The sequence below is a fragment of the Luteimonas huabeiensis HB2 genome (genome assembly GCF_000559025.1).
Taxonomy (GTDB): Bacteria; Pseudomonadota; Gammaproteobacteria; order Xanthomonadales; family Xanthomonadaceae; genus Luteimonas; species Luteimonas huabeiensis.
Window position 1 is genome coordinate 1 of record NZ_JAAN01000019.1, and the last position, 54,911, is coordinate 54,911.

Genomic DNA, 54,911 nt, shown 5'->3' on the forward strand with positions numbered 1-54,911 from the left:
CGCTTGCGGGGGAAGGGAAACCCGCATGCCCCCCGCAGGCGGGGGAAGGAATCGCCTGGGCGCTCCGAGTGTCGATACGCCCTATAGGGCCGGCCGCCGCGCCGTAGGCGCGCGCCGGCTCACCAGCCGCTGCGGCCGTCCACGGCGTTCACCGGCAGCGCCTCGGTCAGGGCGACGTCGTCGAGCAGGCGCGCGTTGACGGCGATGCACGGCGCCGAGAAGTCGGGGCCGTGCTCGGTCCAGGTGCAGGCCAGCGCGCTGTGCGTGCCGCAGCCGCAGACCCCGCAGTGGTAGTGGACGCGCAGCGCCGGATCGCGGCTGTAGCCCACGGTATGCGCGTCCTCGAGCACGAGGACGTCGCCGGCCGGATAGTAGGCCCAGAGCGTGCCGCGCTTGAAGCAGAAGCTGCAGTTGCACGCGGTGAGCGTCTCCGGCGCGTGCGCGAGCCGGAGCCGGGTGGCGCCGCAGTGGCAGCGCGCGGTGAGTGCGGTCATGGTCTTTCCCTCGGGTCGTCGGCGGGCCATCGCCCAGGCGGAGCGTGCGCGGAAGCCTGCGCCCGCATCGCGGACAGTTCCGGTCCTCGATGTCCGCTAGGCTGGCGCCATGCTCGACACCTCCGCCCGCCTGCTGCGCCTGCTCGCTCTGTTGCAGGCGCGCCGTTGCTGGTCCGGCGCGGAACTGGCCGAGCGCCTGGCGGTGACGCCGCGCACCGTGCGCCGCGATGTCGAGCGCCTGCGCAGCCTGGGCTACCCGGTCCGGGCCAGCGCCGGCGCGGCGGGCGGCTACACGCTGGGCGCGGGCGCCGCGCTGCCGCCGCTGCTGCTGGACGACGACGAGGCGCTGGCCGTGGTGCTGGGCCTGCGCCTGTCCGCCGTCGGCGCGGTGAGCGGCATGGAGGAGGCGGCCCTGCGCGCGCTGGCGAAGCTGGATCCGTTGCTGCCGCTGCGGTTGCGCGCGCGGATGCGCGGGCTGCACGCGGCGATGGTGCCGCTGGGCACCGCGGCGCCTGCGGTGGACGCCGAGCGTTTGACCGCGCTGGCCGGTGCCTGCCGCGATGCCCGGTGCATCGCTTTCGGCTACCTCGACCGCGAGGGCCGCCGCAGCGAGCGCGAGGCCGAGCCGCATGCGCTGGTCTGCGCCGACGCGCGCTGGTACCTGCTGGCCTGGGACCGCGGTCGGGGGGACTGGCGCACCTTCCGCGCGGACCGCATCGCCGGCCGCGTCGCGGAAGGCGCGCGCTTCCTGCCGCGGCCGGTACCCGGCGGCGACCCGGGCGCCTACGTCTGGCGCGCGGTGTCGTCGGACCCCTACCGGCTGCGCGCGCGCATCGTGCTGCACGCGCCGCTGGCGCGGATGGCCGAGCGCATCCCGCCGCTGGCGGGGCGGTTGCAGGCCCTCGACGACGCGCGCTGCCTGCTGGAGACCGGTGCGCAGTCGGCGCACCTGCTGGCCACGTACGTGGCGGCGCTGGACGTGGCGTTCGAGGTGCTCGAGCCGCCGGAGCTGGCGCTGCGGCTGCGGGCGCTGGGCGAGCGCCTGCTGGGTGCCGCCGCGCGCGCCTAGCCGCCGCGGCCCGAGGCCGCCACCGCGACGGCGTGGCTGTCCTCGAGCATGCGATAGCGGACGATCCGGCCGTCCCGGACCGTCAGCACGATGGCGAAAGGCGTTTCCATGCGCCGGCCGGTGGCCTTGACCCGGGAGGCCAGCTCGCCGATCGCCACCGCCTCTTCGTGGTCGGCCAGGAGCCTTCGCACCTCGAAGCGCTCGGGCGCCAGGTGCGCCGCCAGTTCCCGATAGAAGGCGCCCACGGCCTCGCGATCGCGGCGCGGGCCGATCCACGGCACGGCGTTCGGATCGCCGGGGATGTCCCAGTCCACGTCCCGCGCGAACAGGTCGAGGATGTCGGCCAGCGCCTGCGGATCGTCGGGCGAGGCCCAGAAGGCCGCGACCCGCTCGAAGTAGCGCGCGGCGATGTCTCGCGCCGTGGCCGGGGGCGCTTCGCCCCGGTAGAGCGCGATCCGGGCCCGGTCCTCGCCGGTGAAGTCGGGGTCGACGTAGATGGCGATGCGCTTGATCAGCGCGTCCTCGAATTCGAACACGTTGGCGAAGCGCCCCTGCGAGACCTCGCCGTCGGGCCAGGCCCGCCCGTCCGCGGTCACGCCCCATTCGCGGCCCTCCACCGCGATCCGGTCGCCGTCCACGGTGAACACCAGGCCGTCGATGTCGTGGGTCAGCTGCGCCGCATCCCGGGCGATGCGTCCGGCGAACCGTTCCAGCGCCGCCTTGCCGCGCGCCGTGCCGAACTTGGGGAAGAACAGCTCGACGTCGTCGGTGAACAGCTCCGGCAGCGCGGGATCCTTCGCATCGACCCGGCGGAAGTACTCGCGGATGGTCTCGATGCGGGAGGCGGATCGATCGGTCATGGGGCTTGCCCTATTTGTGTAAAAGTAATTACATTATTTGTCCGGCGCGGGCGCGGTCGTCAACCATCCAGCGTCGCCGACACCAGAGAGGAGGCCGCATGGCCCGTGGACGCCCCCGCAGCTTCGACCGCGATGCCGCGCTCCGGCGCGCCATGGAGGTGTTCTGGGCGAAGGGCTACGAGGCCACCCAGCTTGCCGATCTGCTGGCCGCGACCGGCATCAACCCGCCCAGCTTCTACGCCGCCTTCGGCTCCAAGGACGCCCTGTACCGGGAGGCGGTGGATCTCTATCTGGCCACCGTCGGCGCCGGCAGCATGAAGGCGCTCGCCGAGACCGGGGACGTCCGCGGCGCCATCGAGGGCATGCTCATCGCGGGCCTGGACACCGCCCTGGCCAGCCCGTCTTCCGGCGGTTGCATGGTCAGCCTGGGCCTGTACAACTGCCAGGACCGCAACGCGCCCCTGCGCGAGCACATGCGCGAGCTGCGGCACGGCACCCTGCGGCTGATCCGCCAGCGGCTGGAGCGCGGGGTCGCCGACGGCGAGCTTCCGGCGGGGGCCGATCTCGACCGGCTGGCCGCCTATTTCGTCACCATTCTCCAGGGCCTGTCCTTCCAGGCCCAGGACGGCGCCCGGCGCGAAACGCTGCTCGGCATCGTGGAGACCGCGATGGCGGCGCTGCCGGCGCCGGAACGCGCCGGTCTCAGCGGCTGAGACGGCCGCGGGGCAGGCTGGCGCGATGTCCCGACGCACCGGCAGCGCCGATCTTCCCCTGCACGGCGGGCGCGTCCCGGCGTGGCTCGGGCAGCGCATGACCCGGCTGGGCGCGGTGATGTGCCAGGCGATCGCGATCGAGTACGGCCGCGAGGAACTGCTGCGGCGGCTGGCGCACCCGTTCTGGTTCCAGTGCTTCGGCGCGGTGATGGGCATGGACTGGCATTCCTCCGGCATCACCACCAGCGTGATCGGCGCGCTCAAGCGCGGGCTGGCGCCGCTGTCGGGCGAGCTGGGCCTGCACGTCTGCGGCGGGCGCGGCCGGCATTCGCGCGCGACGCCTGCCGAATTGCTGGCGGTGGGCGAGCGCACCGGCGTGGACGGCGCGGCGCTGGCGCGCACGAGCCGGCTGGTGGCCAAGGTGGACAGCGCGGCGGTGCAGGACGGCTTCGATCTCTACCTGCACGCCTTCATCGTCGCCGACGACGGCCGGTGGGTGGTGGTGCAGCAGGGCATGCACGGCGCGCGCAAGCAGGCGCGGCGCTACCACTGGCTGTCGGAGGGGCTGGAGAGCTTCGTCGATGCCCCGCACGCGGCGATCGACGGGCCGGGGCAGGGCCGCATCGTCAATCTGGCCGACCGCCGCGCGGCCGCCTCGCGCGAGGCGCAGGTGGGCCTGCTGCGCGAGCTGGGCCCGGCACGGCTGGTGCGCGAGTTCGGCCGCATCGCGCCGCCCGCATCCCGGGCGGCGCCCGCCGGCGCGACCGGCGACCTGTTCGCCGCCGCCGCGCCGGAGGAGGCGGATGCCATGCAGCCGCATCTCGCATTGCCGGACCACCATGACGTGCGCGCGGACGACGTGGTGCTGCGGCGGTTGCACGGCAACCTGGCCGCGGCGGCCGCCTGCGGTCCCGGCGACTTCGCCGAGCTGCTGCAGGTGCCGGGCGTCGGCGCGCGCACGGTGCGGGCGCTGGCGCTGGTGGCCGAGGTGCTGCACGGCGCGCCGTGCCGGTTCACCGATCCGGCGCGCTTCTCGCTCGCCCACGGCGGCAAGGACCGGCACCCGTTCCCGGTGCCGACGCGGGTGTTCGACCGCACGCTCGACGTGCTGAAGACCGCGGTGGGGCAGGCGCGGCTCGGCCAGGCGGAGACGCTGGCCGCGATCCGCCGGCTCGATGCGCAGGCGCGGCGGCTGGAGGCCACGGCGCGGGGGCCGTCGCTGGACGCGTTGCTGGCCGAGGAGCGGAGGCAATCGCATCGCTACGGCGGGTGCAGCGTGTTCGGATGGGAGCCGGCGCCGGTTACGGCGGACGGCCAGGCCCGGCGCGGCGCGCGCTGATGCGCGGTCCCGACGAGGCGGTGGCGATCGACGGGCGCTGCTTCGCGTACGTGTTTCCCTGTCGCTGGGAAGACCACTGCAAGATCGGCTTCTCGCGCGATCCGCTGGGCCGCATCGCTGCGCTGCATCCGCGCTGGTACGAATTCTTCGACCTGGAGCGCGGGGTCCTGGTGGAGGCGGAGACCCCGCGCGATGCGCGCGACCTGGAGCTGGAACTGCGCGGGCCGCTGAAGCTGCACAACGCACCGGCGCCGCTGGCGATCCGCACGCAAGCGGGCGGCGGCACTGAGTGGTTCCGCGGCGTCGAGCGGGCGGTAGGGATCGCGGTGCGGGGGCTCGCCGAGCGCGGCCATCGCGTGCATCCGCTGCACGCTTGGCTGCAAGCCGCGCTGGCGGTGCGGCGCGACGGCCTGCACGAATGGACGCTCGCGCAATGGTGCGTCGAGGAACTGCACGGTGCGCAGGCGGCCGCGTCCGTGCGCCGGCGGCTGCGCGACCAGCTCGACGCGTTCGCGGCGCTGGGGATCGGGATCGGGGCGGCGTTGCCGGCGCCGGTGCTGGCCTGGTATCGCGGCTAGCGCGCCTTGCGCCGGCTTCACGCAGGCGTTGCTACACCGGACGCCCCTTCCGCCGGAGCACCGTCATGCCGGAGAAGAAGACCCGCCAGGCCGCCGCGAAGGACAAGCGCGAAGGCAAGTCCGCCAGCACCCAGGCCGGCGAATACGTCAGGGAAGAGATCGAACACGTCCGCGAGGGCAAGCACGGCGCCAAGAGCGCCCAGCAGGCGATCGCGATCGGCCTGTCCAAGGCGCGCCGCGACGGCGTGAAGGCCAAGCCGTCCAAGACCGCGTCCAAGGCGACCAGGAAGAAGGCCGCGCAGGACGAGCAGGCCTCGAAGAGCCGCAAGCAGCCCGCCGCCAAGCGTTCGGCCGGCGCGAAGCAGGCGCTGAAGACCGCCAGCCGCAAGACCACGGCGAAGAAGGCCGTGGGCAGGAAGGCGCTGTCGAAGCAGGCGAAGCAGGCCGCCTCCAAGCGCACCGCCTCGAGCCGCTCGGCCGCCGCCAGGAAGGCGGCCGCCACCAAGGGCGCCGCGGGGCGCAAGGCCGCCGCGAAAAAGGCCGCGCGGACCCGCAAGCGCGCCGCGTCCTGAGGCGCGCGCGCTCCGCTGCAGGAGCGCGCGCCGCGACGCATGCCGGGATCGCCCGCTCGCGCTCTTATGACGCGGCGTATTCCGCCCGCGGCTCGTTGAGCCGTGCGCCGCCGTGAACGACCAGGTGCCGGCGCAGCCAGTCGGCGAACTCGGCCTCGCCGAGGGTGCCTTCGGCGAGGCCGATGTAAAGCGGATAGAGCATGAGGTCGTCGGCCTCGAGCGTCAGCCCGTTGAGCATGAGGAAGGTTTCGCAAGCCACGGCGGCGGTCCGCTTGTTGCCGTCGACGAACGCATGATTGCGCGCGAGTCCATAGGCGAGGCTCGCGGCAGGGGCGGCATGATCGGGCGGCGGGTCGCCGTAGGCGAACATTTGCCGGGGACGGGCCAGCGCGGAGTCGAGGAGGGCGTCGTCGCGTATGCCGCCAGCACCGCCATGCTCGGCCAGGTGCCGGTCGTGGATGGCCAGGATCAACGGCTTTCCGATCCAGACGATCATCGCGGGCGCCTCACTGCGCGAGCTTGTGGAGCAGGGTCCGGCGCTTGCGCATCACTTCCTCGGCTACCTCCATCTGGCGCGCCAGCTCCGGGTCGAACGCGGTCAGGCGGATGCCGTCGGGGGTTTCCAGCGCGTACAGGGTGTCGCCCTTGCTCAGGCGCAGGCGAGCGAGCAGTTCCTTGGGCAGGATGACGCCGGCGGAGTTGCCGACGGTGGTGATCTTGAGCTTCATCGAGAATCCCATGGTTATAACTTGAGTTATATTGAACGCAACGAAACGGGTTTGGCAAGGGCCTGTGGGCGGCTCGCCCTGGATGCGCGATGGGTGTACAAATGCACACCCCGGTGGTGGTCGCCGGGTTCCGCCACGGCGGAATCGTCCGCTCAGAAGGTCTCCCGATGGATGCGCTCACCCCCCGGCGCGCTGCCGTGCTCGCCTTCCTGCGCGAGCGCGCAGCGCAGGGCCAGTCGCCGAGCCTGGCCGAGATCGCCGAACGCTTCGGCTTCGCTTCGCGCAACGCCGCGCAGAAGCACGTGCGGGCCCTGATCGAGGCCGGCCTGGTGGAGCGCCCGGGCCGCCGGCGCGGCGTGCGCCTGGCCGCCGGCGAGCGGCCGGCGCTGCTGCCGCTGCCGGTGCTGGGGCGGGTGGCGGCGGGCGCGCCGATCGGCCCCGACATCGGCCTCGACCAGCAGCTGTGGCTGGACCGCGGCGTGTTCTCGCTGCGCCCGGACTACCTGCTGCGGGTGCAGGGCGACTCGATGATCGACGACGGCATCCTCGACGGCGACCTGGTCGGCGTGCACCGTGCCGTGGACGCGCGCGACGGCCAGACCGTGGTCGCACGGCTGGACGGCGAGCTCACCATCAAGCGGCTGCAGCGCAGCCGCGAGCGCCTGCGCCTGCTGCCGCGCAACCCGGCGCACGCGCCGATCGAGATCCCCGCCGGCGCCGACTTCGCCATCGAGGGGCTGTACTGCGGACTGGTGCGCCAGGGCTGATGGGCGAGGCGCTGCCCCTGGACGCGCTGCTCGCCGCGCGCACGGTCTGGCCGGCCGGGCGGCAGGCGGCCGCTCGCGCCGATGGCGAGCCCACCGGCCACGCCGCGCTCGATGCGGTGCTGCCGCAGGGCGGCTGGCCGCGGCGCGCCTTGAGCGAGCTGCTGCTGCCCGCCGCCGGCGTGGGCGAGCTGTCGCTGCTGTTGCCGGCGCTGGCGCGGCTGACCGCGGCCGGCCAGCCGGTGGTGCTGGTGGCGCCGCCGTGCATCCCCTACGCCCCGGCCTGGCAGGCCGCCGGCGTGGATCTGGCCTGTCTGCAGGTGGTGGAGGCTGCCGCGCCGCGCGACGCCCTGTGGGCCTTCGAGCAATGCCTGCGCAGCGGCGCCTGCGCGGCGGTGGTGGGCTGGCCGCAGTCGGCCGACGAGCGCGCGCTGCGGCGCCTGCAGGTGGCCGCCGACAGCGGCGACTGCTGCGCCTTCGCCCTGCGCGACCGCCGCCATGCCGCCAATCCGTCGCCGGCGGCGCTGCGGCTGGAATGGGCCGATGGCGCCTGGCGCGTGCGCAAGTGCCGCGGCGGGCGGGTGCCGTCGCAGCCGCTGCGACTGGCCGCGCATTGAATCGCCGCCATGCTCTGGGCCTGCATCCTGCTCCCGCAACTGGCGCTCGACGCCGTGCTGCGGCGCGTTCCCGATCCGCACGCGCCGCTGGCGCTGGTCGCGGGGCCGGCGCAATTGCGCAGCCTGCACGCGGTCAACGCCGCGGCGGCCGCGGCCGGGTTGCGACCGGGCATGCGGCTGCTGGCCGCGCACGCGCTGCTGCCCGCGTTCGCCACGGTCGAGCACGACCCCGCGCGCGAGGCCGCCGCGCAGCGCTTCCTGGCCGGCTGGGCCTACCGCCACAGCTCGCTGGTCAGCGCCGGCTGGCCGGGGGCGATCGTGCTCGAGGCGCAGGCGAGCTTCCGCCTGTTCGGCCCCTGGCCGCGCTTCGAGGCGCGCCTGCGCGCCGAGCTCGACGCGCTGGGCTTCCGCCACCGCATCGCGCTGGCGCCGACCCCGCGCGCGGCGCGCGTGCTGGCCGGCGTGGGCGACGGGCTGGCGCTGACCCGGCCGGCGGCGATGGCCGAGGCGCTGGACCGGGTGCCGGTACGTCGCGCCGCGTTGCCGGGAGAGGCCGGCGAGCGCCTGCACCGCATGGGCGTGCGCACCCTGGGCGCGCTGCGCGCGCTGCCCGGCGAGGCGGTGCGGCGCCGCTTCGGCGCGGACCTGCCCGCGCACCTGGCGCGCCTGTACGGCGAGGCCGACGACCCGCTGCCGTGGTACGCGCCGCCGGACCGCTTCGACGCGCGGGTCGAACTGGGCTACGAGGTCGAGAACCATCTCGCGCTGCTGTTCCCGTTGCGGCGGCTGACCGGCGACCTGGCCACCGCGCTGTCGATCCGCGACGGCGGCGTGCAGCGCTTCGAGCTGCGCCTGGAGCACGAGCAGGGCCACACCGCGGTGGAGATCGGCCTGCTCGCGCCCGAGCGCGACCCGGGCCTGCTGTTCGAGATCGCGCGCAGCCGGCTGGAACGGGCACGGGTCGAGCGCCCGGTGCTTGCGCTGCGCCTGCATGCCGCCGGACTGCCGCCGTTCGTGCCCGCCAGCCGCGACCTGTTCGATCGCCGCGCGCAGCAGGGCATGCCCTGGCCGCAGCTGCGCGAGCGCCTGCGCGGGCGGCTCGGCGACGGCGCGGTGTACCGGCTCGCGCCGGCCGACGACCCCCGCCCCGAGCGCGCCTGGCGGCGGATGCAGGGCGAGGACGCGGCGATCCCCGCCGCGCCGCCGCGGCCGCCGCGCCCGGCCTGGCTGCTGCCGGCGCCGGTGCCGCTGCGCGATGCGCGGCTGGAGATCCTGTCCGGCCCCGAGCGCCTGGAGAGCGGCTGGTGGGACGGCGAGGACGTGCGCCGCGATTACTACGTCGTGCGCACCGGCCAGGGACAGCGCGCCTGGGCCTACATGCCCGCCGGCGCCCGCGAGGGCTGGATGCTGCACGGCTGGTTCGGGTAGCGGCAATGCGCGACGCTGCCCTGGCCATCCGCGGGCGCGCGCCGGCGCGCGATGCGCGTTGCGCCCGGCGCCGCGCGTGCTGCACCCGAGAGCGCCCCGGCGAGGATGCCGGCGACGTCCGCGGCGCTCGGCCATGACCGATGCCTCCTGGGACGGCGTCGATCGCGACACCCCCGGCGGACGGCCGCCGCGGGCGTGGTCGGTGGGCACGCGCCTGCGCGAGGCTGCCAACGACGCCAGCGGCGACGACGACGGCCTGCCGGCCTACGCCGAACTGCACTGCCTGTCCGACTTTTCCTTCCTGCGCGGGGCCTCCAGCGCCGAGGCGCTGTTCGCGCGCGCCGCGCAGTGCGGCTACGAAGCGCTGGCGATCACCGACGAATGCTCGCTGGCCGGCATCGTGCGCGCGCTGGAAGCGGCCGAGGCCACCGGCGTGCGGCTGATCGTGGGCAGCGAGTTCGCGCTGGAGGACGGCCCGCGCTGCGTGCTGCTGGTCGAGGACGCCGCCGGCTACCGGGCGCTGTGCGGCCTGATCACCACCGCCCGCCGCGCCGCGCCCAAGGGCCGCTACCGCCTGGCCCGCGCCGACGTGGAAGCCGCGCTGGCGGCCGGCGCCGCCGGCCTGTTCGCGCTGTGGCTGCCCGGCGCCGAGCCCGACCGCGGCGAGGGCGCCTGGCTGCGGGCGCTGTTCGGCGAACGCGCGCGGCTGGCGGTGGAGCTGCATCGCGAGCGCGACGACGCGGCGCGCCTGCAGGCGCTGCTGGCGCTGGCGCGCTCGCTGGACATGCCGGCGCTGGCCTGCGGCGACGCGCACATGGCCACGCGCCGCGAGCGCATGCTGCAGGACACCCTGACCGCGATCCGTCACGGCCTGCCGCTGGCCGAATGCGGCGCGCACCTGTTCCGCAACGGCGAGCGCCACCTGCGCAGCCGGCGCGCGCTGGGCAACATCCATCCGCCCGAGCTGCTGGAGGCCGCGGTGGCGCTGGCGCGGCGCTGCCGCTTCGACCTGCGCCAGGTGCGCTACCGCTATCCGCGCGAGCTGGTGCCCGAAGGCCATGCGCCCGACACCTGGCTGCGCGAACTGACCGAGCGGGGACTGGCCGAGCGCTGGCCGCAGGGCGCGCCGCGCAAGGTGCGCGAGCAGGTCGACCAGGAGCTGGCGCTGATCGCGCGCAAGGGCTACGAGGCCTTCTTCCTGACCGTGCAGGACGTGGTCGGCTACGCGCGCTCGCGCGGCATCCTCTGCCAGGGCCGCGGCTCCTCGGCCAACTCGGCGGTCTGCTACGCGCTGGGGATCACCGCGGTCAATCCGGACGAGACCCGGCTGCTGATGGCGCGCTTCCTGTCCGAGGAGCGCGACGAGCCGCCCGACATCGACGTCGATTTCGAGCACGAGCGCCGCGAGGAGGTCATCCAGTACGTCTACGCCAAGTACGGCCGCGCGCGCGCGGCGCTGGCGGCCACGGTGATCGCCTACCGCGGCAAGAGCGCGGTGCGCGACGTGGCCAAGGCGTTCGGACTGCCGCCGGACCAGATCGCGCTGCTGGCCAACTGCTACGGCTGGGGCAACGGCGAGACGCCGATGGAACAGCGCATCCGCGAGGCCGGCTTCGACCCGGACAACCCGCTGATCTCGAAGGTGCTGGCGATCACCGAGATGCTGCGCGACCGTCCACGGCACCTGTCCCAGCACGTCGGCGGCTTCGTGATCTCCGACGGGCCGCTGTCGGACGTGGTGCCGGTGGAGAACGCCGCCATGCCCGAGCGCACGATCATCCAGTGGGACAAGGACGACCTGGAGACGATGAAGCTGCTCAAGGTCGACTGCCTGGCGCTGGGCATGCTGACCTGCATCCGCAAGACCCTCGACCTGGTCCGCGCGCACCGCGGCCGCGCCTTCGAGCTGGCCACCCTCCCGCGCGAGGACGCCAGGACCTACGCGATGATCCAGCGCGCCGACACCGTGGGCGTGTTCCAGATCGAATCGCGCGCGCAGATGGCCATGCTGCCGCGGCTCAGGCCCGCCTGTTTCTACGACCTCGTGATCGAGGTGGCGATCGTGCGCCCCGGTCCGATCCAGGGCGACATGGTGCATCCCTACCTGCGCCGCCGGCAGGGCCGCGAGGCGGTGAGCTATCCCTCGCAGGAGGTGCGCGACATCCTGGCGCCGACCCTGGGCGTGCCGCTGTTCCAGGAGCAGGTGATGGAACTGCTGATGCACGCGGCCGACTACACCGACAGCGAGGCCGACCACCTGCGTCGTTCGATGGCGGCCTGGCGCCGCGGCGGCGACATGGAGCCTCACCGCCAGCGCGTGCGCGAGCGGATGATGGCCAAGGACTACGCGCCCGAGTTCATCGACCAGATCTTCGAGCAGATCAAGGGCTTCGGCTCCTACGGCTTCCCGCAGAGCCACGCCGCCTCGTTCGCCAAGCTGGTCTACGCCAGCTGCTGGCTCAAGCGCCACGAGCCGGCCGCCTTCGCCTGCGGCCTGCTCAATGCGCAGCCGATGGGCTTCTACTCGCCCAGCCAGATCGTGCAGGACGCGCTGCGCGGCAGCCCGGAGCGCGAAGCGGTGCGAGTGCTGCCGGTGGACGTGCGCCGCAGCGGCTGGGACAACGCGCTGGTCGGGGGCCGCCCCTGGCGCGACGAGAACGACCCCGGCGAGCAGCCGGCGATCCGCCTCGGCCTGCGCCAGGTGCGCGGCCTGTCGGAGGCGGCCGCCGCGCGGATCGTGGCCGCCCGCCAGGCCCGCCCCTTCGCCGACGTGGCCGACCTGTGCCTGCGCGCCGGGCTCGACGAGAAGGCGCGCAGCGCGCTGGCCGAGGCCGATGCCCTGCGCGGCCTGGCCGGGCACCGCAACGCCGCGCGCTGGGCGGTGGCCGGCATCGAGCGCCGGCTGCCGCTGCTGCCGGGCAGCCCCGGCGAGGCGCCGGTGGCGCTGCCCGCGCCGCGCCCGGGCGAGGAGATCCTGGCCGACTACGGCAGCGTGGGCCTGACCCTGCGCGCCCATCCCATGGCGCTGCTGCGGCCGAAGCTGGCCGAGCGCCGCATCCTCGGCCTGCGCGAGCTGCAGCAGCGCCGCCACGGCAGCGGCGTGCACGTCGCCGGCCTGGTCACCCAGCGCCAGCGCCCGGCCACGGCCAAGGGCACGATCTTCGTCACCCTGGAAGACGAGCACGGCATGATCAACGTCATCGTCTGGCCGCACCTGGCGATGCGTCGCCGGCGCGCGCTGCTGGAATCGAAGGTGATGGCCGTGCGCGGGCGCTGGGAGCGGGTGGACGGCGTCTCGCACCTGATCGCCGGCGACCTCGACGATCTCAGCCACCTGCTGGGCGACCTGCGCGCGCCCTCGCGGGACTTCCATTAGGCCGGATCGACCAGCAGCGCCGAAGTCGTGCCTTCTCGCGCAAGCGGGCTCATGCTGTCCCTTCTCCCGCAAGCTGCGGCGTGCCCCCATCCGCCTTCGGCACCTTCCCCCGCTCGCGGGGGAAGGAAAAACGAGGTGCTCCCCGCTTGCGGGGGAAAGGAAATCAGGATGGTCCCCGCTAGCGGGGAAGGGGCCTTCGCACGTCGAATGTCGATACGCCTGGCGTCCGTCCCGCGCCCATCCGCTCGGGGCCGGGTGCCGGGCCGGGCGGGGCGATACAATCGCGGTTTTCCGGAAACCTGCGACCGCCATGGCCCTCGATCCCCGCGACCTCTACGACGTCCGTTCCCTGCTGAGCGAGGAGGAGCGCGCGGTCCAGGATGCGGTGGCCCGCTTCACCGACGAGCGCGTGCTGCCGATCATCGGCGACTGCTTCGACCAGGGCCGCTTCCCGGCCGAGCTGATCCCGGAGATCGCCGCACTCGGCGTGCTTGGCGCCACCCTGCCGGAGGAATACGGCTGCGCCGGCCTGAACTCGGTCAGCTACGGCCTGATCTGCCAGGAGCTGGAGCGCGGCGATTCCGGCCTGCGCAGCTTCGCCAGCGTGCAGTCCTCGCTGTGCATGTACCCGATCTACGCCTACGGCAGCGAGGAGCAGAAGCGCCGCTGGCTGCCCGACATGGCCGCCGGCCGGGTCATCGGCTGCTTCGGCCTGACCGAGCCGCACGGCGGCTCCGACCCGGCAAACATGAAGACCCATGCCAGGCGCGACGGCGGCGACTGGGTGCTCAACGGCTCGAAGATGTGGATCACCAACGGCAACATCGCCGACATCGTCATCGCCTGGGCGCAGACCGAGGAGGGCATCCAGGGCTTCGTCGTCGAGAAGGACTTCGCCGGCTTCAGCGCCCAGGAGATCAAGCACAAGATGAGCCTGCGCGCCTCGGTCACCAGCGCGCTGTACTTCGATGGCGTGCGCGTGCCGGAGGCCAACCGGCTGCCGAGCGTGAAGGGCCTCAAGGGCCCGCTGGGCTGCCTGACCCAGGCCCGCTACGGCATCACCTGGGGCCCGATCGGCTCGGCCATCGCCTGCCTCGACGAGGCGCTGGGCTATTCCAAGGAACGGATGCTGTTCGGGCGCCCCGTGGCCGCCACCCAGAGCGCGCAGATCAAGCTGGCCGACTGGGCGCGCCGGATCACCGCCGCGCAACTGCTGTCGCTGCAGTTGGGCCGGCTCAAGGACGCCGGCCGCATGCAGCCGACCCAGGTCTCGCTGGCGAAGTGGAACAACTGCCGCATGGCCATCGACATCGCCCGCGAGGCGCGCGACCTGCTGGGCGGGGCCGGCATCACCACCGAGCATTCGCCGATCCGGCACGCGCTGAACCTGGAATCGGTCATCACCTACGAAGGCACCGAGACCGTGCACCAGCTGGTGGTCGGGCGCGAGCTGACCGGCATCAACGCGTTCTGATCGGCCCCGAACGCGGCGGCGGATGCCTCCGCCGGTCGGTCGCCGCCGCGCGACACGTCACGCTCCGGCAGGACTTTCGCCCATGATGCACGCCGACATCCGCCTCGAGACTCCGCGCCTGATCCTGCGCGTGCCTCGGATCGAGGATTTCGAACGCTACGCGCAATTGATGGCCGACGAGGTCGCCGCGCGCCACATCGGCGGCCGGCAGCCGCGCGCGGCGGCGTGGCGGAAATTCCTGCAGATGCCGGGGGCGTGGGCGCTGCAGGGGTTCGCCATGTTCTCGGTCGTGGACAAGGCCGACGGCCGCTGGCTCGGCCAGCTCGGGCCGTGGCGGCCGGAAGGCTGGCCGGGCAACGAGATCGGCTACTCGTTCCATCCCGACGCCTGGGGCCGGGGCTACGCCACCGAGGCCGCCGTCGCCGCGATCGACTGGGCCTTCGACACGCTGGGCTGGCCGGACATCATCCACTGCATCGCCCCGGACAACACCGCCTCGCAGAACGTCGCCCGGCGGCTGGGCTCGGTCCGCCGCGGGCCGGGGCGGCTGCCGGCCCCGTTCGAGGATCATCCGATCGAGATCTGGGGGCAGACGCGCGAACAGTGGCGAGAGAACCGGAAGCGGTTCGCATGACCACGATCCACGGCTATTCGCCGTCCGGCAACTGCCACAAGCTGCGGCTGCTGCTCGAGCGGCTCGGCCGGCCGTACCGCTGGATCGGGACCGACCGCAGCCGCGGCGCGACCCGTACGCCGGGATACCTGGCCAAGAATCCCAACGGCAAGGTGCCGATGCTCGAACCCGACGACGGCCGCGTGCTGGTGGCCGGTCCGCGCTACGGCATCGCGGACATCGCGCTGTTTCCCTATACCGACGCGGCCGGCGACGGCGGATTCGACCTGTCGCCGTACCCGGCGCTGCGCGACCGGCTGGCGCGCGTGCGCGCGACGCCGCGGTTCGTCGCGATGCCGGCGCCCGCGCCGGAAAACGCCGCCCTGATCGCCGCCTCCCGCTAGCAGGTCCCGACGCATGTTCGCCACCGTCCCCGATCCGATCCCGGCCCGCATGAAGGGCCTCAACCGCGCCGAGATCTGCGACCTCAACTTCCAGGAATTCGTGCGCGGCTGGCACGGCCAGGCGCGCGCCCGACCCGCCGCCGACGCGCCCGTGCTGCCCGGCAGCGCGCTGGATGCGCGCGGCTTCCTGGAACTGTTCGAGTCGCAGCTGATCAGCCGCCACCTGGACCTGATGGCGCGCGTGCTGCGCGTGCAGAACAAGGTCTTCTACACCATCGGCTCCAGCGGCCACGAAGGCAACGCGATGGTCGCGCGGCTGACCCGGCACACCGATCCCGCGTTCCTGCACTACCGCAGCGGTGCCTTCATGGCCGAGCGCTCCCGCAAGCTGCCGGGCATCGATCCGATCATGGATTCGGCGCTGTCGTTCGCCGCGTCCAAGGACGATCCCGCCAGCGGCGGCCGCCACAAGGTCTGGGGCAGCAAGCCGCTGTGGGTGCTGCCGCAGACCTCCACCATCGCCTCGCACCTGCCCAAGGCGCTGGGCACCGCGATCGCCATCGAGCACGCTCGCCGCATCGGCCACGCGCTGCCGGTGCCGGCCGACAGCATCGCGATCTGTTCCTTCGGCGACGCCTCCAGCAACCACGCCACCGCGCAGGCCGCGTTCAACGCCGCCGCCTGGACCGCCTACCAGAAGCTGCCGGCGCCGGTGCTGTTCGTGTGCGAGGACAACGGCATCGGTATCTCGGTCAGGACGCCCGACGGCTGGGTCGCGCGCAATTTCTCCGCACGCCCGGACCTCGACTACTTCGCCGCCGACGGACTCGACCTGGCCGCCGGTTACCTTGATGTGCAGCGCGCGGTCGAGCACTGCCGCCGCACCCGCCGGCCGACCTTCCTGCACCTGCGCACCACCCGCATCATGGGCCACGCCGGCACCGACTTCGAGATCGAGTGGCGCAGCCTCGAGGAACTGTGCGCGGTGGAGGCGAGCGACCCCCTGCTGCGCAGCGCGGCGATCGCGCTGGAGTCGGGGCTGATGTCCAGGGACGAGGTGCTCGAACTGTACGAGGCCACCCGCGCGCGCTGCTTCGAGGCCGCCGAAGCCGCCGACCGGCGGCCCCGGCTGTCGACGCTGGAGGAGGTGATGGCGCCGCTGGCGCCGTACAGTCCGGAAGCGGTGAAGACCGAGGCCGAGCGCTTCGACTACGCCGAGCGGCGCCTGCAGGTCTTCGGCGGCGAGGCGCGACTGCCCGAGCGGCAGGCGCCGAAGCATCTCGCGATCCAGATCAACGCCGCCTTGCACGACCTGTTCGCCAAGTATCCCGAGGCGCTGCTGTTCGGCGAGGACGTGGCGCAGAAGGGCGGCGTGTACACCGTCACCAAGGGCTTGCAGAAGGCCTTCGGCCCGCGGCGCGTGTTCAACACGCTGCTCGACGAGACCACGATCCTCGGCATGGCCCAGGGCTACGCCAACCTGGGCCTGCTGCCGTTGCCCGAGATCCAGTACCTGGCCTATTTCCACAACGCCTGCGACCAGATCCGCGGCGAGGCCGCCAGCCTGCAGTTCTTCAGCAACGGCCAGTACCGCAACCCGATGGTGATGCGCATCGCCTCGCTGGGCTACCAGCGCGGCTTCGGCGGCCACTTCCACAACGACAACTCGGTGACCGCGCTGCGCGACATCCCCGGGCTGGTGGTCGGCTGCCCCTCGCGCGGGGACGATGCGGCGACCATGCTGCGCACGCTGATGGCGCTGGCGAAGGTGGACGGACGCGTGTGCGCCTTCCTGGAGCCGATCGCGCTGTACATGGCCAAGGACCTGCACGCGCCCGGCGACGGCGGCTGGCTGACCGCCTACCCGCCGCCGGAGCAGGCGATGGCCTTCGGCGAGGAGCGCGTCTACGCGCCCGAGGCGACCGACCTGGTGGTGTTCACCTTCGGCAACGGCGTGCCGATGAGCCTGCGCGCCGCGCGCGAGATCGAGGCCGCGCACGGCTGGAAGGTCCGCGTCGTCGACCTGCGCTGGCTGCTGCCGCTCAACGAGTCCGCCATCGCTCGCCACGCCCGCGAATGCGCGCGCATCCTGGTGGTCGACGAGGGCCGGCGCAGCGCCGGGGTGGGGGAGGGCATCGTCACCGCGATCGTCGAGGCCGGTCTCGGCGCCAGGCCGCTGCGGCGCGTGGTCGGCGCCGATACCTTCACCCCGCTGGCCGGCGCCGCGTTCCTGGTGATCCCGTCCGAGGCCGACATCGTCGCCGCGGCCGCGGCGCTGGCATCGGTCGGGTAGCGTCGGCTCGCGCGGACGCTACGGTCCCGGCCGCCTGCTGGGGCAGGTCGCCGTCTCCGCCGAGATCGCCTGGAGCGCCGTCGATGCCCCGCGGCAGGGGCCGGCGCTCGGGCCGGCACGCCGCTCGATCGTCCTGTCGCGTCGCCGTGACAGTCCGGCGGGCGGGCCGGCCGCCGGTCCGCTCAGTCGGCGAACTGTATCCGCACCTCCACCCGGCGGTTCGGCGCCAGGCAATCCTTGAGCGCGTCGCCGCGCTGGCCCTCGCAGTCCACCACCGGCTCCACGCTGCCGCGGCCCACCGCGGTGATGCGGCCGGCCGGCACGCCGCGCTCGATCAGATAGTCGCGCACCGCGTTGGCGCGCTGCTCCGACAGGCGCAGGTTGGCGCGGTCGTTGCCGATGCGGTCGCTGTGGCCGATCACGTGCACGATCTCCAGCGGCCGCGCGTTCAGGCGCTCGGCAAGCTCGTCCAGCGCGGCGAGGCCGGCGGGGTTGAAATCGTCGATGCTGGCGCGACCGAAGGCGAACAGGCCGTCGGCCGACAGCTTCTCGAGGAAGCTCGACGGCAGCGGCGCCGCCGGCGGCTCGGGCGGCGGCGGCGGCTCGGCCGGCCGGCTGGCGCAGCCGGTCGCGAGCAGGGCGATGGTCGCCGCGATCGCGGCGGTGAGCTTGAAGCGCATGGATTGTCCCCTTCCGCTGGATGCGGCATCACGACGTTCGGATCACGACACCGGCACGGCGCTCCCGGCCCATGGAGACGCGGGCGCGCCACAGCGGTATCCCCCCCATCGCGCGGAATATGGGCCGCGGATCGAGACGAAATCAAGACCCGCGCCGCGCGCCGGACCGGCGGTCGCGCCGCCGGTGCGAACGGCGCGGCACGGCGCGGGCGAACGGACGCTCGCCTACCTAGGAGCGTGGGCGGCAGAAATCGTCCGGGCTGCAAAGCCGCCTGCGCGGTCCATATTTCCGCCGATTCTGGGCCTGTAGCACCACTACAGGCCGGCGAATCGTCGAAAATCTGTCCTCGCCCAGTCGCCTTTTCGCCTCGAACATTTCTGCCGCCCACGCTCCTAGCGCGCCAGGCCTTCCAGCAGCGGCAGCAGTTGCGCGGGCGCATGCCCCAGCCGCGGTCGCGCCGGCGATGGATCGAGCGGCAGTACCGCCAGCGCATCGAGGCCCTCGGCGGCCACGATCCTGCCGCCGCCGGTCTCCAGCGCCACCTCCGCGCCGGGCAGGGCGGGTTGCGCGGTCCGCAGCCGCGCCAGGGCGCGCTTGGCCTGGCCGAGGAAGTGGGTGCGGGCGACGATCTCCTGGCCGGGATAGCACCCCTTCTTCACGCTGTAGGCGCGCAGGCGGTCCAGCGACAGCTGCTGCGGCGTCCACAGCTCGGCCTGCGAGAGGTCCAGCCGCGGCAGGCCGTGGACGAGATCGCAGGCGCGCCAGCGCGCGGCCAGGATCGGGTCCGTCGCGGCGGCGGCGCCGCCCAGGCGTAGCCGGCGCGGCGCGCCGTCGCCGCTCCAGTCCAGTTCGAGGGCGTCGCCCGCGGCCGCGAAGCGCGAACCGCTGGCGTCGGCGGGCGCGGCGAAGGCCGCGGACACGGGCAGCGCCGCCTGCACCGTCACCGTCGCCTTGCTGCGGAACAGGAAGCCGCGCAGGCGGGCGGCGAAACCTTCCGCGTCGGCATCGAGCAGCAGCAGCCGGAACCGCTCCTCGTCCAGGCGCAGCAAGGCGAACAGCGCGATCACGCGGCCCTTCGGCGTCAGCCAGCCGTTCCACTGCCAGTGGCCCGGGGCCAGCGCGGCGACGTCGTTCATGAACTGCGCCTGCGCGAATTTCGGCGCATCGCGGCCTTCCACGGCCAGCGGATGAAGACTCGGAAGCGCGAAAAACGCGCTGGAAGCGTCGGCCGACTTGTCGGACATGAACGTGGGAACTAAAATTCCGGCGGTGAAGACCCCGGCCATGATAGGCGAAAGCGTTTCCGCACCGGACCCGGATCGAACCGATCCGCCCGCTGCGGCGCCGGTGCCGGCATCGCCACCCGAAGAGATCGGGGGCCGCGACGGCCCCGACCCGACCCGTTACGGCGATTGGGAAAAGAACGGTCGCTGTATCGATTTCTGACCTCCCGATCCAGCCACGCGGCGTTGCCGCCCAGCGAGGAGACCTGCCAGCGATGGCGAATCGCGAACGCCCCATTTCACCGTTCATGCTCGGGCAGACGTATCGGTTCCAGATCACGTCGCTCATGTCCATCCTCCACCGCATCACCGGCATCGCCCTCTCGGTCGGTGCGCTGGGCCTGGTGTGGTGGCTGCTGGCGGTCGCCATCGGCGGCGAGACCTACGCCACCGCCTCGGCCTGCCTGTCCTCGCCGGTGGGCATGGTGCTGCTGTTCGGCTTCACCCTGGCCCTGGTCTACCACCTGCTCAACGGCATCCGCCACCTGGCCTGGGACGCGGGCTGGGGCTTCTCGCTGCCCGAGGTCTACCGCTCCGGCTACGCGGTGTTCGCGGTGGGCTTCGCGCTGACCGCGCTGATCTGGTTCTTCGTGCTGTGGGGTGGGGCATGAGCGACATCGAGGCGCGCGCCGCGCGCGACTACCGCACCCCGGTCAAGCGCGCCATGGGCCTGGGCTCGGGCAAGACCGGCACCGGCCATTTCTGGTGGCAGCGGGTGACCGCGGTGGCGCTGGTCCCGCTGGTGGCCTGGTTCGTGGGCACCCTACTGTCGCTGGTGGGCGCGGACCTGGAGACCGCCCGCGCGACGCTGGCGCGGCCGTCCAACGCCATCCTGTTCTCGGTGTTCTCGGTGGCGCTGTTCTGGCACGCCAAGCTCGGCCTGCAGGTGGTCATCGAGGACTACATCCACCGGCGCGCGCTGGAAGTCGCGCTGCAACTGCTGGTGACCTTCGTCTGCGCGGCCGCGGCGCTGGCGTCGCTGTACGCGATCGGCCGCATCGCCTTCCTATGAACCCGCCGTCTCCGGAGCCGGCCTCGCCCCAGGGCGCTGTCTTCGCGCAGACACGATTCCCGCCGGCACGATCGCCCTTCTCCCATGCCAGGGAGCGGGGACGGGGCGAAGGCACCAGCCCGCCCGTCCCTGCGCGCGCAACCAGAGATTTCCGATGACCGCGACCTACAAGATCACCGAACACAAGTACGACATGATCGTCGTCGGCGCCGGCGGCGCCGGCCTGCGCGCGACCTTCGGCCTGGCCCAGAAGGGCCTGCAGACGGCCTGCCTGACCAAGGTGTTCCCGACCCGCTCGCACACGGTGGCCGCGCAGGGCGGCATCTCGGCGGCGCTGGGCAACATGGGCGAGGACGACTGGCGCTTCCACTTCTACGACACCATCAAGGGCTCGGACTGGCTGGGCGACCAGGACGCCATCCAGTACATGTGCCGCGAGGCGATCCCCGCGATCATCGAGCTCGAGCACCAGGGCGTGCCGTTCTCGCGCACCGAGGAAGGCAAGATCTACCAGCGCCCGTTCGGCGGCATGACCACGCACTACGGCAAGGGCATCGCCCAGCGCACCTGCGCCGCGGCCGACCGCACCGGCCACGCGATCCTGCACACGCTCTACCAGCAGTCGCTGGCCCACGACGCGCGCTTCTTCATCGAGTACTTCGCGCTCGACCTGATCATGGACGAGGAGGGCGCCTGCCGCGGCGTGCTCGCGCTCGACATGGCCGAAGGCACGCTGCACCTGTTCCGCGCCCAGGGCGTGGTGCTGGCCACCGGCGGCTACGGCCGCGCCTACTTCTCCGCCACCTCGGCGCACACCTGCACCGGCGACGGCGGCGGCATGGCGCTGCGCGCCGGGCTGGGCCTGCAGGACATGGAGTTCGTGCAGTTCCACCCGACCGGCATCTACGGCGCCGGCTGCCTGATCACCGAAGGCGTCAGAGGCGAGGGCGGCATCCTGCGCAACGCCAACGGCGAACGCTTCATGGAGCGCTACGCGCCCAACGCCAAGGACCTCGCCTCGCGCGACGTGGTCAGCCGCTCGATGACGCTGGAGATCCGCGAGGGCCGCGGCGTCGGCGAGCACAAGGACCACATCCACCTCGACCTGACCCACCTCGACCCCAAGGACATCCACGAGAAGCTGCCCGGCATCGCCGAGAGCGCCCGGATCTTCGCCGGCGTCGACGTCGAGAAGCAGCCGATCCCGGTGATCCCCACCGTCCACTACAACATGGGCGGCATCCCGACCAACTACCACGGCGAGGTCGTGCAGCTGAAGAACGGCGATCCCGACGCCGTGGTGCCGGGCCTGTACGCCATCGGCGAGGCCGCCTGCGTCTCGGTGCACGGCGCCAACCGCCTGGGCTCGAACTCGCTGCTCGACCTGGTGGTGTTCGGCCGCGCGGTGGCCAACCGCTGCGCGGAGACGATCAAGCCCAACGCCCGCCACAAGCCGTTGCCGGCCGATGCCTGCGACAAGGCGCTGGCCAACCTGGACAAGCTGCGCAACGCCAACGGCAGCACGCCGACCGCGGCGATCCGCGACCGCATGCAGCGCACCATGCAGGCCGACGCGGCGGTGTTCCGCACCAGCAAGACGCTGGCCGAGGGCGTGGAGAAGATCCGCGAGATCCACGCCTCCTTCGCCGACGTCAGGGTCAGCGACCGCTCGCTGGTGTGGAACTCCGACCTGATCGAGACCCTGGAGCTGCAGAACCTGCTGGGCCAGGCCCTGGCCACGATCGTGTCGGCGGAGAACCGCAAGGAATCGCGCGGCGCGCACGCGCACGAGGACTTCCCGGACCGCGACGACGTGAACTGGCACAAGCACACCCTGTGCTGGGTCGGCGAGAACGGCGAGACCACCATCGACTACCGTCCCGTGCACATGTACACCCTCGACGACGAGGTCGAGGTGGTGCCGCCGAAGGCGCGCGTATATTGATGTCGAGACCGGGAATTCGGGATGGAGGGTCCGCGACAGCGACAGCCGCGATCACCGTTCTCCCGACGCCCCGATCCCAATCCCGAAGCGTTTCTCAACAGCCGCAAGGCTGGTCATCCCGGACTTCAAAATGGCCGAATTCTCCCTCCCCAAGAACTCGAAGATCCAGGAAGGCCGCCACTTCCCGGCGGCCGCCGGCGCCGGCCGCACGCGGACCTTCAAGGTCTACCGCTGGAACCCGGACGACGGCCGCAATCCGCGCACCGACACCTACGAGGTCGACCTCGACAAGTGCGGCCCGATGGTCCTGGACGCGCTGATCAAGATCAAGAACGAGATCGACCCGACGCTGACCTTCCGCCGGTCCTGCCGCGAGGGCATCTGCGGCTCGTGCGCGATGAACATCGACGGCACCAACACGCTGGCGTGCACGCGCGCGATCGAGGACTGCAAGAAGGCCGAGGTGCCGATCTACCCGCTGCCGCACATGGCCGTGGTCAAGGACCTGGTGCCCGACCTGACCCACTTCTATGCGCAGTACGCGGCGATCAAGCCCTGGCTGCGCACCCAGAGCGCGCCGCCGCCCGATCGCGAGCGCCTGCAGTCCAAGGAAGACCGCGCCAAGCTCGACGGCCTGTACGAGTGCATCCTGTGCGCCTGCTGCAGCACCTCGTGCCCCAGCTACTGGTGGAACGGCGACCGCTACCTCGGCCCGGCGATCCTGCTGCAGGCCTACCGCTGGATCATCGACAGCCGCGACGAGGACACCGGCGCGCGGCTGGACGATCTCGAGGATCCGTTCAAGCTCTACCGCTGCCACACCATCATGAACTGCGCGCGCACCTGCCCCAAGGGCCTCAACCCGGCCCGCGCGATCGGCCAGATCAAGCAGCTGATGCTGGCGCGGCATGGGTGAGCGGCTGCGCTTGGCCGATGCCCTATCGGCATCGGCCGCAGCCGCGAACGCCCGGCCATGGACGGCCGGGCCGGACTCTCCGAAGCCCGCGTTGCCGCGCCAAGGACGGCGGCACGATCTCCTGCCGAAACCCGGATGACCGCCAGCCAAGCCGAAGACCCCGAGCTCAAGCGCCTGCGCTGGCGCTGCCGCCGCGGCATGCGCGAGCTCGACGTGCTGTTCGAGGCCTGGCTGGCGCGCGACTGGCCGGCGGCTTCCGAGTCCGAGCGCGGCGTTTTCCTACGGCTGCTCGATTGCGAGGACGATAAGCTCTGGCGCTGGTTGATGGGCTACGAGGCCGTGCCGGATGCCGAACTCGAAACGCTCGTGGCGAGGATGCGCGCCCTGCAGTCCCGCTGAAGGCGCGGTCGTACGCTGGCGCCCCTCGCGCTGGCTGTCGGCGGCGCTGCTGGCGTTGTCCTTCGGCGCCGCGGCCGCCCTCCCGGCCTCCGGCGTGCCGGCGGCGCTGGCCTGGCCATTGTCCAGCCTCGCGCTGCTGCACGGCGCGCTGCTGCTGCGGCGGCAGGCCCGCGCGGCCGAGCGGGTGCTGCATCTGCGGCCCGGCGGCCCGGTGGAGGTGAACGGCGAACCGGTGGACGACTTTCGCCTCGACTGGCGCGGGCCGCTGGCCTTCGCCCGCTGGCGCGACGCCGCCGGCCGCACGCAGCGCCTGGCCTGGTGGCCCGATACCCTGCCGCCGCCGCTGCGGCGTGAACTGAGACTGGCCGCGCCCGCTCCGCGGGCTGCGCGCGACGCGCCTTCGATGGCACCATAGCCGTCTTGTGCCGGCGCCGTGCGTCGGCGTCCCCGGCGAGAACCGATGTTCAGACCCCTGTCCGCCGCCATCGGCCTGCGCTACCTGCGCGCCAAGCGCCGCAACGGCTTCATCTCCTTCATCTCGCTCGCGTCGATTCTCGGCATCGCCATCGGCGTGGCCGCACTGATCACCACGCTGGCGGTGATGACCGGCTTCCAGCGCGAGATCCGCGACCGCCTGCTGCAGATGTCCGCCCATGCCACCGTCAGCGCCGACAGCGGCGCGATGCAGGACTGGGCGCACGCGGTCGAGATCGCCGAGCGCGATCCGCGCGTGGCCGGCGCCGCGCCCTACGTGCAGAGCGAGGCGCTGATCGCCGGCCCCAGCCGCCAGCCGGCGCTGCTGCAGGGCGTGCTGCCGGACCAGGAGCGCCACGTGTCGGTGATCGCCGATCGCATGGTCGAGGGCAGCTTCGACTCGCTCCAGCCCGGCAGCTTCAACATCGTCCTCGGCCGCGAACTGGCGCTGTGGCTGGGCGTGCGGGTCGGCGACCGGGTGGTGGTGACCACCGATTTCCAGGCCACGCCGATGGGCGCGGTGCCGCAGCTCAAGCGCTACACCGTCAGCGGCCTGTTCGAGGCCGGCCACCAGCAGTTCGACCGCAACCTGGCCCTGGTCAACATGGCCGACCTGCAGCGCGTGCAGCGGCTGGGCGACGCCGCCACCGGCGTGCGCCTGCGCCTGCACGACATGAACCAGGCCGCCGACGTCGCCCGCGACCTCGCCATCGCCCTGCAGGGCCCGTACCGGGTCAGCGACTGGAGCCGCGAGAACGCCAACATGTTCCGCGCGCTGCGGCTGGAGAAGACCATGATCGCGATCCTGCTGTCGCTGATCATCGCGATGGGCGCGTTCAACCTGGTCTCCTCGCAGGTGATGCTGGTGACCGACAAGCAGGCCGACATCGCCATCATGCGCACGCTGGGCATGCCGCCGGGCGGCATCCTGCGGGTGTTCATCGTCCAGGGCACGCTGATCGGCGTGATCGGCACCGTGCTGGGCGTGGTGGGCGGGGTCCTGCTCACCCTCAACCTGGAGCACATCCTGCGCGCCATCGAGAGTGCGTTCGACGTGGTGCTGATCCCGCCCGACGTCTACTACATCACCGGCCTGCCCACCGAACTGCGCGGCGACGACGTGGGCACCATCGCGCTGGTCGCGCTGGTCATGGCCTTCCTCGCCACCATCTACCCGGCGTGGCGCGCGGCGCGCACCGCGCCCGCGGAGGCGCTGCGCTATGAGTGAGAGCCGGGAACCGCGAATGCAGGCCCGCGCGCAGGACGCGGTCATCCGCGCCGAGGGGCTGGGCAAGACCTATCGCGAGGGCAAGCTCAACACGCCGGTGTTCGCCGGGCTGGATTTCGCCGTCTATCCCGGCGAGACCGTGGCCATCATCGGCGCGTCCGGTGCGGGCAAGAGCACCCTGCTGCATCTGCTGGGCGGTCTGGACGTGCCCACCGCCGGCGAGGTCTTCGTCGCCGGCCACCGGATGAGCGCGCTCTCCGACCGCGCCCGCGGCGCCTTGCGCAACCGCGCGTTGGGCTTCGTCTACCAGTTCCATCACCTGCTGCCCGAGTTCACCGCGCTGGAGAACGTGATGCTGCCGGCGCTGCTGGCCGGGCAGCCGGTGGTGGACGGCGAGAAGCGCGGCAAGCCGCCCACCGTGGCCGAGGTGGCGCCCAAGGCCCGCAGCCTGCTGGAGGCCGTCGGCCTGGGCCATCGCCTGCAGCACAAGCCCGGCGAACTCTCCGGCGGCGAACGCCAGCGCGCCGCCGTCGCCCGCGCCCTGGTCAACCGGCCCGCCTGCGTGCTCGGCGACGAGCCCACCGGCAACCTCGACGACCGCACCGCCGCCACGGTGTTCGACCTCATGCTCGAACTCAATCGCGCCCAGCGCACCAGCCTGGTGCTGGTGACGCACGATCGCGACCTTGCCCGCCGGCTGGACCGGGTGCTCGAACTGCACGAAGGCAAGCTGCGCGAAGTCGCGCCTTCGGAGGTGTAGGCGAGGGCGCGCGCGGGCGTGCGCAGTCTGGCGGCTACCGTTGCCGCGGCTTCGCCTGCCGGTACTGGCGCGCCTCGCCCTGTGGGCGAGCGTCGGGATCGACCGCGATGCAGAGACGGCCGTCGCACAGGATCGCATCCGAGGCGACGAACGCCTGCACGATAGGCACGGCGTCCTCGTAGCGCTGAAGTTCCGCCTTGGCCGCGGCGAGCTCGCGCCTGTAATAGCCGAGCACCGCCCAGCCGATCAGAAGCACCATCAGCAGGATCGAACCTGCAGCGCCGAACCACAGCCACACCGTCTTGCTGGCGCCCTGCAGATGCGCGGAGGTCGCCGACACGGCGCGACCGTATTCTGCCGCGACCGGGGAAACCGCATCCTTGGCCTCCTCCGCGATACGGGTACTGGCGCCTCCCACGATGCCGGCGATATCGCGGCGGAACTGGCTCACTTCCTGTCGCAACGATTGCACCTGCTCGTTGAAGGATGCACTCATGCGCGCTTCGCGCTGGGTCATTTCCGAGCGCAGCATCATCAGAGCCTTCACGGCATCTAGCGGCATGGCAGGAGTTGGGCTCCGATTGCCACTATCCATAGCGGTACTCCATCGTCGTAGGCATGCGAGTCACATCTGCATAACCGGCCCCTGCCGGGTCCTCTCTTCCAGCTGTTGCTGCTCCAAGGCCTGTTGCTGGGCCAACAAGCGGTCGCCCAACTGCGCCAACTGCTGCCCTTCCGGGGTTCGCGAGAACTCGATGGCGATCCGGTCGGCCAGATCGCTGTCGCCTGCCATGACGGCGGCGAAGTAGCGGTCCGCGAACGGATCGTCGAATGGTCCCGGCACATGCCCGGCGGACTCCGCTTGTTGCGTCACGCGCACCGGGCCGTGCGCATCCTGTCGATGCGCCAGCAGGCGGTCCCGCTCCAGGGCGGTGTCCAGCTGTCCCGCCAGCTGTTGCCAGCCCGGCACGTTCCCGTCGACAGGCTGCGATCCCAGTCGGGGAATGTTGGGCAACGATGGATGCAGCAGGTCGTCCAACCTGTCCTTGGCCCCGTCCAGCAGGCCGCGGCGTTGCTGCTCCAGCATGCGCTGCAGATCCTCGGGAATCTGCCGGAGGTTCTGGTCGACATGATCCCGAACGTGCTCGGCCACCATCACGCTCGCCCGCAGCGTCACTTCGGCCTTCATCGACGCGGGCATGCCGGCATTCCAGCTGGTCTGCAGCAATTCGGGGGCATCGCTTAGGCGAATCTCGCCGGCGACCACCATGTCCTTGATCGTCTTCGACGACGCCTTCAGCAGCAGCTCCCGTTCGCCGCGCGCCTCGATCTCGTCGCCGACCGTGTGGTAGCCGCCGTCCGGCTTGCGCGGAAAGGGATCGCCCGGCTCCATCCGGAGTCCTGGTCGTTCCGTCAGTTCCCTCGGATTGAACGGCATGTCGTAGTAGTAGAAGCTACCACCCCAGCCGCCCAAGGGGACACGGCCTTCGTCGAGCGCGACGCGGATGTCCCGGTCCAGGATTGCTGCCAGCGGCGGAACTTCGCGATATTTCAGAAGGTCTTCAGTAACCTGCTTCGCGATCCTGTCGGACAGTTCCTGCATCGGCTTGCGTACCGACATCGGCACATCGCCAAGATCCAGGCCGTTCTCGGTATGGCGGCGGATGAAGCGGGCCGACAGGCTGTCGCCGTTGTTGATGCCGCGGGCCTGCTCGAACCAGAACACCGTGCCGTCGGCTCGCGCTGCCGGATGGTCCTTGATCCAGTCGTGGACCAGGGCGTAGCCATCCGGAAAATGGCGGGTGCCGTTGTCGGTGGCGAATTGCAGGGCCTTGACCTGCGCCTCGCTGAGCGGAATGGGATCGCGGATGCGTTCGCTCACGACGGCTCTCCACTGTTCGGACAATCGACCCGGATGGCGCGGGCAGCATTGATCATGGATTCCACTACCTCCTGCAACTTGCCCAGCGCCTCGTAATTGACACTGATCGTGCCGACCTCGTCGTCATGCAACAGGATCAGGCCCAAGCACTTCGGATTGGGCCAATCGTAATCCGGATCGCAATACACCCCTGCACGAAGGGCCGGGCTGACGATCACGAGGGAAGACCGCTCGCTTACATATTCTTTCGGACTGGCTGCGTAGACCTCGAAGCTGTTGCTGACCGGGAACGGGGCCGGAGCAGGCCAAAATTCCTCGGGATTGGTTCCGGACAGTGCTTCTTGAACCGTCTTCATTTGCCGATATGCATCCTCTTCCAGGGGCCGTCCCAGCGCCAGCAGAGCGGCATCCTGCGCCAACCCGGACCGATGGACGGTGCCGGGCAGGGTGTTCGCCGGCGATACGCCGAGTTCCGAATACTCGGCCTCCAAGATCAGCTCGGTGGTGTTGACGCTTGCCGTCGCCCCCCAATCGTAACCAGGTGGAAATCTCCCCCATCGCCCAGGCTTTTCATAACGCTTGTGCTCGAATTGCCGCCACGGCGGGGGCAATTTGCCCAGTTCACGGCAGATGCCGCTGCCGTAGCGATAGAGCTGGCGCGCCGGGTCGAGCAGTTCGGTGCGGCCGGAGCTGTGCGTGGCTTCATCCTCTGCAGTGGGCATGGGCGTCTCCTTCGATCGCTCCTGATCGGTGGTATAGGTCGGCGTGCAGGCGGCCAGCAGCGTTGCCAGCATCAGAGCAAGGGCCAGTGCGCCGAGGGTTTCGCGGGGCATGTCACAACCTCCTGTTGGATGGCCTGTCTGAGGCAGAGCGTTACGGGTGCAGCCCGCGGCTCTTCTAACGCCAGCTACGTATACGGCAGTTTAGCTAGATGCGGAGCGAAGTCTCTTCCGTGTGCAGATTTCGCCCTTGGCGCACGACCGGATACCGCGGCGACGGCAATTCAGGGTCCTATACTGCGGCCTCCCCACGCACAGGTCGCCCGCATGTCGTCGTCCACGCCCGCCGCGCCCGCCGCGGCTTCCGTCGCCGCCGCGCCCGGCAGCCTGCGGCGCTCGGTCTCCAACACGCTCAAGGGCTCGGCCGGCAACCTCGTCGAGTGGTACGACGTCTACGTCTACTCGGTGTTCGCCGCCTACTTCGAATCGCAGTTCTTCTCGCCGGAGGACAAGAACGCCACGATCTTCGTCTGGGCGATCTTCGCCATGACGTTCCTCATGCGGCCGATCGGCGCCTGGTACTTCGGCCGCTTCGCCGACCGCTACGGCCGCCGCCTCGCGCTGACGGTCTCGGTGACGCTGATGGCGGGCTGCTCGTTCGTCATCGCCGTCACGCCCACGGTCGGCACGATCGGCGTCGCCGCGCCGGCGATCCTGCTGCTGGCCCGCCTGGTGCAGGGATTCGCCACCGGCGGCGAGTACGGCACCAGCGCGACCTACATGTCGGAAGCGGCGATTCCGGGGCGGCGCGGCTTCCTGTCCTCGTTCCACTACGTGACCCTGGTGGGCGGGCACGTGCTGGCGCAGCTGACGTTGCTGGTCATGCTGCAGTTCCTCGACGTCTCGCAGATCTCCGCCTGGGGCTGGCGCGTCGCCTTCGGCCTCGGCGGCATCGCCGCGATCGTCGTGTTCTGGCTGCGTCGCACGATGGACGAATCGCTCGAATCCGGATCCATCGAGGCCGCGCGTCGCGGCGGCGCGCAGGCTTCGGGCTCGCTGCGGGAGCTGTTCGTGCGCCAGTGGCGGCCGCTGCTGCTGTGCTTCCTGATCACCGCCGGCGGCACCGTCGCGTTCTACACCTATTCCGTCAACGGCCCGAAGATGATCCAGGCCGCCTTCGCCGGCGACGACGTCATGACCGGCACGATCATCAACCTCGTCGCGCTGACCATGCTGATGGTCATGCAACCGGTCGGCGGCTGGCTGTCGGACCTCGTCGGCCGCAAGTCGCTGCTGGTGTTCTTCGGCATCGGCGGCGTGCTCTACACCTGGTTCCTGGTGCTGGCCTTGCCGCGGCAGACCGACTGGCTGGCCGCGTTCGCCATCCTCACCCTGGGGTTCGTGATCCTGACCGGCTACACCTCCATCAACGCCGTGGTGAAGGCCGAACTGTTCCCCACCCACGTCCGCGCGCTCGGCGTCGGCCTGGGCTATGCGCTGGCGAACTCCGCCTTCGGCGGCACCGCACCGTTGCTTTACCAGGCCGCGCTGCGCGCCGACCGGGTGGTCGCCTTCGTGGTGTACGCGACGATAGTGATCGCCGTGTCGCTGTTCGTGTACGTGTTCTTCCTCAGGAACAAGGGCGCGAACTGGCTGGACGACGAAGCGGCGATGCGGGCGCGGCGACGCTAGGGCGTATCGACATTCGATCGGCAGCGCCGAAGCGCCCCGTTCTGCCGCAAAAGCGGGACCATGTCGTCCCTTCTCCCGCAAGCGGGGGCATGCTGTCCCTTCTCCCGCAAGCGCCGGATGAGGGCCGCTTTGGACGCCAGCGGCATGCCCCCATCCGCCTTCGGCACCTTCTTCGGCACCTTCCCCCGCTTGCGGGGGAAGGGAAAAACAGGATGGTCCCCGCTTGCGGTGGAAGGGAGAAACAGAGTGCTCCCCGCTTGCGGCGGAAGGGTGCCGTTCGGCGCTCAAGGTCGGTACAGCCTAGGAACGCAGGCGCCTGCGCCAGCGGGGGCGGAGCGCGTTCGGCATCGGCGGCGTGGGGCCGCCCGCGCGCTTACGGCTGCGTCAGCGCGGCGAGCAGGCCGCGAGCGGCGTTGAAGCGGTCGGCGGCCTCTGGCAGCGGCAGCTTCACCCGCAGCTTGTCGGGGCCGTCCATCGCGTACAGCTTGGGCTGCTTCTGGATCAACTGGATCAGCGCCATCGGATCGATCCGCGGCTTGGGCTCGAACACGATCCGGCCGCCGTTGGCGCCGAGGTCGAGCTTGCGGATGCCCAGCGCGGTGGCCTGCAGCTTGAGTTCGGCCACCGCGAACAGGTGCTTGGCGGGGTCGGGCAGCAGGCCGAAACGGTCGATCATCTCCACCTGCAGCTCGCGCAGGCCGCCGGCGTCGCGGGCGCCGCTGATGCGCTTGTACAGGGTCAGCCGGGCATGGACGTCGGGCAGGTAGTCCTCGGGGATCAGCGCGGGAACGTGCAGCTCCACCTCGGCGCCGCGCTCGGGCGGCTCGTCGGCATCGGGCAGCTTGCCCTGGCGGATCGAGCGCACCGCGCGTTCCAGCAGCTCGGTGTAGAGGCTGAAGCCGACCTCGGCCATCTGTCCGCTCTGGTCCTCGCCCAGCAGCTCGCCGGCGCCGCGGATCTCCAGGTCGTGGGTGGCCAGGGTGAAGCCCGCGCCCAGTTCGTCCATCGAGGCGATGGCGTCCAGGCGCTTCTGCGCGTCGGCGGTGATCGAGCGCTTGTCCGGCACCACCAGGTAGGCGTAGGCGCGATGGTGCGAGCGGCCGACACGGCCGCGCAACTGGTGGAGCTGCGCCAGGCCGAAACGGTCGGCGCGGTTGATGACGATGGTGTTGGCGTTGGGGATGTCGATGCCGGATTCGATGATCGTGGTCGACAGCAGCACGTTGAAGCGCTGCTTGTGGAAGTCGAGCATCACCTTTTCCAGCTCGCGCTCGGGCATCTGCCCGTGGGCGATGCCGATGCGTGCCTCCGGCACCAGCTCCTGCAGCTCGCGCTGCATGCGGCCGATGCTCTCCACGTCGTTGTGCAGGAAGTAGAGCTGGCCGCCGCGGGCCAGTTCGCGCTGGAAGGCCTCGCGCAGCAGCGCGCCGTCCCACTGGGTGACGAAGGTCTGCACCGCCAGCCGGTGCGCGGGCGGAGTGGCGATGATGGACAGGTCGCGGATGCCGGCCATGGCCATGTTGAGCGTGCGCGGGATCGGCGTGGCGGTCAGCGTCAGCAGGTGCACGTTGGCGCGCAGCGCCTTCAGTGCCTCCTTCTGGCGCACGCCGAAGCGCTGTTCCTCGTCCACGATCACCAGGCCCAGATCCTTGAACTTCACGTCCGGCTGCAGCAGCCGGTGGGTGCCGACGATCACGTCGATCTCGCCGCGCGCCACCTTCTCCAGCTCGGCCTTGATCTCCTTGCTGGACTTGAAGCGCGACAGCACCTCGACCCGGATCGGCCAGTCGGCGAAGCGGTCGCGGAAGTTGCGGTAGTGCTGCTCGGCCAGCAGCGTGGTCGGCACCAGCACCGCGACCTGCCTGCCGGCGGTGGCGGCGACGAACGCCGCGCGCACCGCGACCTCGGTCTTGCCGAAGCCGACGTCGCCGCAGACCACGCGGTCCATCGGCTGGCTGGAGGCCAGGTCGCGGATCACCGCCTCGATCGCGGCGTGCTGGTCGGGGGTCTCCTCGAACGGGAACGCGGCGGCGAACGGTTCGTACAGCGCGCGGTCCACTTCCAGCGCCAGCCCGGCACGGGCCTGGCGCTTGGCCTGGATCTCCAGCAGCTCGGCGGCGACGTCGCGGACCTTCTCGGCGGCGCGCTTCTTCGCCTTGGTCCAGGCCTCGCCGCCCAGCGAATGCAGCGGCGCGGTCTCGGCCGAGGCGCCGGAGTAACGGTTGATGAGGTGCAGCTGGGCCACCGGCACGTAGAGCCGGTCGCCCTTGGCGTATTCGATCTCCAGGTACTCGGCCGGGGTGCCGCCGGCGTCCAGCACGACCAGCCCGCGGTAGCGGCCGACGCCGTGGTCCTCGTGGACGATCGGCGCGCCCTCGGACAGCTCGCCGAGCTCGCGGACGATCGCCTCCGGCTCGCGGCCGGCGCGGCGGGTGCGGCGCGGCTGGGAGGCGCGCTCGGGGAACAATTGGCGTTCGGTCAGCAGGGCGACCTGCGGCGCGTCGAGGGCGAAGCCGTTGTCGAGCGGCGCCACCGCGATCGCGAAGCGCGCATCGCCGGCGAGGAAGTCGCCCACGCCGGCGACCACCTCCGGCCGCAGCCCGGTGGGCTGCAGCATGTCCAGCAGCGCCTCGCGGCGGCCGGCGCTGTCGGCGGCTAGCAGCACGCGGCCGGGATAGTGGCCGAGGAAGGATTTCAGCGCGGCGGCGGAATCGGCCTCGCGGGTCGACAGCGGCACGTCCGGGGCCGGCTGGTCGCCGAGCGCGACCGCCTGCGCGAACTGCGCGTGGGTGTCGTCGGCCACCTCGATCCGCTCGCCCTGGTTGAGCCGCTCGCGCAGCGCCTCGGGCGGCAGCCACAGCTCGGCCGGCGGCAGCAGCGGCCGCTCCACGTCGTGGCGGCGCTGTTCGTGGCGCTCGTCGATCTGGCGCCAGAACTGCTCGGCCGCGGCCAGTGCGCCGGGCGCCAGCACCGGCAGGGCGCCTTCGGGCAGGTAGTCGAACAGCAGCGCGGTGGCGCCGGCGGCGTCGCGCGCGCCGAAGCGCTCGCGCGGGGGCTCGAAGAACAGCGGCAGGTAGTACTCGATGCCGGCCGGCGCCAGGCCGGACTTCAGGTCCTGGAACAGCGCGCTGCGGCGCTGGTCGATGTCGAAGCGCTCGCCCAGCGCCTGCATCGCCCGCGTGCGCGAGGCCTCGTCCATCGGCACCTCGCGGCCCGGCAGCATGCGGATCTCCGGTACCCGGTCGAGCGAGCGCTGCGATTCCGGGTCGAAGCTGCGGATCGACTCGATGTCGGTGTCGAACAGCTCCACCCGGTACGGGGTGTCGGCGCCCATCGGAAACACGTCGAGCAGGCCGCCGCGGACGGCGAACTCGCCGGGGTCGAGCACCTGCGGCACGTGCCGGTAGCCGGCCGCCTCCAGCCGCGCCTTCTCCGCGTCCAGGTCCAGCGGCTGGCCGACCCGCATGTCGAAGGTCTGGCCGATCACGTAGGCGCGCGGCGGCAGGCGCTGCATCAGCGTCTGCACCGGCAGCACCACCAGCCCGCGTTCGAGCTGCGGCAGCCGGTGCAGCGTGGCCAGGCGCTGGGAGACGATCTCCGGGTGCGGGCTGAAACGGTCGTAGGGCAGCGTCTCCCAGTCCGGGAAGCCGAGGACCGGCAGGTCCGTGGCGCCGTCGGCCAGGGTGCGCAGGTCGGCCTCGATCTGGTGCGCCTGGTGGTTGTCGCGGGCCACCACCAGCAGCGGCCGCGCGTGCGCGCGGCCGGCGCGCAGCAGCGCCCAGGCCAGGGCGGAAGGAGACGCCGGGGCGCGCCAGAAGGCGCGCTGCTGGCCGCGTCGCGGCAGCGGCGGAACGGAGTGGGCGGAAGACGTCATCGAACCGCCCATTCTACCGGGGCCGGGCGGCCGCGGCGCGGAGGCGCCGCGCTCAGAGGTCGAGCACGACCCTGACCGCGCCCGGGGTCTCGGAAGGCTCGCGGCGGAAGCCCAGCGAGTCGGCCAGGGCCAGCATGGGCTGGTTGTCCTCCAGCACGTCGCCCACCAGCCGCTCCAGCTTCTTGCCCTTGGCCCAGCGCACCAGCCGCCGCATCAGCTGGCGCCCCGCGCCCATGCCGGCGATATAGCGGCTGACGAGGATGGTGAACTCGCCGTCGCGGGTGCCCGGCACCACCGCCACCCGGGCGACGCCGCCCACCAGCGCTTCGCCGGGCGGCAGCGGCTCCGCCGCCACCAGGGCGAATTCGGTCTTCGGGTCGGGCCGGGTCAGGCGATGGGCCATCTCCGGGCTCAACTCGGGCGTGCGGTCCAGGAACCGTTGCCGGATCTCCTCCGGCCCCAGCAGCGCGAAGCCGGCGCGCAGCGGCTCGGCATCGTCGGGACGGACGGGGCGGATCAGGATTTCGCGGCCATTGGCGAGCCGGATCTGGTCGTGCCAGGGCGGGAGTCGGTTGCGAGCGGCCATGCGTGGGATGCTGACAGGTGCAGGGTGAAGTCCCCATCTAGAACATGAACGGCCGGGCATGAAGGCCGCATCACGACGCGCCGGGCCGCTCAGGCGGGCGGTCTGAGCCACTCCACGCGGGCCGGCGCGTGGGCGGGGGCTTCGCCCAGGATATCCGCGAGCGCCGGCAGCGCGCCGCGCAGCCGCGCGTCCAGCCGCCAGGGCGGGTTGGCCAGCAGCAGGCCGCTGCCGTTCATGCGCAGCGGCGAGTCGTCCGGCCGCACCAGCAGCTCGCAGGCGAGCACCCCGCCACCGGCCTCCAGCGTCGCCGCGGAGCGATAGAGTTTGCCCAGCGCGCGCCGCTGCTTGATCGGGTACCACAGCGCGTAGCAGGCCTGCGGCCAGCGGCGCAGCCCTTCGCGCACGGCCGCCAGCGCGGGCACGAACTCCTCCAGCTGCTGCTCGTAGGGCGGGTCGATCAGCACCAGCCCGCGGCCGATGCGGGTAGCGCCGTCGCGCGGGGGCAGCATCGCCCGTACCGCCTGGTAGCCATCGCGCGCGTGCACGGCCACCCGCGGTTCGCCGGCGAAGACCTCGCGCAGCGCCGCAGCCTCGTCGGGCTGCAGCTCGCAGCAGGCGATCCGGTCCTGCGCGCGCAGCGCATGCGCCAGCAGCCAGGGCGAGCCCGGGTAGGCGTCGTCTCCGGCCTGGCCGCGGCAGTCTGCCACCGCCGCCAGGTAGCGCCGCAGCAGCGGGTCGGCGGGCGCCGCAGCGGCCAGGCGGCCGATCCCGCCCTCGGCCTCGCCGGTGCGCCGCGCCGCGCTGTCGCGCAGCCGGTACAGGCCGCGGCCGGCATGGGTGTCCAGCGCGAAGCAGGCGGCCGGCTTGGCGGTCAGCGCGTCGCACAGCGCGAGCAGCACGACGTGCTTGAGCACGTCGGCGTGATTGCCGGCGTGGAAGGCGTGGCGGTAGTTCATCCGCCCAGTGTACGGAGCCGCCCGCGCGCGGGATATGCTCGCCCCATGCAGGATTCCGCCCGCATCCTCGTCGTCGAGGACGAACAGGCCATCGCCGACACGCTGCTGTACGCGCTGCGCAGCGAGGGCTACGCGGCGCGCCACTGCCTGCTCGGGCGCGAGGCGCTGGACGCGCTGCGCGACCCGGGCGCGGACTTGGTAGTGCTGGACGTGGGCCTGCCCGATCTCAACGGCTTCGAGGTCTGCCGCCGGTTGCGCGCCTTCAGCGAAGTGCCGGTGATCTTCCTCACCGCCCGCCACGACGAGGCGGACCGCGTGCTGGGGCTGGAACTGGGCGCCGACGACTACGTGGCCAAGCCGTTCTCCCCACGCGAACTGGTGGCCCGGGTGCGGGCGCGCCTGCGCCGCAGCGGCGCGGCCGGGACGGCGCCGGGCTGGCAGGCCCGCGGCGAGTTCGCGATCGACGCCGAGGGCCGGCGCATCCGCTATCGCGGGCGGGCGCTGGAACTGACCCGCTACGAGTACGCGCTGCTGGCCGCGCTGCTGCGCCGGCCCGGGGCCATCCTCAGCCGCGCGCAGCTGATGGAGCGCGGCTGGGACAGCGACGCCGACAGCGGCGACCGCACCGTGGACACCCACGTCAAGACGCTGCGCGCGAAGCTGCGCGCGGCCGGCGCCGAGACCGACCCGATCCGCACCCACCGCGGTCTCGGCTACTCGCTGGACGCCTGAGCGTGCGCATCGGGCTGAAGCTGTTCCTGGCCTTCTTCCTGATCGTGGGCGTGGCCGCGTTCTTCGTGATGCGGGTGTTCGTGGAGGAGGTGAAGCCGGGCGTGCGCCAGGCGCTGGAGGCGACCCTGGTGGATTCGGCCAACATGCTGGCCGAGCTGGCCGCCGAGGACCTGCGCGACGGCCGCATCGCCGACGGCGCCTTCGCCCGGCGCATGGCGCGCGCGCGGGCGCGCGATCCGCAGGCCGGCATCTGGAGCTTCGACAAGCGCAGCGTGGACCAGGAGGTGAGCATCACCGACGCCCGCGGCGTGGTCGTCTACTCCTCGCAGGGGCGCGACCTGGGCCGCGACAACTCACGCTGGAACGACGTCTACCGCACGCTGCGCGGCGAGTACGGCGCGCGCTCGAGCCCGCGCGATCCCGCCGATCCCGACGACACGGTGATGCACGTGGCCGCGCCGGTCCGCGATCCGGACGATCCCGCGCGCCTGCTGGGGGTGCTCACGGTCTCGCAGCCCAACCGCAGCGTGGAGCCCTTCATCGTCGCCAGCCAGCGCAGCATCCTGGCGCGCGGGGCGTGGCTGATCGGCATCGCCGCGCTGATCGGCCTGCTGATGACCGCGTGGCTGGTGCGCGGGCTGGGCGGCCTGAACCGCTACGCGCAGGCGGTGGCGCGCGGCGAGCCGGTGCCGCCGCCACGGCCGCGCCGCGACGAGATCGGCGACCTCGGCCGCGCGCTGGAGGCGATGCGCCGCAAGCTGGAGGGCAAGGCCTACGTGGAGCGCTACGTGCAGTCGCTGACCCACGAGATGAAGAGCCCGCTGGCGGCCATCGGCGGCGCCGCCGAACTGCTGCAGGAACCGTTGCCCGAGGCCGAGCGGCAGCGCTTCGCCGGCAACATCCTGGCCCAGCAGCGGCGCCTGACCGAGACCATCGACAAGCTGCTGGCGCTGGCCGAGGTGGAGCAGCACGGCTGGCTGCAGAAGCGGCAGGCGGTGACGGCCGGCGAATTGCTGGCGCAGGCGGCCGAGGCGGTGGCGCCGGCCTGCCGCGCCGCCGGCGTGGCGCTGCGCTGCGAGCCGGGCGACGCCGCCGCGGCGCGGGTGAGCGGCGATCCCTTCCTGCTGCGGCAGGCGCTGGGCAACCTGCTGGAGAACGCGGTGTCGTTCTCGCCGGCCGGCGGCGAGGTGCGGCTGGGCGCGGCCGTGGAGGACGGGCGGCTGCGGCTGCAGGTGGCCGACCGCGGCCCGGGCGTGCCGGGCTACGCGCTCGAGCGCGTCTTCGAGCGCTTCTATTCGCTGCCGCGCCCGGGCGGTCCGCGCAGCTCCGGCCTGGGGCTGCCCTTCGTGCGCGAAGTCGCGCGGCTGCACGGCGGCGAGGCGCGGCTGGAGAACCGCGAGGGCGGCGGCGCGCTGGCCACGCTCTGGCTGCCGCTGGACGGCGGAAGCCGGGCCGGCCCGTAGCCCGGCTCCCCGGCGCGGCGGCCCGGCCGGGCCGCGCGGGACTTCACTTTCGCTTCGTATTCGCTCCCCGCCAGGCCCACAGGGCCCGCGCATGCTGCGCCCCGGTTCCTGCGAGGCATGCGAGATGAAATCGACGAAACTGGTCCTGCGGTTCGCGACGGTCGGCGCTTTGGTGCTGGCGCTGCTGGTGCCGCTGGGGATGATCCGCGGCGTGGTGCACGAACGCGAGCGCTACCGCGAGGAGGCGGTACAGCGCGTGGCGGAGGGCAAGGCCGGCGCGCAGCGGCTGCTGGGCCCGGTGCGGGTGGTGCCGTGGACGCAGGAACGCCGGGTCCGGGAAGCCGACCGCGACGGCAGCGAGCGCATGGTGGTGCGGACCGTGCGCGGATTCCTCTTGCAGGCGCCCGGCCGGCTGGAAATCGACGGCGACCTGCAGCCCTCCGAACGGAGGGTCGGCCTGTTCCGGGTACCGGTCTACAGCTGGCGGGCGCGCGCGACGGCGCGGTTCGCGCCGTTCGACCTGCCCGACGAGCCGGGCCGCACCTACGGCGCGCCCTACCTGGCGGTGGGGCTTTCCGACGTGCGCGGGCTGGTCGGCACGCCCACGATGACGGTGGAGGGCCGGCCGCTGCCGCTGGCGGGGGGCACGCGGGCGCTCGCGGCGTCGCTGCCGGGGGTGCACGCGGAACTGGCGCCGGCGCACGGTCCCGGGGGCGGGCGGTTGCCGGCGCTGCGCGAGGTGCGGCTGGAGGCGGCGATCGACGGCACCCGGTCGCTGTCGGTCGTGCCGCTGGCCGACGACAACCGCATCGCGCTCGCCTCGTCCTGGCCGCACCCGTCGTTCGGCGGGCGCTTCCTGCCCAACGAGCGCGAGATCGGCCGCGACGGCTTCCGCGCGGTGTGGACGCTGTCGTCGCTGGCCACCGATGCGCAGGGGCAGCTGCGCCGCAGCTCGGAGGGCCCGATCGACGCGCTGCAGGTCGATCTGATCGATCCGGTGGACGTCTACACGCGGGTCGACCGCGCAACCAAGTACGGCCTGCTGTTCGTGATCCTGACCTTCGTCGCCTTCGCGCTGTTCGAGCTGATCGAGCGCCTGCCGATCCACCCGCTGCAGTACCTGCTGGTGGGCCTCGCCCTGGCGATCTTCTTCCTGCTGCTGCTCGGCCTGTCCGAACGCATCGCGTTCTGGAAGGCGTACCTCGTTTCCGCGGTGGCCTGCATCGGCGTGCAGGGCATGTATCTCTCGGGCGTGCTGCGCAGCCGGCTGCGCGCGGCCGGCTTCTCCGCCATGCTGACCTCGCTGTACGGCGCGCTGTACGCGCTGCTGGCTTCCGAGCACAACGCGCTGCTGATGGGCTCGCTGCTGCTGTTCGGCATCCTGGCCGCGATCATGTGGATCACCCGCAAGGTGGACTGGTACGCGCTGGGACACGACGCGCGCTGAAGCCGGCGCAGCGGCGGGATACGGAAACCTCCTACGCCATCGACAGCGTCCGGCCGATGCCGGGGGCCGGCAGGGACGATTAGAGTCATCGCCATCAAGGGCGCATGGAGGCGCAAGGCGATGGACGCCGTCGGGCAGGGAAGAACCAGCATGGATCGAGGTCGCGGCCGCCGTGCGCGCACGGCCACCGGAGCGGGCCGATGACGGCGGGCGCCGGCGCGGGCCCGCTCGGCCTGGCGGTGGCGGCGGCGCTGGCCGCGGGCGCGCTCGCCTGCCTGCGGCTGCCGGCGCTGCCGCCGTGGCCGCTGTGGCCGGTGCTGGTTCTGGCCGGTGGGGCGCTGTGGTGGCGCGGCGGGCACTGGCGATGGGCCGGCGCCGCGGCATGCGGTTTCGCCGTCGCCGGCCTGCACGCCGCGTTCGCGCTCTCGCTGCAGTTGCCGCCGACGCTGGAACGCGCCGACGTGCCGCTGCGCGGGCGCGTGGTCGGCCTGCCGGAGCACGAGGCGGAGCGCACGCGCTTCCTGTTCCGGGTGGATCGCGACGCGGCCATGCCGGCACCGCTGCGCGGCCGGCTGCTGCGGCTGGCCTGGTACGACACGCGCGGCGGCGGCGCGTCGGCGCGGCATGCGATCGAGGCCGGCGGCCGCTGGGCATTCGTGGCGCGGCTGCGCGCACCGCGCGGCCTGCGCAATCCGGGCTGGTTCGACAGCGAGAAGCACGCCTTCGCCCGGCGCATCGCGGCGGTGGGCTACGTCCGCGACCGCGAGCCGTTCCGGGCGCTGCGCGCCGGCGCCGGCATCGACCACTGGCGCGAACGCACCGCGGCCCGCATCGAGGCGGCCGTGCCGGGGGCCGCGTCGCGCTATGTGCGGGCGCTGGCATTGGGCGATACCCGCGGGCTCGAAGAACTGGACTGGGAAGCGCTGCGCGCCACCGGGCTGACCCATCTCATCGCGATCTCCGGCTTCCACGTCGGGCTGGTCGCGGGCTTCTTCGCGCTGGCGGTGGCCGGCGTCTGGTGGGCGTGGCCGGTCCTGGGGCGCGGGGTGCCGCGGCCGCAGGCGGCCGCGGCGGCGGCGTTCGCCGGCGCGCTGGCCTACGCGGCCGTGGCCGGCTGGGCGCTGCCCACGGTACGGACGGTGCTGATGATCGGCGTGGCGATGGCGGCGCGGCTGTCGCGGCGGGCGTCGAGCGCGGGCGCAGCGCTCGCGCTGGCGGCGATCGCGGTGGTGCTGGCCGATCCGCTGCTGGCGGCGGTGCGCCGGCGCCACCCCGCCATGCCGGTGTTCGCGCCGGCGCATGCCGGATTGGCGGACACCGTGCCCTGTCTGGCGGGCGTCGCCTGGCAGGCAGACGGCGTGAGCCTGCGCTTCCTGCATCCGCCGCTGCACTTCCCGGACCTGCGCAACGAGGCGAGCTGCGTCCTGCGGGTGGGCACCGCGCACGGCGCGGCGCTGCTGGCCGGCGACATCGGCGCGGTGGTGGAGCGGGAGCTGGCGCGGCGCGACCCGCACGGCGTGCGCGCCGAGGTGGTGTTGGCCGCGCACCACGGCAGCGAGACCTCGTCGGACCCGCTGTTCGTGGCCGCGACCGGCGCGCGCCACGCGCTGGTCTCGACCGGGCACGGCAACCGCTTCGGTCATCCGCAGCCGGCCGCGGTCGCGCGCTGGGCCGCGGCGGGCGCATCGCTCCACGACACCGCCGAGGCGGGCGCGCTGCGGGTGCGCTTCGCGCCGGGCGGCGTCTCGGTGTCCTCGCGGCGCGCCACCCATCCGCGGCTGTGGGATGCGGCGCGGCGCCAGGCCGCGGACGCACGTTGACGCGGTCGGCACGCGATGCGCGCCAGGACGCGTCCGGCGCGCGCTATCCGCCCGTGGCACCGGGGGGCGGCGCGGGCGTCGGTCAGCCGCGCCGGGCCAGGAGCAGGTGGAAATCGCGCTCCACCATGTCGCCGGCGTTGCCGCGTACGGTCTCGACGTGCGCATGATGGGCGACGTCCTCGAAGCCGGCCGCGCGCAGCAGGGCGATGCCCTCCTCGCGATCGTAGAGCGCGAAGCCGTGGGCGGCGAAGGGCAGGTGCCGCATGAACGCCCGGTCGCCGTAGGCCAGGCACAGGCGGCCGCCGGGGCCCGACACGCGCGCGATCTCCGCCAGCACGCGCTGCGGCTCGGCTCAGAAGTACAAGGTGTTCACGCTCAGCACGCGGTCGAAGGCCGCATCCCGGAAGGGCAGCGCGGCGGCGTCGCCCTCGACGAAGCGGGCGCGCCCGGCGGCCACCGCCTGCGCATTGCGCCGTTGCGCCGCGGCCACCATCTCCGGCGACCAGTCGAGGCCGACGTAGCGGCTGCCGGTCGAAATCAGCAGCTCCGGCACGAAGGCGCCGTTGCCAGGGCCGATCTCCAGCACCGCCTGGCCCGCGGCGACGCCGAGCAGGGCGATGGCGCGGCGGTTGACCGCGGCGTTGGCCTCGTTCATGCGCGCGCCCGTCGCCTCGGCGTCGGCGCCGGCCGGGCGGCGCAGTTGCGCCGCCAGCGCCTCCGGGGTGAGGGCGGGGTCCATGCGGGGATGATGCGCGGCCGCGGCCATGCCGGCAACGCGCCGCGGCAGGCGCGGCGCGGCCGGGGTCGGCGTCCGCGCGGGCCGCTACGCTATCCTAGCGCCCGGTTTTCGCGGAAGGCCTCCGGGCCCGGGGACAAAACGTGCTGGAACTGGTCAAGGCCGGCGGCTGGCCGATGATCCCGCTGCTGCTGCTGTCGGCGGCGGGGCTTGCGATCGTCGTGGAGCGCTGCTGGACGCTGCGTCGCCGGGCGGTGCTGCCGCCGGGCCTGGGCGAGGAAGTGCGCGCCTGGGCCGCGCGCGGCGGACGCCTCGATCCGGCGCACATCGACTCGCTGCGCGACACCTCGCCGCTGGGCGCGCTGCTGGCCGCGGCGCTGGACGTGCGCCAGCGCCCGCGCGAGGAGATCCGCGAGCGCATCGAGGACACCGGCCGCCACCTCGTCTTCCGCATGGAGCGCTACCTCAACGCGCTCGGCACGATCGCCGCCGCCGGCCCGCTGCTGGGCCTGTTCGGCACCGTGGTCGGCATGATCCAGATGTTCCTGGGCGTGATGGACCATGGCGTCGGCGACGTCAACCAGCTCGCCGGCGGCATCGGCAAGGCGCTGGTGTGCGCGGCCACCGGCATGGTGGTGGCGGTGCCGGCGCTGATGTTCCATCGCCACTTCCGCGCCCGCATCGACGGCTACATCGTCGAGATGGAAAGCGAGGCGATCCGGCTGATGGACGTGCTCGACCCGCGCGCCCGGCGCCCGGCGGCGGCGTCGGCGGCGGGCGCGGCCGCGCCCGTCGATCCGGCACTGGCGGTGCAGGGCTGAGCCATGCGCATCCGCGACCGCCGCGCCGCCGACGAGCCGGAGCTGAACCTGGTGCCGTTGATCGACGTGATCCTGGTGCTGATCATCTTCTTCGTGATCACCACCACCTTCGACGCGCGCTCCGTGCTCAAGCTGGAGCTGCCGCGCGCCAGCGCCGAGCACAGCGAGGCCCAGAGCCGCGCGTTGAGCGTGCTGGTGAACGCCGACGGGCGCTATTTCGTCGACGACCGCGAGGCCCTGCGTACCGACGTGGAATCGCTCAAGCGCACCATCCAGGAAGTGGCCGGCGACGACCGCGAGCGCCCGGTGCTGCTGCGCGCGGATGCGCGCACGCCGCACCAGGCCGTGGTGACCGCGTTGGACGCGCTGGGTCAGCTCGGCTTCGGCCGGATCTCCATCGCCACCGCGCCCGACGCGGCGGCTCCGTGAGGCGATGCCGATGACGCAGTCCGACGCCCCGGCCGCCTGGCCGATCTACAAGCGCCTGCTCGGCTACGCCGCGCGCTACTGGCCGCTGCTCGTGGTCGCGCTGGTCGGCATGATCATCGAGGCGCTGGCCGGCGGCGCGTTCGTGTACCTGATGGGTCCGCTGACCGACGACGGCTTCGTCGATCCGCAGCCCTGGGCGGCGGTGTGGTTGCCGCTGGCCATCGTCGGCCTGTTCCTGCTGCGCGGCGCGGCCACCTTCGCCACCGACTACGGCATGGCGCGCACCGGCCGCAGCGTGGTGCGCGACCTGCGCGAGCTGGTGCTGGGCAAGTACCTGCGCCTGCCCAGCGCCCGTTTCGACGAGGAGGCGGTGCCGGCCATGGTCAGCCGGTTGAACTTCGACACCGAGCAGGTCGCCCAGGCCAGCACCGACGCGCTGAAGGTCCTGGTGGCCGACGGCCTGACCATCGCGTTCCTGCTCGGCCTGATGCTCCACACCAGCGCCAAGGTGACCATGGCGATGATCGTCGTGGTGCCCTTGATCGGCGTGCTGGTCTGGTACGTGGGCAAGCGCTACCGCCGCATCAGCTCCGGCATCCAGACCGGCATGGGCGATCTGGCGCAGAGCGCCGAGCAGTCGCTGGCGGCGCAGCAGGACGTCAAGGTGTACGGCGCGCAAGGTTTCGAGCAGGCGCGCTACTCGGCGCTGACCAACCGCGTGCTGCGCCTGAACATGAAGGTCGAGACCACCCGCGCGATGGCCTCGGCGCTGGTGCAGATCCTGGCGGCGTGCGCGCTGGCGGCGATCATCTGGGTGGCCACCCGCGAGGCGCTGCAGGCGGCGCTCACCCCCGGCCAGTTCGTGCAGCTGATGACGGCGATGATGGGCATCATCCCGTCGCTGCGCCGGATCACCAACGTGCAGAGCGTGATCGGCCGCGGCGTGGCCGCCGCCGAGCGCATCTTCTCGATCCTCGACGCCGAGGAGGAGCGCGACACCGGCACCCGTCCCCTGGTGCGCGCGCGCGGCGAGCTGCGCTTCGAGGGCGTCGGCCTGCGCTACGCGCGCGACGGCGAGCGGGTGGCGCTGGAGGACATCAGTTTCGTGGCGCGGCCCGGCACCGTCACCGCGATCGTCGGCCGTTCCGGCAGCGGCAAGACCAGCCTGGTGCGGCTGGTGCCGCGTTTCTACGAGCCCACCAGCGGCCGCATCACCCTCGATGGCGTGCCGCTGGACGAGTACCGGCTGGCCGACCTGCGCCGGCAGATCGCGCTGGTCGGCCAGCGGGTGATGCTGTTCGACGACAGCGTCGCCGCCAACATCGCCTACGCCGCCGAGGCCAGCCCCGAGCAGTTGCGCGCGGCGGCCGAGAGCGCGAACGCCTGGGAGTTCATCGAGCGCCTGCCGGAGCGGATGGAGACCGCGGTGGGCGAGAACGGCTCGCGGCTGTCGGGCGGCCAGCGCCAGCGCCTGGCGATCGCCCGCGCGATCCTGCGCGACGCGCCGATCCTGATCCTCGACGAGGCCACCGCCGCGCTCGACACCGAGTCGGAGCGGCTGGTGCAGGACGCCCTGAACCGGCTGATGCCCGACCGCACCACGCTGGTCATCGCCCACCGCCTGTCCACCATCGAGCACGCCGACCAGGTGCTGGTGCTCGACCAGGGGCGGTTGGTGGAGCAGGGCACGCACGCGGAGCTGCTGGCCAAGGGCGGGCTGTACGCGCACCTGCACCGCATGCAGTTCCGCGACGCCGAACGATGAGCGGACGCGCCCGCACGCCGCCGCGCTGGTGGTTCGACGGCGCGCCGCCGCCGGCCTGGGCGCGTCTGCTGGCCGGCGTCTACGGCCGCGGCGTGGCGCTGCGCCGCTGGCTGTACGCGCGCGGCCTGCGCCGGCGCGTGGCCGCCGGGGTGCCGGTGATCGTGGTCGGCAACCTGATCGCCGGCGGCAGCGGCAAGACGCCGCTGGCCATCGCCCTGATCGAGCGCCTGCGCGCGGAAGGCTACGCGCCGGGGCTGGCCAGCCGCGGCTACGGCCGCGCGCGCGAGGACGCCGCGCTGTGGGTGGAGGCCGACGCCGACGCCGCCGAGACCGGCGACGAGCCGCTGCTGGTGGCCCGCCGCACCGGCGCCCGGGTGCGGGTGGACCGCGACCGCGCGGCCGCCGCGCGCGCGCTGGCCGCCGCCGGCTGCGACGTGGTGGTCTGCGACGACGGCCTGCAGCACTACCGCCTGCGCCGCGACATCGAGATCGAGGTCATCGACGGCCGCCGCCGCTACGGCAACGCGCGGCTGATCCCCGCCGGGCCGCTGCGCGAGCCTGCCGCGCGCTCGGCCGAGGCGGCCTTCCGCGTGCTCAACTGTGGCGTCGACGACCCGCGCGCCGATCCCGTCGGCGAGGCCGGCTTCGGCGAATGGCCGATGCGGCTGAAGACGCGGCGCGCGGTGCCGCTGGCGGGCGGCCGCGCGGTGCCGCTGGAGGCCTTCGCCGGCCGCCGCGTGCACGGCGTGGCCGGGATCGGCGATCCCGAGCGCTTCTTCGCCACCCTGCGCGCGCACGACATCGCGGTGGTGCCGCACGCGTTCCCGGACCACCACCGCTACGTCGCCGCCGACCTGCGCTTCGGCAGCGACCTGCCGGTGCTGATGACCGAGAAGGACGCGGTGAAGTGCATGGCCTTCGCCGGCGAGCGCCACTACAGCGTGCCGGTCGACGCGCTGTTGCCCGAGGCCTTCTGGGTCGCGCTGCTGGACCGCCTGCGCCAGGGATGAGCCGCGGCGCAGGCCGGCGCGCGGCATGTCAGAATCGGCGGATGACCACGCCCTTCGTCGTCGCCATTCCCGCCCGCCACGATGCCGCGCGCCTGCCCGGCAAGCCGCTGCGGCCGCTCGGCGGCGAACCGCTGGTGCTGCACGTCGCGCGGCGCGCGCTCGCCGCAGGCGCCGACGCGGTGTGGATCGCCACCGACGATGCGCGCGTGGCCCGCGCGCTGGACGGCAGCGGGGTGCGCGTGGCGATGACCCGCGCCGACCATGCCTCCGGCACCGACCGCCTCGCCGAATGCGCCGACATCGCCGGCTGGCGCGACGACACCGTGGTGGTGAACCTGCAGGGCGACGAGCCCTTCGCCCCGCCGGAGGGCATCCGCGCGGTGGCCGAGCTGCTGGTCGCCAGCGGCGCGCCGATGGCGACCCTGGCCGCGCCGGTGGAGGACGTCGAGACCCTGCTTGATCCCAACGCGGTCAAGCTGGTGCGCGCGGCCGGCGGCGATGCGCTCTATTTCAGCCGCGCGCCGGTGCCGTGGCCGCGCGACGCCTTCGCTACCCGCCGCGACGCGCTGCCCGACGGCCACCGCTGGTGGCGCCACATCGGCATCTACGGCTACCGCGCCGGCTTCCTGCGCGCGTTCGCGCGGATGCCGCAGGGCGCGCTCGAGCGCGTGGAGGCGCTGGAACAGCTGCGCGCGCTGGAGGCCGGCCACCGGATCGCGGTGGCGCCGACGCCGGTGCCGTTCCCGCCCGGCGTGGACACGCCGCAGGATCTCGAGCGCGCCGAGGCGCGGCTGCGCGAGGCGGACCGGCATGGCTGAGCCCCTGCGCCTGCTGGTGGTCTGCCTGGGCAACATCTGCCGTTCGCCGATGGCCGAGGGCGCGCTGCGGCATCGCCTCGCCGAGGCCGGGCTGGAACACGCGGTCCACGTCGATTCCGCCGGCACCGGCGGCTGGCACGCCGGCGAGCCGCCGGATCCCCGCGCGATCGCCACCGCCGCGCGCCACGGCGTGGACCTGCGCCCGCTGCGCGCCCGCCAGCTGCGTCGCGAGGACTACGCCGCCTTCGACTGGCTGCTGTGTGCCGACCTGCAGAACCTGGCCGACGTGCGCGCGCGCCGCCCGCCGGGCGCGACCGCGCGGATCGCGCTCCTGACCGACTGGACCGGGACGATGACCGGCGACGGCGCCATCCCCGATCCCTACACCGGCGGCGACAACCATTTCGAGCAGGTCTGGGCGGTGGTGGACGCCGCGGCCCGGGGCGCGGTGCGGCGGCTGAGGGAAGGCCGGCGTTGACGCCGCGTACCGCATAATCGCCGGATCGCGGACGCCGGATTGTCCATGGACGCCCCCCTAGCCCCCGAGTTTCCCCCCGGCCTCGAATGGCTGAACACCACCGAGCCGCTGCGCATGGCGCAGCTGCGCGGCCGGGTGTGCGCGCTCGCCTTCGTCAACGCCGGCTCCGCCTGGTCCACCCAGCGCCTGAACGACCTGGCGCACCTGCACGCGCGCCACGGCGAGCGGCTGAACGTGGTGGCCGTGCACGTGCCCAAGTTCGACCACGAGCGCGACGCGCGCCGCGCCGGCCGTCGCCTGCGCCGGCAGAAGTTCGACTTCCCGCTCGCCCACGACGCCGATTGGGCCGCGTGGCAGCAGTTCGGCATCGAGGCCTGGCCGACCGTGGTGCTGATCGATGGCGAGGGCCGGATCCGCGAGCGCGTGGTCGGCGACGGCCCGGTCCGCCCGCTCGACGCCCGCGTCGCCGAGCTGATCGGCGAACTGGTGCCGCGCTCGCGCAGCGCGCGGCCGATCGAATTGCGCCGTGGCGGCCACCCGGGCCTGCCGCTGCGCTTCCCGGTCGGCATCGCCGTGTCCGGGTCCTATCTCTACCTGGTCGACAGCAACCACCACCGCGTGCTCGAGTGCGACCAGGGCGGGCGGGTGGTGCGCCAGTTCGGCAGCGGCGGGCCCGGCTTCATCGACGGCCCGATGGAGCTGGCCGCGTTCAACCGGCCCCACGGCATCGCCATCGAGCGCGACCTGCTCTACGTCGCCGACAGCGGCAACCATGCCGTGCGCCGCGTGCACCTGCGCACCGGCGACGTCGACACCGTGCTCGGCGCGGGCCGGCCGGGCACGCCGGAGGCCGGGCAGGTCGCCGATCCGCGCGCGATCACCCTCGACCAGCCGCGCGGGCTGGCGCTGGCGGCCGGCCGCCTGTTCGTGGCCAGCGCCGGCGACAACCGGATCTGGGACTACGACCTGACCCGGCACGCGCTTTCGCTGGTGGCGGGTTCGGGCAAGCTGGACGTGGCCGACGGCACCGGGGAAGCGGCCGCGTTCGCCGAGCCGGTCTCGGTGGCCGCCGTGCAGCAGATGGTCTACGTCTGCGATGCCGCCGGCTCCGCGGTGCGTTGCGTCAATGCGCGCACCCGCCAGGTGCAGACCCTGGTCGGGCAGGGGGTCTGGACCTTCGGCCGCGTGGACGGTCAGCGCGTGGACGCGCGCCTGCAGCAGCCGCAGGCGATCGCGCTGGACCCGGGCGCGCCGCGGCTGTGGATCGCCGACAGCGGCAACGACTGCCTGCGCACCCTGCGCCTGGGCGGCGGCGAGCTGTCGAGCGTCGAGCTGCCGCGCCCGCTGCACGGGCCGTCCGGCCTCGCGGTGGCCGACGACGTGGTGTGGATCGCCGACACGGAGGCCCATGCGGTGCTGCGGCTGGACGCCAGGACCGGCGCGCTGCAGCACGTACCGATCGGGGAATGAGCGCCGGATGAGCCCGCGCAGGACCGGCCACGACGAGGGCGCCGGCTTCGACGGCAAGGCGTTCGTCGCCACCCTCAGCACCGCCCCGGGCGTGTACCGCATGCTCGCCGCCGACGGCAGCGTGCTCTACGTCGGCAAGGCCGCCTCGCTGCGCAAGCGGGTGGCCAACTACTTCAGCGCCACGCCGAAGCCGACGCGGATCATGTCGATGGTCTCGCAGATCGCCGCCATCGAGGTGACCGCCACGCGCACCGAGGCCGAGGCGCTGCTGCTGGAAAACCAGCTGATCAAGTCGCTCAAGCCGCGCTACAACGTGATGCTGCGCGACGACAAGAGCTACCCCTACGTCCTGCTCACCAGCGAGCAATGGCCGCGGCTGGCCTTCCATCGCGGCCCGCGCGGCCTGCCCGGGCGCTACTTCGGCCCGTACCCCAGCGCCAGCAGCGTGCGCGAGACCCTCAACGTCATGCACAAGCTGTTCCGCCTGCGCAGCTGCGAGGACAGCGTGTTCCGCAACCGCTCGCGGCCGTGCCTGCAGCACCAGATCGGCCGCTGCAGCGCGCCCTGCGTGGGCCTGGTCGACCGCGACGACTACGCCGAGGCGGTGCGCCGCGCCACGCTGTTCCTGGACGGCCGCAGCGGCGAGCTCAGCGAGGAACTCGCGCAGGCGATGGAGCGCGCGGCCGAGGCCCTGGACTTCGAGCGCGCCGCCGCCCTGCGCGACCTGATCGCGACCATCCGCAGCCTGCAGGCGCGTCAGTACGTGGACGGGCGCATCGCCGATCTCGACGTGCTCGCCTGCGCGATGCAGGGCAGCCAGGCCTGCGTGCTGCTGCTGGCCTTCCGCGACGGCCGCAACCTCGGCACCCGCGCGTTCTTCCCGCGCACCGCCGGCAGCGAGGACCCGGCCGAGGTGCTGGCCGCGTTCGTCTCCCAGTACTACGCCGAGCAGCCGCCGCCGCGCGAGATCGTGCTCGACCGCGCGATCGACGACGTCGAACTGCTGCAGGAGGCGTTCTCCGCCGCCGCCGGCCGCCGCGTGCAGATCAAGACCAGCGTGCGCAGCGAGCGCGCCGGCTACGTCGACCTGGCGCGGCGCAACGCCGCCATGGCCCTGGCCGCGCGCATCGACAGCCAGTCCGCGCAGCGCGCGCGGCTGGAAGCGCTGCGCGAGTTGCTGGGCCTGGACCGGGCGCCGCAGCGCATCGAGTGCTTCGACATCAGCCACACCATGGGCGAGGCGACGGTGGCCTCCTGCGTGGTGTTCGACGCCGAAGGGCCGGTGCGCTCGCAGTACCGCCGCTACAACATCGTGGGCGTCGCCCCGGGCGACGACTACGCCGCCATGCACCAGGCGCTGACCCGGCGCTTCCGCCGCGCCGCCGCCGCGCTGGCGGGCGAGGGCGGCGCGCCCGAGGAGGGCGATGCCGCAGCGGACGCTCCGCGGCCGGCCCGCGGCGACGCGGTGCTGCCCGACGTGCTGCTGATCGACGGCGGCGCCGGCCAGGTGGCGCAGGCGCGCGACGTGCTGGGCGCGCTCGGCATCGAGGGCGTGCTGCTGGTCGGCGTGGCCAAGGGCGAGGCGCGCCGCGCCGGCCACGAGACGCTGCTGCTGCCCGACGGCCGCGAGATCCGCCCCGGCCCCGACTCCGCGGGGCTGCAACTGGTCCAGCAGGTCCGCGACGAAGCGCACCGTTTCGCCATCACCGGCCACCGCGGGCGCCGCCAGAAGGCCCGCAACGTGAGCCGGCTGGAGGACATTCCCGGCATCGGACCGCGCAGACGCGCTAACCTGTTGCGGCACTTCGGCGGACTGGCCGGCCTCAAGGCCGCCGGCGCCGAGGAGATCGCGCAGGTCGACGGGGTGAACGCCGCGCTCGCCCGGCGCATCTACGACAGCCTGCACGGCCTGGATTCCGCAACCTGACGACGGCATGAAGCTCACCATCCCCACCTGGCTGACTCTGTTGCGGATCCTGATGATCCCGCTGCTGGTGCTGGTGTTCTACCTGCCGTTCGGCTGGACCAACTTCGCCTCGGCGGCGGTCTTCGGGCTGGCCGCGATCACCGACTGGCTCGACGGCTGGATCGCGCGCCGCTACCACCAGTCCTCGGCCTTCGGCGCGTTCCTGGACCCGGTGGCCGACAAGCTGATGGTCGCCGTGGCGCTGTTTCTCATCGTGCAGAGCCATCCCACGCCCTGGATGGCGTTCTGGGCCGCGGTGATCGTCGGCCGCGAGATCGCGGTCTCGGCCCTGCGCGAGTGGATGGCCGAACTCGGCCAGCGCGCCACGGTGCGGGTCGCGGCGGTGGGCAAGATCAAGACCGCGGTGCAGATGATCGCGCTGCTGTGCCTGCTGTACTCGGTCACCCCCGAGACCCCGCCGCGGCAGACGCCCTGGCTGGGCGAGCCGATCTTCCACATCGGCGACTGGCTGCTGGCGGTGGCCGCGCTGCTGACCCTGTGGTCGGGCCTGCAGTACCTGCGCGCGGCCTGGCCCGCGCTGAAAGAGAACGAGCGAAAAGCTGTTGACACCAGCGCCCCGGACGTTAGAATTTCGCCTCCACCGCGGGAATAGCTCAGTTGGTAGAGCGCAACCTTGCCAAGGTTGAGGTCGCGAGTTCGAGTCTCGTTTCCCGCTCCAAGTTATGATCTACAGACTTCCACTGACGTCTGTAAGTCGTTGAAAAGAGGGGCTTCGGCCCCTTTTTTCATTCCAGCGAGTGCCACGGAAATCCACCTACAGCCAGCGTTTTTGAGGCGCCAAATGAGGCACAAGAATGCGGGCGGGTCGGCTACCGGATAGTTGCTGGGGCTGAGCGGGGACCATGACGAGCATAGGGCCTAAGTCATCACTTAGGAGCCTCGAAATGGCACTCTCTGATCTGACCGTCCGGCAGGCAAGGACCACCGGAAAGCGCTACACCATCTCTGACAACGACTGCCTGGGTCTGCTGGTATCTGCCGCAGGCGGCAAGTCGTGGCTATTCCGCTACTACTGGCTGGGCAAGCAGAAGCGCATGTCCCTGGGCGGCTATCCCGCCCTCAGCCTGCGCGAGGCCCGCGCCGAGCGGGACAAGGCCCAAGCCCTGCTTGCCAGGGGGATCGATCCCCAGGTCGAGCGCGACCGGAAGCGGCACGCGGCCAAGCTGGCAGGTGAACATACCTTCAAGAACGTCTTCGATGCCTGGGTCGAGCATCGCCGCAAGGAACTCAAGGAAGGCCGTCAGAGCACGCTTTCGCAGATCCTGCGCGTCTTCAACAAGGACGTGCTGCCGACCCTGGGAAAGATGTCGATCTACGACATTCGCCGCCCCCAGCTCCTGGGTGTCCTGGCAGCGATCGAGAAACGCAAGGCGTTCACCACTGCCGAGAAGGTCCGCACTTGGTTCAACCAGATGTTCCGCTATGCCCTGGTCATCGCCGAGGGGATGGAAGTCAACCCGGCCGCGGACCTGGACGTGGTGGCCGAGCCCAAGCCACCCGTGGCCCACAACCCCTACCTGCACCTGCCCGAGCTGCCCGAGTTCCTCCAGAAGCTCCGGCTCTACAACCCCCGTGGCTGGCAGACACAGCTTGGCATCCGGCTGCTGTTCCTGACGGGGGTGCGCACGGGCGAACTGCGGTTGGCCGAACCTGAACAGTTCGACCTCGACCGGGGCTTGTGGATCATTCCGCCACAGGTCGTCAAGCAGCTTCAGGACGAGATGCGCAAGGCCGGCAAGCGGCCGCAAGACGTGCCGCCCTACATCGTGCCGCTGTCCTTGCAGGCCATCGAGGTCGTGCGCTATCTCTTGGGTGTGATGCGGCCGGCGCAGAAGTACCTGCTGTCGCACCGTAGCGAACTCAAGAAGCGCATCAGCGAGAACACCCTCAACAAGGCCGTACAGCTCATGGGCTATGAGAGGCGCCTGACCGGCCACGGCATCCGCGGTACCATCTCGACGGCGCTCAACGAGATCGGCTATCCGAAGATTTGGGTGGATGCGCAGCTTTCGCACTCCGACCCCAACAAGGTGAGTTCGGCCTACAATCACGCCAAGTACGTGGAGCCGCGCCGCCGCATGATGCAGGATTGGGCCGATCGCCTCGACTTGCTCGAACAGGGCGAAGTGGAAGCCGCGAGCGCGCACCTGACCATCCGCATCGACGGCGTGCCGGCGATGGCGGAATTGGGGAATGCGGTGGATGCTGCCCCCACGGTGGCCCAGCCCGCTCCCCCCGGCGTCCCGCCTGTCGTGGCCACGCCCATTGTCGTAACGCCGAGCAGCGGTGGGATCACGTTCCAGCGGCTGTCGCAGGTGCCGCCGCCTCCGACGCACGCGCCGGAGGCGGAAGTCTCCGCCATCCAGCGCGAGCGCGAAGAAATGCTGGCCATGTACGAGTCGCCGAACAACCTGCCGGTCCCGCTGTTCGGCAAGCTGGCCGGGAAGTCCAAGGACCAGATCAACCGCGAGTTGAAAGCGGGCAAGCTGCTGTCCATCAGCCTGGGCAATCGGGGGCAGCGCGTTCCCGACTGGCAACTGGTGCCGCTCAAGCACAAGCTGGCCCAGGTGCTCATGAACCAGTGCCCGCACGCGGATTCGTGGGATTTGTACCGCATGCTGACCCAGCCGCACCCGGACCTGGGCGATCGCGCGGCGATTGATGCGGTCACGCCGACCAATGTGCCTGCCATCATCCGGGTCATCATGGGCGACTACCAGCACCATGCGGGTGTGCCCGAGGCAGTTGCCCTGCGGCCTATCCCCGAGGAAGTGCGGCAGAGCGTCCGTCGGCTGGTGGATAGCGCAGCGGCACTTGAGGGGGGCTAGTCCCCATGCTGCAACCTATGGCCGGGGTGAGATGGCCCTGGCCATTGAGGGCGGGCGCCCACTACGCGGCGTCTGCCCTCGCAATTTGCAGCGCTCTGCGCTCGAACCGCTCTGCAGCGGAATCGGCTTGCGCGTGGGGCCGCTGCAGGTACGTCACGACGTCGTAGGGGCCGTCGGCGAGCGGTCGCATGCTGAGCCCCCACTCAGGGACAGGCCTGATGCGCGATTGCGCGGATAGCCCAACCCCGTAGCCGGCCGCAATCCATAGCGCCATCATCTCGAATGAAGTCACCCGCTGGATGTTTTCTTGGCCCACCGGCGTAAGGGACGCCAGCCTTTCATCTAGCAGGCTGCAAGCCTCCACCTGCCAACGATAGACGGGGTAGTTCCGAAGGTCGGCGATGGTGAGCATCGCCTGGTCAAGCAGGGGAAACCGCACGGGCATGACAACGGCCATGCTTTCGGTCCAGAGCGCTTGGCTTTTCAGGGACACATGGGTCGGGTTGTCAAGCGATAGACCTGCGTCGTAGCGACCTTCGTGCAGCAGCCCGGCAACCAGAGCCTCGCTCGTGACCTCATGGAATGTGATGGTGGTTTCCGGCTCTTCTGCACGGTGCAGCGCGAGCAATGCCGAAAGATGCGGTGACGGCACGCCGGGCGCTATGGCAAGCCTGAAAACGGGGAAGTGGCTGGTGGCGTCGTGCATGAGAGCCCCCAAGAAACGATCGGGTCGAAAAGGCGAGCCCAAATGATAGTCGAATGAGTTAAATTTAACGTGGTTAAGTTTGATTGACTGCTTGACGCTTCTGGGGATGCAGAAGCGTAGCGTTCAACGGGGTCGTCCCCATGGCACAACCAGATATGCGGCCAAGCCAGCAATGGCGTTCGGGCAGGCGGTGCGTGCCGTTCGCACGGAGCAAGGAATTGCACAAGAAGAGCTTGCCTCTCTGGCCGAGGTTGAGCGCTCGCACATGGGCAAGATCGAGCGCGGAGAGCACATGCCAACGCTTGCCCTGATACTGAAGATCTCCAGCGCGCTCGGAATAAGTGCGGCAGAGCTGATGGGGGCCACTGAACGCAATCTCCGTACCGACACCGAGACTTCAGGCGGCGTCTGAGGGCCGTGTTAGTCGCACAAAGGGCCACGTAGGCGATCGATAAATCGCTCCAACGAAGCCGCCGGGTTGTCGCTCTCGGGACGAAGCAGGTAAGTAGTCATCACCGCTGAATCCAAGTCCAAAGGACGGACTACCACGTCCGGTCGTTGGCTCACCGGAATCTTTGTCGCCGTCATGAAGCCGATGCCGTAGCCTGCTCCAACCAGGGTGAGCATCATGTCCAGCGAGGACACTTCCTCAACGACGTTCAACTTGTGCTC

Annotated in this window: 54 protein-coding genes and 1 tRNA gene (1 of these 55 running past the window's edge); 39 read left to right on the top strand and 16 right to left on the bottom strand. The window is 72.1% G+C overall.

What is annotated here, in order from left to right; all coding sequences use genetic code 11:
* Positions 1-119 precede the first annotated feature (119 nt).
* The gene (locus tag Z164_RS0107020; RefSeq protein ID WP_024889999.1) at positions 120-494 is read right to left on the bottom strand and encodes a GFA family protein; all 375 of its coding nucleotides are present in this window, start codon (positions 492-494) and stop codon (positions 120-122) included.
* 109 nt (positions 495-603) lie between these two features.
* Between Z164_RS0107020 and Z164_RS22955 the strand changes: the two genes are divergently transcribed.
* Positions 604-1,563: a helix-turn-helix transcriptional regulator gene (locus tag Z164_RS22955; protein WP_024890000.1), complete on the top strand. Its 960-nt coding sequence runs from the start codon at positions 604-606 to the stop codon at positions 1,561-1,563.
* Here Z164_RS22955 and Z164_RS0107030 read toward each other — a convergent pair.
* Complete coding sequence (locus Z164_RS0107030; protein ID WP_024890001.1) at positions 1,560-2,423, bottom strand: nuclear transport factor 2 family protein; 864 nt, start codon at positions 2,421-2,423, stop codon at positions 1,560-1,562. The genes Z164_RS22955 and Z164_RS0107030 overlap by 4 nt on opposite strands.
* A 98-nt stretch (positions 2,424-2,521) precedes the next feature.
* On the opposite strand from Z164_RS0107030, the gene Z164_RS0107035 reads away from it, so the two are divergent.
* From Z164_RS0107035 to Z164_RS0107050, 4 genes are all read left to right on the top strand, one after another.
* Positions 2,522-3,136, top strand: coding sequence for a TetR/AcrR family transcriptional regulator (locus tag Z164_RS0107035; RefSeq protein WP_024890002.1), 615 nt, complete (start codon positions 2,522-2,524; stop codon positions 3,134-3,136).
* A gap of 25 nt (positions 3,137-3,161) precedes the next feature.
* Positions 3,162-4,475, top strand: coding sequence for a DUF763 domain-containing protein (locus tag Z164_RS0107040; protein WP_024890003.1), 1,314 nt, complete (start codon positions 3,162-3,164; stop codon positions 4,473-4,475).
* Complete coding sequence (locus Z164_RS0107045; RefSeq protein ID WP_024890004.1) at positions 4,475-5,053, top strand: GIY-YIG nuclease family protein; 579 nt, start codon at positions 4,475-4,477, stop codon at positions 5,051-5,053. Before Z164_RS0107040 ends, Z164_RS0107045 begins: the two co-directional genes overlap by 1 nt.
* A gap of 65 nt (positions 5,054-5,118) precedes the next feature.
* Positions 5,119-5,625, top strand: coding sequence for a hypothetical protein (locus Z164_RS0107050; RefSeq protein WP_024890005.1), 507 nt, complete (start codon positions 5,119-5,121; stop codon positions 5,623-5,625).
* A gap of 64 nt (positions 5,626-5,689) precedes the next feature.
* Here the strand turns inward: Z164_RS0107050 and Z164_RS0107055 are convergent, their stop codons facing one another.
* Positions 5,690-6,121: a type II toxin-antitoxin system death-on-curing family toxin gene (locus Z164_RS0107055; RefSeq protein WP_024890006.1), complete on the bottom strand. Its 432-nt coding sequence runs from the start codon at positions 6,119-6,121 to the stop codon at positions 5,690-5,692.
* A 10-nt stretch (positions 6,122-6,131) separates the two neighbouring features.
* Positions 6,132-6,353: an AbrB/MazE/SpoVT family DNA-binding domain-containing protein gene (locus tag Z164_RS0107060; RefSeq protein ID WP_024890007.1), complete on the bottom strand. Its 222-nt coding sequence runs from the start codon at positions 6,351-6,353 to the stop codon at positions 6,132-6,134.
* A 167-nt stretch (positions 6,354-6,520) separates the two neighbouring features.
* Between Z164_RS0107060 and lexA the strand changes: the two genes are divergently transcribed.
* The 8 genes from lexA (at position 6,521) to Z164_RS0107100 (ending at position 17,322) form a co-directional block, all read left to right on the top strand.
* Entirely contained in the window at positions 6,521-7,120 is a 600-nt protein-coding gene (lexA, locus tag Z164_RS0107065) for a transcriptional repressor LexA (protein ID WP_024890008.1), read from the top strand.
* Complete coding sequence (gene imuA / locus Z164_RS0107070; RefSeq protein WP_052338382.1) at positions 7,120-7,734, top strand: translesion DNA synthesis-associated protein ImuA; 615 nt, start codon at positions 7,120-7,122, stop codon at positions 7,732-7,734. The genes lexA and imuA overlap by 1 nt, the downstream gene beginning before the upstream one ends.
* A gap of 9 nt (positions 7,735-7,743) precedes the next feature.
* Positions 7,744-9,162 (top strand): Y-family DNA polymerase, encoded by a 1,419-nt coding sequence (locus Z164_RS0107075; RefSeq protein ID WP_024890010.1) that lies wholly within the window; start codon positions 7,744-7,746, stop codon positions 9,160-9,162.
* A gap of 133 nt (positions 9,163-9,295) precedes the next feature.
* Positions 9,296-12,538: an error-prone DNA polymerase gene (locus Z164_RS0107080; RefSeq protein ID WP_043689557.1), complete on the top strand. Its 3,243-nt coding sequence runs from the start codon at positions 9,296-9,298 to the stop codon at positions 12,536-12,538.
* Positions 12,539-12,848: 310 nt separating this feature from the next.
* Positions 12,849-14,012 carry an acyl-CoA dehydrogenase family protein gene (locus Z164_RS0107085; protein ID WP_024890012.1) on the top strand — a complete coding sequence of 388 codons (1,164 nt, stop codon included), beginning with the start codon at positions 12,849-12,851 and terminating at the stop codon, positions 14,010-14,012.
* Positions 14,013-14,094: 82 nt separating this feature from the next.
* A complete protein-coding gene (locus Z164_RS0107090) occupies positions 14,095-14,646 on the top strand; it encodes a GNAT family N-acetyltransferase (RefSeq protein WP_425477216.1) in 552 nt (183 codons plus the stop codon).
* Positions 14,643-15,029, top strand: a complete 387-nt coding sequence (locus tag Z164_RS0107095; protein WP_024890014.1) for a glutathione S-transferase N-terminal domain-containing protein — start codon at positions 14,643-14,645, stop codon at positions 15,027-15,029. The genes Z164_RS0107090 and Z164_RS0107095 overlap by 4 nt, the downstream gene beginning before the upstream one ends.
* A gap of 13 nt (positions 15,030-15,042) precedes the next feature.
* Positions 15,043-17,322: a thiamine pyrophosphate-dependent enzyme gene (locus tag Z164_RS0107100; RefSeq protein ID WP_024890015.1), complete on the top strand. Its 2,280-nt coding sequence runs from the start codon at positions 15,043-15,045 to the stop codon at positions 17,320-17,322.
* A gap of 182 nt (positions 17,323-17,504) precedes the next feature.
* Here Z164_RS0107100 and Z164_RS20175 read toward each other — a convergent pair whose 3' ends face one another.
* Positions 17,505-18,002, bottom strand: coding sequence for an OmpA family protein (locus Z164_RS20175; RefSeq protein ID WP_052338383.1), 498 nt, complete (start codon positions 18,000-18,002; stop codon positions 17,505-17,507).
* A gap of 393 nt (positions 18,003-18,395) precedes the next feature.
* On the bottom strand, positions 18,396-19,247 hold the full coding sequence (ygfZ, locus tag Z164_RS0107110; protein ID WP_024890016.1) for a CAF17-like 4Fe-4S cluster assembly/insertion protein YgfZ: 852 nt from the start codon (positions 19,245-19,247) through the stop codon (positions 18,396-18,398).
* Between ygfZ and Z164_RS21835 the strand changes: the two genes are divergently transcribed.
* From Z164_RS21835 to lolD, 9 genes are all read left to right on the top strand, one after another.
* Positions 19,246-19,449, top strand: coding sequence for a DUF1674 domain-containing protein (locus Z164_RS21835; RefSeq protein WP_236621764.1), 204 nt, complete (start codon positions 19,246-19,248; stop codon positions 19,447-19,449). The genes ygfZ and Z164_RS21835 overlap by 2 nt on opposite strands.
* Before the next feature lie 52 nt (positions 19,450-19,501).
* Positions 19,502-19,897, top strand: a complete 396-nt coding sequence (gene sdhC / locus Z164_RS0107115) for a succinate dehydrogenase, cytochrome b556 subunit (RefSeq protein WP_024890017.1) — start codon at positions 19,502-19,504, stop codon at positions 19,895-19,897.
* On the top strand, positions 19,894-20,298 hold the full coding sequence (gene sdhD, locus Z164_RS0107120) for a succinate dehydrogenase, hydrophobic membrane anchor protein (RefSeq protein ID WP_024890018.1): 405 nt from the start codon (positions 19,894-19,896) through the stop codon (positions 20,296-20,298). Before sdhC ends, sdhD begins: the two co-directional genes overlap by 4 nt.
* 154 nt (positions 20,299-20,452) lie before the next feature.
* Positions 20,453-22,243, top strand: a complete 1,791-nt coding sequence (gene sdhA / locus Z164_RS0107125) for a succinate dehydrogenase flavoprotein subunit (protein ID WP_024890019.1) — start codon at positions 20,453-20,455, stop codon at positions 22,241-22,243.
* Between the two features lie 130 nt (positions 22,244-22,373).
* Complete coding sequence (locus Z164_RS0107130) at positions 22,374-23,159, top strand: succinate dehydrogenase iron-sulfur subunit (RefSeq protein WP_024890020.1); 786 nt, start codon at positions 22,374-22,376, stop codon at positions 23,157-23,159.
* 135 nt (positions 23,160-23,294) lie between these two features.
* Positions 23,295-23,558 carry an FAD assembly factor SdhE gene (locus tag Z164_RS0107135; protein WP_024890021.1) on the top strand — a complete coding sequence of 88 codons (264 nt, stop codon included), beginning with the start codon at positions 23,295-23,297 and terminating at the stop codon, positions 23,556-23,558.
* A gap of 55 nt (positions 23,559-23,613) precedes the next feature.
* Positions 23,614-23,973 (top strand): hypothetical protein, encoded by a 360-nt coding sequence (locus Z164_RS0107140; RefSeq protein ID WP_024890022.1) that lies wholly within the window; start codon positions 23,614-23,616, stop codon positions 23,971-23,973.
* Between the two features lie 45 nt (positions 23,974-24,018).
* The gene (locus Z164_RS0107145; protein WP_024890023.1) at positions 24,019-25,260 is read left to right on the top strand and encodes a lipoprotein-releasing ABC transporter permease subunit; all 1,242 of its coding nucleotides are present in this window, start codon (positions 24,019-24,021) and stop codon (positions 25,258-25,260) included.
* A gap of 16 nt (positions 25,261-25,276) precedes the next feature.
* The gene (lolD, locus tag Z164_RS0107150; protein ID WP_043689559.1) at positions 25,277-26,020 is read left to right on the top strand and encodes a lipoprotein-releasing ABC transporter ATP-binding protein LolD; all 744 of its coding nucleotides are present in this window, start codon (positions 25,277-25,279) and stop codon (positions 26,018-26,020) included.
* 34 nt (positions 26,021-26,054) lie between these two features.
* On the opposite strand, the gene Z164_RS23280 is transcribed toward lolD, so the two are convergent.
* The 3 genes from Z164_RS23280 to Z164_RS0107165 all read right to left on the bottom strand — a co-directional run bounded on the left by Z164_RS23280 (position 26,055) and on the right by Z164_RS0107165 (position 28,735).
* A complete protein-coding gene (locus tag Z164_RS23280) occupies positions 26,055-26,555 on the bottom strand; it encodes a hypothetical protein (protein WP_236621765.1) in 501 nt (166 codons plus the stop codon).
* Positions 26,556-26,645: 90 nt separating this feature from the next.
* Positions 26,646-27,902, bottom strand: coding sequence for a hypothetical protein (locus Z164_RS0107160; RefSeq protein ID WP_024890026.1), 1,257 nt, complete (start codon positions 27,900-27,902; stop codon positions 26,646-26,648).
* Positions 27,899-28,735, bottom strand: coding sequence for a hypothetical protein (locus Z164_RS0107165; protein WP_024890027.1), 837 nt, complete (start codon positions 28,733-28,735; stop codon positions 27,899-27,901). The genes Z164_RS0107160 and Z164_RS0107165 overlap by 4 nt, the downstream gene beginning before the upstream one ends.
* 213 nt (positions 28,736-28,948) lie before the next feature.
* Here Z164_RS0107165 and Z164_RS0107170 point away from each other — a divergent pair, with 213 nt between their 5' ends.
* Positions 28,949-30,313, top strand: coding sequence for an MFS transporter (locus Z164_RS0107170; protein WP_024890028.1), 1,365 nt, complete (start codon positions 28,949-28,951; stop codon positions 30,311-30,313).
* 373 nt (positions 30,314-30,686) lie between these two features.
* Here the strand turns inward: Z164_RS0107170 and mfd are convergent, their stop codons facing one another.
* From mfd to Z164_RS0107185, 3 genes are all read right to left on the bottom strand, one after another.
* A complete protein-coding gene (gene mfd / locus Z164_RS0107175) occupies positions 30,687-34,187 on the bottom strand; it encodes a transcription-repair coupling factor (protein WP_024890029.1) in 3,501 nt (1,166 codons plus the stop codon).
* 52 nt (positions 34,188-34,239) lie between these two features.
* Positions 34,240-34,773 (bottom strand): GNAT family N-acetyltransferase, encoded by a 534-nt coding sequence (locus Z164_RS0107180; protein ID WP_024890030.1) that lies wholly within the window; start codon positions 34,771-34,773, stop codon positions 34,240-34,242.
* A gap of 89 nt (positions 34,774-34,862) precedes the next feature.
* Entirely contained in the window at positions 34,863-35,729 is an 867-nt protein-coding gene (locus tag Z164_RS0107185; RefSeq protein ID WP_024890031.1) for a 23S rRNA (adenine(2030)-N(6))-methyltransferase RlmJ, read from the bottom strand.
* A 45-nt stretch (positions 35,730-35,774) separates the two neighbouring features.
* On the opposite strand from Z164_RS0107185, the gene creB reads away from it, so the two are divergent.
* The 4 genes from creB to Z164_RS23545 all read left to right on the top strand — a co-directional run bounded on the left by creB (position 35,775) and on the right by Z164_RS23545 (position 41,191).
* A complete protein-coding gene (creB, locus tag Z164_RS0107190) occupies positions 35,775-36,461 on the top strand; it encodes a two-component system response regulator CreB (protein ID WP_024890032.1) in 687 nt (228 codons plus the stop codon).
* A gap of 2 nt (positions 36,462-36,463) precedes the next feature.
* Positions 36,464-37,924 carry a two-component system sensor histidine kinase CreC gene (gene creC, locus Z164_RS0107195; RefSeq protein ID WP_024890033.1) on the top strand — a complete coding sequence of 487 codons (1,461 nt, stop codon included), beginning with the start codon at positions 36,464-36,466 and terminating at the stop codon, positions 37,922-37,924.
* A 124-nt stretch (positions 37,925-38,048) separates the two neighbouring features.
* Complete coding sequence (gene creD, locus Z164_RS0107200; RefSeq protein WP_024890034.1) at positions 38,049-39,371, top strand: cell envelope integrity protein CreD; 1,323 nt, start codon at positions 38,049-38,051, stop codon at positions 39,369-39,371.
* A gap of 200 nt (positions 39,372-39,571) precedes the next feature.
* The gene (locus Z164_RS23545) at positions 39,572-41,191 is read left to right on the top strand and encodes a ComEC/Rec2 family competence protein (protein WP_024890035.1); all 1,620 of its coding nucleotides are present in this window, start codon (positions 39,572-39,574) and stop codon (positions 41,189-41,191) included.
* Positions 41,192-41,273: 82 nt separating this feature from the next.
* Here the strand turns inward: Z164_RS23545 and Z164_RS23290 are convergent, their stop codons facing one another.
* Together Z164_RS23290 and Z164_RS23295 are read right to left on the bottom strand one after the other, a co-directional pair.
* Complete coding sequence (locus tag Z164_RS23290; RefSeq protein WP_236621766.1) at positions 41,274-41,528, bottom strand: hypothetical protein; 255 nt, start codon at positions 41,526-41,528, stop codon at positions 41,274-41,276.
* A 15-nt stretch (positions 41,529-41,543) separates the two neighbouring features.
* On the bottom strand, positions 41,544-41,930 hold the full coding sequence (locus Z164_RS23295) for a class I SAM-dependent methyltransferase (protein WP_236621767.1): 387 nt from the start codon (positions 41,928-41,930) through the stop codon (positions 41,544-41,546).
* Positions 41,931-42,070: 140 nt separating this feature from the next.
* On the opposite strand from Z164_RS23295, the gene Z164_RS0107215 reads away from it, so the two are divergent.
* The 11 genes from Z164_RS0107215 (at position 42,071) to Z164_RS0107265 (ending at position 53,533) form a co-directional block, all read left to right on the top strand.
* On the top strand, positions 42,071-42,748 hold the full coding sequence (locus Z164_RS0107215) for a MotA/TolQ/ExbB proton channel family protein (protein WP_024890036.1): 678 nt from the start codon (positions 42,071-42,073) through the stop codon (positions 42,746-42,748).
* A gap of 3 nt (positions 42,749-42,751) precedes the next feature.
* Positions 42,752-43,177, top strand: coding sequence for an ExbD/TolR family protein (locus tag Z164_RS0107220; RefSeq protein WP_024890037.1), 426 nt, complete (start codon positions 42,752-42,754; stop codon positions 43,175-43,177).
* Positions 43,178-43,187: 10 nt separating this feature from the next.
* Positions 43,188-44,942, top strand: a complete 1,755-nt coding sequence (gene msbA, locus Z164_RS0107225; protein WP_024890038.1) for a lipid A export permease/ATP-binding protein MsbA — start codon at positions 43,188-43,190, stop codon at positions 44,940-44,942.
* Complete coding sequence (gene lpxK / locus Z164_RS0107230) at positions 44,939-45,952, top strand: tetraacyldisaccharide 4'-kinase (RefSeq protein WP_024890039.1); 1,014 nt, start codon at positions 44,939-44,941, stop codon at positions 45,950-45,952. The genes msbA and lpxK overlap by 4 nt, the downstream gene beginning before the upstream one ends.
* A gap of 41 nt (positions 45,953-45,993) precedes the next feature.
* Positions 45,994-46,770, top strand: coding sequence for a 3-deoxy-manno-octulosonate cytidylyltransferase (gene kdsB, locus Z164_RS0107235; protein ID WP_024890040.1), 777 nt, complete (start codon positions 45,994-45,996; stop codon positions 46,768-46,770).
* A gap of 4 nt (positions 46,771-46,774) precedes the next feature.
* On the top strand, positions 46,775-47,248 hold the full coding sequence (locus Z164_RS0107240; protein WP_024890041.1) for a low molecular weight protein-tyrosine-phosphatase: 474 nt from the start codon (positions 46,775-46,777) through the stop codon (positions 47,246-47,248).
* 45 nt (positions 47,249-47,293) lie between these two features.
* Positions 47,294-48,718, top strand: a complete 1,425-nt coding sequence (locus Z164_RS0107245; RefSeq protein WP_024890042.1) for a thioredoxin-like domain-containing protein — start codon at positions 47,294-47,296, stop codon at positions 48,716-48,718.
* A 7-nt stretch (positions 48,719-48,725) separates the two neighbouring features.
* Complete coding sequence (uvrC, locus tag Z164_RS0107250; protein ID WP_024890043.1) at positions 48,726-50,645, top strand: excinuclease ABC subunit UvrC; 1,920 nt, start codon at positions 48,726-48,728, stop codon at positions 50,643-50,645.
* 7 nt (positions 50,646-50,652) lie between these two features.
* Positions 50,653-51,297 (top strand): CDP-diacylglycerol--glycerol-3-phosphate 3-phosphatidyltransferase, encoded by a 645-nt coding sequence (gene pgsA / locus Z164_RS21840; RefSeq protein ID WP_024890044.1) that lies wholly within the window; start codon positions 50,653-50,655, stop codon positions 51,295-51,297.
* Positions 51,288-51,363, top strand: a tRNA-Gly gene (locus tag Z164_RS0107260). The genes pgsA and Z164_RS0107260 overlap by 10 nt, the downstream gene beginning before the upstream one ends.
* A 226-nt stretch (positions 51,364-51,589) precedes the next feature.
* Positions 51,590-53,533 carry a tyrosine-type recombinase/integrase gene (locus Z164_RS0107265; RefSeq protein WP_024890045.1) on the top strand — a complete coding sequence of 648 codons (1,944 nt, stop codon included), beginning with the start codon at positions 51,590-51,592 and terminating at the stop codon, positions 53,531-53,533.
* 61 nt (positions 53,534-53,594) lie between these two features.
* Here the strand turns inward: Z164_RS0107265 and Z164_RS0107270 are convergent, their stop codons facing one another.
* Positions 53,595-54,239 (bottom strand): substrate-binding domain-containing protein, encoded by a 645-nt coding sequence (locus Z164_RS0107270; protein ID WP_024890046.1) that lies wholly within the window; start codon positions 54,237-54,239, stop codon positions 53,595-53,597.
* Positions 54,240-54,411: 172 nt separating this feature from the next.
* On the opposite strand from Z164_RS0107270, the gene Z164_RS0107275 reads away from it, so the two are divergent.
* Positions 54,412-54,651, top strand: coding sequence for a helix-turn-helix domain-containing protein (locus Z164_RS0107275; RefSeq protein ID WP_425477217.1), 240 nt, complete (start codon positions 54,412-54,414; stop codon positions 54,649-54,651).
* 8 nt (positions 54,652-54,659) lie between these two features.
* On the opposite strand, the gene Z164_RS0107280 is transcribed toward Z164_RS0107275, so the two are convergent.
* A protein-coding gene (locus tag Z164_RS0107280) for a LysR family transcriptional regulator (RefSeq protein WP_043689563.1) crosses the window boundary here: on the bottom strand, positions 54,660-54,911 show its end. 639 nt of this gene lie beyond the right edge of the window; 252 of the gene's 891 nt are visible here — the last part of the coding sequence; its start codon lies beyond the right edge, outside the window; the stop codon is at positions 54,660-54,662.

Excerpts from the sequence above, each read along its gene's own strand:
- Z164_RS0107020 (WP_024889999.1), bottom strand. The coding sequence starts at position 494 with ATGACCGCACTCACCGCGCGCTGCCACTGCGGCGCCACCCGGCTCCGG.
- Z164_RS22955 (WP_024890000.1), top strand. The coding sequence starts at position 604 with ATGCTCGACACCTCCGCCCGCCTGCTGCGCCTGCTCGCTCTGTTGCAG.
- Z164_RS0107030 (WP_024890001.1), bottom strand. The coding sequence starts at position 2,423 with ATGACCGATCGATCCGCCTCCCGCATCGAGACCATCCGCGAGTACTTC.
- Z164_RS0107035 (WP_024890002.1), top strand. The coding sequence starts at position 2,522 with ATGGCCCGTGGACGCCCCCGCAGCTTCGACCGCGATGCCGCGCTCCGG.
- Z164_RS0107040 (WP_024890003.1), top strand. The coding sequence starts at position 3,162 with ATGTCCCGACGCACCGGCAGCGCCGATCTTCCCCTGCACGGCGGGCGC.
- Z164_RS0107045 (WP_024890004.1), top strand. The coding sequence starts at position 4,475 with ATGCGCGGTCCCGACGAGGCGGTGGCGATCGACGGGCGCTGCTTCGCG.
- Z164_RS0107050 (WP_024890005.1), top strand. The coding sequence starts at position 5,119 with ATGCCGGAGAAGAAGACCCGCCAGGCCGCCGCGAAGGACAAGCGCGAA.
- Z164_RS0107055 (WP_024890006.1), bottom strand. The coding sequence starts at position 6,121 with ATGATCGTCTGGATCGGAAAGCCGTTGATCCTGGCCATCCACGACCGG.
- Z164_RS0107060 (WP_024890007.1), bottom strand. The coding sequence starts at position 6,353 with ATGAAGCTCAAGATCACCACCGTCGGCAACTCCGCCGGCGTCATCCTG.
- lexA (WP_024890008.1), top strand. The coding sequence starts at position 6,521 with ATGGATGCGCTCACCCCCCGGCGCGCTGCCGTGCTCGCCTTCCTGCGC.
- imuA (WP_052338382.1), top strand. The coding sequence starts at position 7,120 with ATGGGCGAGGCGCTGCCCCTGGACGCGCTGCTCGCCGCGCGCACGGTC.
- Z164_RS0107075 (WP_024890010.1), top strand. The coding sequence starts at position 7,744 with ATGCTCTGGGCCTGCATCCTGCTCCCGCAACTGGCGCTCGACGCCGTG.
- Z164_RS0107080 (WP_043689557.1), top strand. The coding sequence starts at position 9,296 with ATGACCGATGCCTCCTGGGACGGCGTCGATCGCGACACCCCCGGCGGA.
- Z164_RS0107085 (WP_024890012.1), top strand. The coding sequence starts at position 12,849 with ATGGCCCTCGATCCCCGCGACCTCTACGACGTCCGTTCCCTGCTGAGC.
- Z164_RS0107090 (WP_425477216.1), top strand. The coding sequence starts at position 14,095 with ATGATGCACGCCGACATCCGCCTCGAGACTCCGCGCCTGATCCTGCGC.
- Z164_RS0107095 (WP_024890014.1), top strand. The coding sequence starts at position 14,643 with ATGACCACGATCCACGGCTATTCGCCGTCCGGCAACTGCCACAAGCTG.
- Z164_RS0107100 (WP_024890015.1), top strand. The coding sequence starts at position 15,043 with ATGTTCGCCACCGTCCCCGATCCGATCCCGGCCCGCATGAAGGGCCTC.
- Z164_RS20175 (WP_052338383.1), bottom strand. The coding sequence starts at position 18,002 with ATGCGCTTCAAGCTCACCGCCGCGATCGCGGCGACCATCGCCCTGCTC.
- Z164_RS21835 (WP_236621764.1), top strand. The coding sequence starts at position 19,246 with ATGAACGTGGGAACTAAAATTCCGGCGGTGAAGACCCCGGCCATGATA.
- ygfZ (WP_024890016.1), bottom strand. The coding sequence starts at position 19,247 with ATGTCCGACAAGTCGGCCGACGCTTCCAGCGCGTTTTTCGCGCTTCCG.
- sdhC (WP_024890017.1), top strand. The coding sequence starts at position 19,502 with ATGGCGAATCGCGAACGCCCCATTTCACCGTTCATGCTCGGGCAGACG.
- sdhD (WP_024890018.1), top strand. The coding sequence starts at position 19,894 with ATGAGCGACATCGAGGCGCGCGCCGCGCGCGACTACCGCACCCCGGTC.
- sdhA (WP_024890019.1), top strand. The coding sequence starts at position 20,453 with ATGACCGCGACCTACAAGATCACCGAACACAAGTACGACATGATCGTC.
- Z164_RS0107130 (WP_024890020.1), top strand. The coding sequence starts at position 22,374 with ATGGCCGAATTCTCCCTCCCCAAGAACTCGAAGATCCAGGAAGGCCGC.
- Z164_RS0107135 (WP_024890021.1), top strand. The coding sequence starts at position 23,295 with ATGACCGCCAGCCAAGCCGAAGACCCCGAGCTCAAGCGCCTGCGCTGG.
- Z164_RS0107145 (WP_024890023.1), top strand. The coding sequence starts at position 24,019 with ATGTTCAGACCCCTGTCCGCCGCCATCGGCCTGCGCTACCTGCGCGCC.
- lolD (WP_043689559.1), top strand. The coding sequence starts at position 25,277 with ATGCAGGCCCGCGCGCAGGACGCGGTCATCCGCGCCGAGGGGCTGGGC.
- Z164_RS23280 (WP_236621765.1), bottom strand. The coding sequence starts at position 26,555 with ATGATGCTGCGCTCGGAAATGACCCAGCGCGAAGCGCGCATGAGTGCA.
- Z164_RS0107165 (WP_024890027.1), bottom strand. The coding sequence starts at position 28,735 with ATGCCCCGCGAAACCCTCGGCGCACTGGCCCTTGCTCTGATGCTGGCA.
- Z164_RS0107170 (WP_024890028.1), top strand. The coding sequence starts at position 28,949 with ATGTCGTCGTCCACGCCCGCCGCGCCCGCCGCGGCTTCCGTCGCCGCC.
- mfd (WP_024890029.1), bottom strand. The coding sequence starts at position 34,187 with ATGACGTCTTCCGCCCACTCCGTTCCGCCGCTGCCGCGACGCGGCCAG.
- Z164_RS0107180 (WP_024890030.1), bottom strand. The coding sequence starts at position 34,773 with ATGGCCGCTCGCAACCGACTCCCGCCCTGGCACGACCAGATCCGGCTC.
- Z164_RS0107185 (WP_024890031.1), bottom strand. The coding sequence starts at position 35,729 with ATGAACTACCGCCACGCCTTCCACGCCGGCAATCACGCCGACGTGCTC.
- creB (WP_024890032.1), top strand. The coding sequence starts at position 35,775 with ATGCAGGATTCCGCCCGCATCCTCGTCGTCGAGGACGAACAGGCCATC.
- creD (WP_024890034.1), top strand. The coding sequence starts at position 38,049 with ATGAAATCGACGAAACTGGTCCTGCGGTTCGCGACGGTCGGCGCTTTG.
- Z164_RS23545 (WP_024890035.1), top strand. The coding sequence starts at position 39,572 with ATGACGGCGGGCGCCGGCGCGGGCCCGCTCGGCCTGGCGGTGGCGGCG.
- Z164_RS23295 (WP_236621767.1), bottom strand. The coding sequence starts at position 41,930 with ATGGACCCCGCCCTCACCCCGGAGGCGCTGGCGGCGCAACTGCGCCGC.
- Z164_RS0107220 (WP_024890037.1), top strand. The coding sequence starts at position 42,752 with ATGCGCATCCGCGACCGCCGCGCCGCCGACGAGCCGGAGCTGAACCTG.
- msbA (WP_024890038.1), top strand. The coding sequence starts at position 43,188 with ATGACGCAGTCCGACGCCCCGGCCGCCTGGCCGATCTACAAGCGCCTG.
- lpxK (WP_024890039.1), top strand. The coding sequence starts at position 44,939 with ATGAGCGGACGCGCCCGCACGCCGCCGCGCTGGTGGTTCGACGGCGCG.
- kdsB (WP_024890040.1), top strand. The coding sequence starts at position 45,994 with ATGACCACGCCCTTCGTCGTCGCCATTCCCGCCCGCCACGATGCCGCG.
- Z164_RS0107245 (WP_024890042.1), top strand. The coding sequence starts at position 47,294 with ATGGACGCCCCCCTAGCCCCCGAGTTTCCCCCCGGCCTCGAATGGCTG.
- uvrC (WP_024890043.1), top strand. The coding sequence starts at position 48,726 with ATGAGCCCGCGCAGGACCGGCCACGACGAGGGCGCCGGCTTCGACGGC.
- pgsA (WP_024890044.1), top strand. The coding sequence starts at position 50,653 with ATGAAGCTCACCATCCCCACCTGGCTGACTCTGTTGCGGATCCTGATG.
- Z164_RS0107265 (WP_024890045.1), top strand. The coding sequence starts at position 51,590 with ATGGCACTCTCTGATCTGACCGTCCGGCAGGCAAGGACCACCGGAAAG.
- Z164_RS0107270 (WP_024890046.1), bottom strand. The coding sequence starts at position 54,239 with ATGCACGACGCCACCAGCCACTTCCCCGTTTTCAGGCTTGCCATAGCG.
- Z164_RS0107275 (WP_425477217.1), top strand. The coding sequence starts at position 54,412 with ATGGCGTTCGGGCAGGCGGTGCGTGCCGTTCGCACGGAGCAAGGAATT.